Below are 43264 nucleotides of genomic sequence, written 5' to 3'. Positions count from 1 at the left end.
CTCCGCAGCCGCTCACCCTCTCCAAGCTTCGCTAGGCAGCAAGCTGCCAAGCTCCGCTATCCTCCCCCGTCAAGGGGGAGGAACGGCGCCCGAAAAGGTATCTAGCCCATGCACATCAAGGAAGAAGCCATCGAGCGCCACACGCTGGCGGTCATCGTCGATAACGAGCCCGGCATCCTCGCGCGGATCGCCGGCCTGTTCACGGCGCGCGGCTACAACATCTCGTCGCTGACCGTGTCGGAGATCAGCGACGACGATCTGATCAGCCGCATCACCATCGTCACCTTCGCCTCGGCCCCGGTGATGGAGCAGATCATCGCCCAGCTAGAGCGGCTGGTGCCGGTGCACAAGGTGGTCGACCTCACCACCAAGGGCGAGCATGTCGAACGCGAGCTGGCGCTGGTGAAGGTGGTCGGCACCGGCGATCACCGGATCGAGGCGCTGCGCCTCGCCGAAGTGTATCGCGCCCGGGTGGTCGATGCGACCATCTCCAGCTTCGTGTTCGAGGTCACCGGCACGATCGACAAGATCGACAAGTTCGTCGAGCTGATGCGCGAAGTGGGGCTGATCGAAGTCGCCCGCACCGGTATCGTCGCGATCTCGCGCGGCCGCGAGCCAGCCTGAAGTTCAACCCCTCTCCCCTTGGGAGAGGGAGGGGCCCATGCGCAGCATGGGAGGGTGAGGGTGAATGCCCTCGAGCCCCGCCACCCTCACCAACTTCGACGAGCCAACCGGCTGACGCCGGCCGGCAAGTCTCCGTATCCTCTCCCAATGGGAGAGGAGCAGAAAGGGAAACTGGAAATGCGTGTCTATTACGATCGCGACGCCGATCTGAACCTGATCACCGACAAGAAGATCGCCATCCTCGGCTATGGCAGCCAGGGCCATGCGCATGCGCAGAACCTGCGCGATTCGGGCGTCAAGGACGTCGCGATCGCCCTCCGCCCGGGTTCGGCCTCCGCCACCAAGGCGGAAGCCGCAGGCTTCAAGGTGCTGCCGAACAAGGAAGCGGCCGCCTGGGCCGACATCCTGATGATCCTGGCGCCCGACGAGCACCAGGCCGCGATCTGGGAAGCCGATCTCAAGGGCAACATGAAGCCGGGTTCGGCGCTCGCCTTCGCGCATGGCCTCAACGTGCATTTCGGCCTGATCGAGCCGCCGGCGGACATCGACGTGATCATGATCGCGCCGAAGGGCCCGGGCCACACCGTGCGCAGCGAATATGTCCGCGGCGGCGGCGTCCCTTGCCTCATCGCGATCCACCAGGATGCCTCGGGCAACGCGCATGACGTGGCACTGGCCTATGCGTCGGGCGTCGGCGGCGGCCGCTCGGGCATCATCGAGACCAACTTCCGCGAAGAGTGCGAGACCGATCTGTTCGGCGAGCAGGCCGTGCTCTGCGGCGGCACCACTGCGCTCGTCCAGGCCGGCTTCGAGACGCTGGTCGAGGCGGGCTATGCCCCCGAAATGGCCTATTTCGAGTGCCTGCACGAGCTGAAGCTGATCGTCGACCTGATGTATGAGGGTGGCATCGCCAACATGCGCTACTCGATCTCGAACACCGCCGAATATGGTGACATCAAGACCGGCCCGCGTATCATCACCGAAGAGACCAAGAAGGAAATGAAGCGCGTGCTCGCCGACATCCAGTCGGGCCGCTTCGTCAAGGACTTCGTGCTCGACAACCGCGCCGGCCAGCCCGAGCTGAAGGCCAGCCGCATCGCCGCCAAGCGCCACCAGATCGAGCAGGTCGGCAGCGAACTGCGCGCGATGATGCCGTGGATCGGCGCGAACAAACTGGTCGATCAGTCGAAGAACTGATCCAACCCGGAAACCTTGGGTTGCCGGCTGCGCACTAGCAATGCGCGGCCGGCACCCTCATTACGGGAGCGACGCAACCACCCGAAGGGAACATTCATGCGCGCTCTCCTTGCTCTCGCTCTTTTCGCGGCCGCTCCGGTCGCCTTCGCCCAGGAACTGCCCGGCCAGGCCGACGCTGCCCGTGTTCCTGCCGGCACCTATGCGGTCGACACCGGCCACACCCAGGTCGACTTCACCGTCAACCACTTCGGCTTCAGCCAGTTCACCGGCCAGTCGGGCGGCGCGACCGGCTCGCTGACGATCGACCCGGCAAAGCCGAACGACGCCAAGCTGGACATCACCATCCCGACCAGCGGCATCGTCACCACCGTCGCGGCGCTCGACAAGCACCTCGCCTCGCCGGACTTCTTCGACGCGGCCAAGTACCCGACGATTCGTTTCGTCTCGACCAAGGTCGTCGTCAGCGGCACCAAGGCGCAGATCACCGGCGACCTGACGCTGCACGGCGTTACCAAGCCCGTCACGCTCGACACCACGCTGGTCGGCGCGGGCACCAACCCGATGATGAAGAAGCTGAACTTCGGCTTCGAAGCGACCACCACGATCAGCCGCAGCGCGTTCGGCATGGACAAGTATGTCCCCTTCGTCTCGGACGAAGTGAAGCTGCACATCAACGCCGCCTTCTCGGCCAAGTAAACCCTTGGTCTAGTTGCCTCCGCCTCCTGCCTGCGCCACCACCGGCGCGGGCAGGAGAACGGATATGCAGGACCAGGAAGGCCGCGACGGCGCCAAGCGCGTCGAGGCGTTTTCGGATGGCGTGATTGCCATCATCGTGACGATCATGGTGCTGGAACTGCACGCGCCCGAAGCATCCGGGCTGCGCGCGCTGGCCGCGCAATGGCCGGTCTTCCTCGCTTATGCGCTCAGCTACGCCTATGTGGCGATCTACTGGGTGAACCACCACCGGCTGTTCCAGTTCGCTACCCGCGCGGGCAACGCGCTGCTCTGGTCGAACATCGTGCTGCTGTTCACCCTCTCCCTGATCCCCTTCGCCACCGCCTATCTCGGCGAGCAGCATTTCAGCGGCGAGGCGACGCTGCTCTACATGCTGGTGATGCTCCTCCCCTCCTTCGCCTATAACTGGCTGCAGCGGGTGATCCGGCGCACCGGCGCCAGTTCGGCCGAGGCGCAGCGCTACCATCGGCGAACGCTGCGCAAGAGCATGCTTGCCTGCTGCCTCTACCTTGCGGGCGTCGCCGTGGCGATCGCGTCGCCGGCAGCGGGTCTCGCCTGCGCGGCTTTGGTCGCGCTGCTCTGGTGCCTCGCCGACGGCCCGCTCGACCGGCTGTTCGAGCGCTGAGCTAGAGCGGCGCGCCGCTTTTGTGAATCGAAGGATTCCCGAGCGATGCTGATTGTGATTCAACCTCTTCTGGAGGTGGATCATGGGCGAATGTCGGTCGGATGATTTGCGTGCTCGTGTGGTCGAGGCGGTGGCGGCTGGGAGTTCGCGCCGAGCTGCGGCGGAACGGTATTCGGTGAGTGTGAGCTCGGCGATCCGGTGGGTCGCGCGCGCTGCGGACGAAGGTAGCGCCAAACCCCGCAAGCAAGGGCGTCCGGCTGGGAAGGGCCCTCTGGCTGAGCATCTGGATTATCTGATCGCGGCGGTGGAAGCCGACCCCGACGTAACGATGCCCGAACTGGCAGCGCGGCTGCATGCCGAGCGCGGGGTGGTGGCGGCTTGTGCATCGCTGTCGAAGCTGCTGTGCCGGGCCGGGTTCACATATAAAAAAGCAGCTGATGGCATCGGAATGCGCACGCGCTGACGTTGCCGAACGGCGCAAGATCTGGATCGAAGATCGGCAGCCGCACATGCGCCGCGATCCCAGCCGCTTGGTGTTCATCGACGAGACCTCGGTGAACACCAAGATGGCCCGCCTGCGCGGACGGGCCCGGTATGGGACACGCCTCAAAGCCAGCGCACCGTTCGGCAAATGGGGAACCCAGACCTTTATCGCCGGCCTGCGACAAGGTGGACTGACCGCTCCCTGGGTGATCCCCGGCGCGATGGATCGTCAGGCCTTCAACATCTACATCGAGACGCAGCTCGCGCCGACGCTGCTGCCGGGCGACGTGGTAATCCTCGACAATCTCTCGGTGCACAAAAGCGCCAATGCTGAAGCGGCTGTCCGGGCACGCGGCGCCTGGCTGCTCTTCCTCCCCCAATACTCGCCTGATCTGAATCCAATTGAAATGGCATTCGCCAAACTCAAGGCACACCTGCGAAAAGCCGCGGCTCGCACCTTCGATGCCTTGATCAGCGCCATCGGCGACATCTGCTGCCTCTTCGAGCCCAGCGAATGCGCAAACTACTTCGCTAAAGCTGGATATGCGCCAGATTAACGGCACGATGCTCTAGAAGCCGACCTTGGCACGCACTCCATAGAAGCGCGGGGTGCCCGGATAGCCGGCATAGTTGCCGTTCTGCTCGGGCACGCCGAAGCCGCTGATGAAATAATGCTGGTTGGTCAGGTTCTGCACCCAGAATTGCAGGCTGCGCCGGCCATCCGGGCTCTGCACGCCGATCGCCGCCGAGACCAAAGGATAGCCCTGGTTGTACAGCGCGTTGCGGCCATTCGCGTCGGGCGGGCTGGAGGGAATGTTGACCTCGCTGTTGTAGCGCATGTCGACGTGCAGCAAGCCATTGACGCCCTTGGCGAGCGGCGGGGTCCAGGTGCCGGCGACCGTCAGCGTGTGCCGCGGCTGGTTGTCGAGCTGCTGGTTGCCCTTGCCCTGCAGCGGCGTGCCCGCGAAATTCTTGCCATCGTCGTCATAACGCGCGTCGATGAAGCTGTAGCCGAGCTGGAACACCAGATCGCGCACCGGCTGGATCGTCGCCTCGGCCTCTACGCCCTTGCTCGTCGTCTTCGGCACGTTCTGCACCACGAAATTGGTGCCGCTGAACACCAGGCTCTGCAGGTTGTAGAATTGCGAATAGAAGCCCGCGAGGTTGAGCGTGAACTGCCGGCTGACCTGCGTCTTGAGCCCGACTTCGAACGAGTCGACGGTTTCCTTCGAAAAATGCAGGTCGCCAGCCTGCGGGCCATTGCCGCCGAGCAGCACCGAGTCGAACGTCGCCTGGTCGAGATTGAAGCCGCCCGACTTGTAGCCGCGATCATAGCTTGCATAGCCCAGCACGCGCGGGCTGAACTTGTAGGCCAACTTCACCGTGCCGGTGATCTGGTCCTCGCTGCGCTTGTCGGCATAGGCGCCGTTGAACTCGCTATTCACCGCCGGGTTGCAGCTGAGCAGGAACAGGTTGCTGAACAGCCCCGGCACCTGGCGCAGGATATTGGCATAGGCGGCTGCCGCGGCATTGCCGGTACGTGCCTGGTTGAAGAAGGTGCAGGCGCCCGTATTGCTGGCGATTGTCGCGGTCAGGTCCTTGGTCTCGTGATTCCACCGCGCGCCGAGGGTGAGCGACAGCGTGTCGGTCAGGTTGACGATGTTGTGGGTGAAGACCGCGAAGGCAATGGTCTTCACCCGGAAATCGTCGTTGTTGTTTCCTTGGCCCGGCGTGTTGCCCGGCAGCGGCTGGAGCGCCAGCCCGGCGAGGCCGGGCACGACCGCGATGCCGGGGATCGGCGCAGTGCCGGTCTGCGCGCGGAACAGCGTCACCAGCCGTGCGAGCTGGCCATAGGCGGCCGGCGGCGCGGCGGGGTTGAGCAGCACCTGCCCGAAGGTTGGGACCCCGGCCCCCAGCGAGCCGTAGAACTGCACCGGCGTGCCGAACAGCGGCCGCAACTGGGCGGAGAACACGGCATCGACATAGCGATTGGAGTCGCTACCCACGCGCACCGTGTCGCGTAGCGTGTTGCTTTCATTGAGGTAGAAGCCGCCGACCAGCCAGTCGAGCTTGCCGCCGAACGCCGATCCCTGCAGGCGCAGTTCCTGCGTGAAATCCGATAATGCGTTGCGATAGCCATCCCGATAGGCGCGATCGATCCCTGAAAAGTCGATGTCCTGCGAGCGCAGCACACGCCAGCGGCGATAGGCAGTAATCGAGGTGAGCTTGGCGCCGCCCAGATCGTAGTTCAGCTCGCCAGAGAAGCCATAATCGCGAACCTTCTCGCCATAGGCGCGGTTGGGCGAAATCGCCTGGATCCGGTCATCGGTCGAGCCGGTGTAGAGACCTACCAGCCCCTGTGCCGCAGCGAGCCCCTGGATCACCGGCGCGAGTGGGCCGCGCACGGCCGAGACGACCGCGCAGCACTGCTCGTCCGTCTGGTAATAGTCCGCGATCAAGCGAAGGTTGACCGGTCCGCTGTCGAACAACGCCTGCCCGCGCACCAGCCAGCGATTGATGTCGTTGATCATCCGGTTGCTGTTGGCGTCGGCGATATAGCCGTCGCGCTTGCGATAGGCCCCGTCCAGCCGCAGCGCGACATGCTCGCTGACCGGCCCGGTGAGGGCGCCGCGCGCCTCATAGGCGTTGTAGTTGCCATAGCCCGCCTCGGCATAGCCGCCGGTCTCGAACTTCGGCTGCGCGGTAAAGATACTGAGCGCGCCGGCCGAGGTGTTGCGCCCGAACAGCGTGCCTTGGGGTCCACGCAGGATCTCCACCCGTTCGAGTTCCGGCAGCTCCGAAATCGCCACGCCTGAGCGCGACCGGAACACGCCATCGATGAACACGCCCACCGCCGGCTCGAACCCGGGATTGTCGCCACCCGTGGTGATGCCGCGGATGTAGATGGTGGTGCCGGTCGCCGAGGACTGGCCGGTCGAGGATTGCAGCGACGGCGCCAGCTGCTCGAGGTCGCGGACATTGTCGACGCCGGCATTTTCAAGGAGCTGCGGTCCGATCGCGGTGATCGCCACCGGCACGTCCTGCACCGTCTCGTTGCGGCGGGTGGCGGTGACGATGATCTCGTTGGCCGAGACATAGCCCTCATCCTGCGTCGGCGGTGCAGCGCCACGGTCCTGCGCGAATGCGGAGATGGGCCCGGCCAGCGCCAGCAGCATTGCCGACGCGCCGAGCAGTTCGCCCTTCGTCATGGTCTTTCCTCTCCCTGGCCGCCCCGATCTTGCGCCGGTCGCGACTTTGCTGTTTTTGCATGCACACGCTAATGCCGGGCTTTTCCGGAGGTCAACGGGTCAAATGTTTCCAAAGCCGCGCGAATCCCGGGATTCCTGCGCCTTTCGGTGCCGGGATCCTGCTACCGCCCGGCAAAGCGCGCTTGCCGTAAGGGAAAGCGGAGCGGCGATCGAAAGGACGAATGATGCACGACCACCACCACGATCCCGAAGACGGCGATCTCGTTGCCGCTGCTCCCAAGATACCCGTGCCCGAAGACGTGGCGGAGGCGATCCGCACGCTGATCCGCTGGACCGGGGACGATCCCAGCCGGGAGGGCCTGCTCGACACGCCGCAGCGCGTCGCACGCGCGTGGAAGGAATATTGCGCGGGCTATGCCGAGGATCCGTCGCACCATCTCTCGCGCGTATTCGAGGAGGTGGGCGGCTATGACGAGATCGTGCTGCTGAAGGACATTCCCTTCCAGTCACATTGCGAGCACCACATGGCGCCGATTACCGGCAAGGCATCGATCGCCTATCTGCCCAGGAACCATGTCGTCGGCATTTCCAAGCTCGCCCGCGTACTCCACGCCTTCGCTCGCCGCCTGCAGGTGCAGGAGCGGCTTACCGCCGAAGTGGCCGACTGCATCTGGAACCATCTCCATCCGGTCGGCGTCGCGGTGGTGATCGAGGCACAGCATGGCTGCATGACCGGCCGCGGCGTACGGACGCCGGGTGTCGGCATGGTCACCAGCCGGATGATGGGCGTGTTCCGCGAGGACGAACGCAGCCGGGCCGAAGTGCTCAAGCTGATGGGCTATTGATGCCAGGGCGGGTGCTGGTCACGGGCGGCGCACGGCGGATCGGCGCGGCGATCAGCCGGGGCCTGGCCGAACGCGGCTGGGCGGTAGCGGTCCATCACCATCATTCGCCCGACGAAACCGAAGCCTTTGCCGCCGAGCTGCGCGCCAGCGGCGCCCACGCGGCGGTCGTCTGCGCCGAACTCGCCGATCCTGCCGCGCCCACGGCCTTGGTCGAGGCCTGCCGCGCCGCGCTGGGCGGCCCGCTGGACGCCGTTGTCAACAATGCCTCGCTGTTCGCCTATGATGCGGCGCCGATCACCGACTACAGCTTGCTGGACCGGCACATGCATGTGAACCTCGCCGCGCCGGTCGGGCTCGCGATGGCACTCGCCGCGCAGCCGGACCTCGCCGAGGGCGCGGTGGTCAACCTGCTCGACCAGAAGGTGGGCAACCTCAATCCCGATTTCTTCAGCTACACCTGCTCGAAGCTGGCCCTGCACGGCGCCACCCATATGCTGGCGCAGAAGCTGGCGCCGCGGATCCGCGTCAACGCCGTCTCCCCCGGCCTCACCCTGCCCAGCCTCGACCAGACCGAGGCGGAATTCGCCCGCACCGGCACGCAAAACCTGCTGCGCCGCCCCGTCGACCCCGCCGACATCGCCGCGACCGTGGCGTATCTGCTCGAATGCCGCAGCGTGACCGGGCAGAACGTCTATGTCGATTGCGGCCAGCATTTCCTCGCGCGGGACGGCGACGTGATGTTCGAAGGACGCGAGCACCGCCCCGATGCCTGACTATGTGATCCATCTTGACGCGCTCGAGCTCAGCATGGGCCTGGGCATCCACCCGCACGAGCGCGCCGCCCCGCAGCGGGTGCGGATCGATGTGGCGATGACCTGCCGCTATCCCGCCCCCCCGGAAGACCGGATCGATGCGGTGGTGGACTATGACTTCCTGCGCGCGGGCATCCATGCCCTTGTCCGCACACGACATTTCGAATTGCAGGAAGTGTTGTGCGAGGAAGTCGCGGCGCTCGCCCTGCGCGACGCGCGCGTCGTAGAGGTGCGGGTCCGCTCCGCCAAGCAGGACGTGTATCCCGACGCCAGGGTGGGATGCGAGATTATCCGTACTCTTACGAATATACGCGAATAATCTCGACCTGAGACACTCTGGTCAGCCGCGGTGCCTATAAAACACCTACGGGCTGTCCGCCGCGATGGCCCCTCAAGGGTACCCGTGCGCCTGCCACCAGAGGATCGTGGATGTCGATTGCAAGTTTCGTTCGCAACAGCGCGCTCGCAATGATGGCGATTCTGCTCGCCGGCGGGTTGCTGGCCGCTTGGCGGCTCGATCGCATCCGCATGGGTGGCGAGATGCAGCTGCGGCAGCAGCTCAATGCCGATCTCATCGCGGACATTCTCCCGCCGCCCGAATACATCATCGAGCCGTTTCTCGAAGCCACGCTGATCGCCCGGAATCCAGAGACGGTGGGCGAGCATGCGAACCGGCTGGATGATCTTCACAAGCAGTATGACGAGCGGAACCGCTTCTGGCAGACCGCGCGCGTAGGCGAGGACCTGCGGAGCCAGCTGCTGCAGCAGGCCCATCCCGCGGCGCAGAAGTTCTGGAACGAAATCGAACAGGGATTGGTCCCCGCCGCGCGCAAGGGCGACCGGGCCGCGATCGACGCCAGCTACGCAAAGTTGCGCGCCCTGTACGACACCCACCGCACCGCCATCGACAAGCTCGTGGCGATGGCTAACGACGCGCAATCGCAAATCAAGGCCAAGGGCAACTCCGAATTTTCCCTCGCGATCGCCATCGTGGTGGTACTGGGACTGATCGTTGCCGCGCAGGCAGCCCATTTCTACCTGACGATGTACCGCCGCGTGCTGGAGCCGATCGGCACCTTGTCCGGCCTGACCGACCGGCTCGCCCGCGGTGAGGTCGCCACCATCCCCTATCAGGATCGTACCGACGAAATGGGCCGCATCGCCTGCGGCCTGGAGCATTACCGTGCCGCCGCCGCGGCCCAGAGCGAGTCCGACGCGCGCAAGCTCGAGGAGCAGCGCGACGTCACCGAAGTGTTGGGCAACGGCCTGCTGGCGCTGCGCGAGGGTGACTTGTCGCGCACGATCGACCGCCGCTTCCCCGCTGAATATGAAGTGCTGCGGCAGAACATCAACGAGGCGATCGCCTCGCTGCGCGCCCGCGTGCAGCTGGTCAGCGAGAGCGCGGACAACATCCGGAACACCTCGTCCGAGGTCGCGCACGGCTCGGAAGACCTTGCGCACCGCACTGAGAAGAGCGCCGCCAATCTCGCCCAGGCGACCGAGGCGCTGACCAAGATCGAGGAGCGGCTGCGCGCCACCATGATCGCTGCCGACAACACGGTGAAGCGTGCCGGCGAAGCCACCACGGCGCTGCGCGACGGCCGCGGCACCACCGCCCGCGCCGTGCAGGCGATGGACCGCGCCAGCGGCAGCGCCCGGAATATCGACGGCGTGATCGAGGGCCTCGACAAGATCGCCTTCCAGACGCGCGTGCTGGCGATGAACGCGGCGGTCGAGGCTGGCCGCGCCGGCGAGGCGGGCCGCGGCTTCATGGTCGTCGCCGATCTCGTCGCCGCGCTTGCGCTCCGCGCCGAGGATCAGGCCAAGCAGGCGCGCGACATGCTGAGCGAGACCCAGGCGGACATCATCCAGGCCGCGGACGCAGTGCACGACACCGACACCGCACTCGACACGATCTCCGGCGACGTCGAAGCCGTGCACGATCTGATCGCGGCGATCGACCATGACAACCACGCCCAGTCTGCGGCCGTGAGCCAGGTGGCGACGGCGATGAAGGCGATGGACCTGGTGACGCAGCAAAATGCCGCGATGGTCGAGGAAACCTCGGCCGCGATCCGCAACCTCTCGGGCGAAGTCAACGCCCTCGCCCAGCGCGCCGCCGCCTTCCGGTTCGAACGGACCACCGGCATGCGCATGGCAGCCCCCGAGCGCGAAATCGCAACGGTCCACTGATCCCTGTAAAAGCGGCCCCGTCGCACTGCGACAGGGCCGCTTTTCCTGTCAGGCGCGGTTCGCGGCGCTCAGCACGGCCCGGACCGACGCCGTCGCGATATCCGCATCGATGCCAACGCCGAATACCGTCCGGCCATCCTCGGTCCGGCACTCGACATAGGCCGCCGCCTGCGCGTCCGCCCCGCCGCCGATGGCGTGCTCGCTGTAATCGACCACGTCGAACCGCGGCCCGGTCGACCCTGCCAGCGCATCGACCACGCCCGAGATCAGGCCATTGCCGCGGCCGGAGATCGACTGCGCGGCCCCATCGATCGAGATACGGCCGACGAACACGCGGCTGCCGGCGCTGCCGGTTTCCTCATAATCGACCAGCGCGATCCGGTCCTTGTCACCGGGCAGATACACGCGCTCGAATAGCCCCCAGATATCGGTGGCATTGAGCTCGCGGCTGGTCTCGTCGGCCAGTGCCTGGACGTGCTTGGAGAATTCCGCCTGCATCCGCTTGGGCAGCTTGAGCCCCTTGTCCTGCTCGAGCACCCAGGCGACGCCCCCCTTGCCCGACTGCGAGTTGACGCGGATCACCGCTTCATAGTCGCGGCCGAGATCCTTGGGATCGATCGGCAGGTACGGCACGTCCCAGATCTGGTCGTTGCGGGCGGCCTGCGAGGCGAAGCCCTTTTTGATCGCATCCTGGTGGCTACCGGAAAAGGCGGTGAATACCAGGTCGCCCGCATAGGGATGGCGCGGGTGGACGGGGAGTTGGTTGCAGTATTCGACCGTCTGGATCACCTCGTCGATGTCCGAGAAGTCGAGCCCGGGATTCAGCCCCTGCGTGTACATGTTGAGCGCCAGCGTCACGAGATCGACATTGCCGGTCCGCTCGCCATTGCCGAACAGGCAGCCCTCGACGCGGTCGGCGCCCGCCAGCAGCCCAAGTTCCGACGCAGCAACGCCGGTGCCGCGATCGTTGTGGGTGTGCAGGCTGATCACGACGCTGTCGCGGCTACGGATATTGCGGCAGAACCACTCGATCTGGTCGGCATAGATATTGGGCGTCGCCGCCTCGACGGTTGCCGGCAGGTTGAGGATCAGCGGGCGCTCCGGCGTCGGGCGCAGGATGTCCATCACCGCCTCGCAGACCTCGACCGAGAAATCGAGCTCGGCGGTCGAGAAGGTCTCGGGGCTATATTCGAAATGCCACTCGGTATCGGGCTGCTTGGCCGCTTCGTCGCGCAGCACCTTGGCGCCCTCGATAGCAATCTGGCGGATCTCATCGCGACTCATGCCGAACACGATGCGGCGCCAGGCCGGCGAGACGGCATTGTAGAGGTGGACGATCGCCTGCTTGGCGCCCTTCAGCGACTGAAAGCTGGTCTCGATCAGGTCGCGGCGCGACTGGGTGAGCACCTGGACGATCACGTCGTCGGGCACCTTGCCCTCGCGCACCAGCCCGGAGATGAAGTCGAATTCGGTGGCGCCGGCGCTCGGGAAGCCGACCTCGATCTCCTTGAGCCCCACCTTGACCAGCAGTTCGAAGAAGCGGGTCTTCTTCTCGCCGTCCATCGGATCGATCAGCGCCTGGTTGCCGTCGCGCATGTCGGTGGAAAGCCAGCGCGGCGCCTTGGTGATGGTGCGGCTGGGCCATTGGCGATCGGGCAGATCCACCTGCGGGAAGGGACGATATTTGACGCTGGGGTCGCGCAACATGGGTCGTGTCTCTCTTGAAGGTCGGGCCGCGCCTAGCGCAGCCACGATGCGTTAGGGAAGCTCCGGTTTGCCCTTAGGGGAGACGCGCGCAGGCGAGATCGGCCCCTAAGGGCGGATAAGTCGCAGGGTAAGGCGCAGGGCGTCGGTCACCACGCTCTAGTGCCGCAACTGGCCAGATTTGTCCAGCTTCGACTAAACGCCTGCAAAACAAGGGAGCTTTCGTGATATTGATCGGTTGTTAACCAGAATACGCCGAAGAAGCGTGCTCGCAGGAGAGGAAATCCATGCTGCAGCTCGTCTATATCAGTTCCGTCAATCCCGCGGCGCCCTGCCCCACGCAGGACATCCTGACGGTTTCCCGCCGCAACAATGCGCGCGACCGGATCACCGGGCTGCTCTATGCGGATGCCGGGCGCTTCCTGCAGGCGCTGGAAGGGCCGGAGGACGCCGTGGAAGCGGCCTATGCCCGGATCCGCGGCGACCGCCGGCATCGCGCGATCGTGCTGCTGTCGCGCCAGCAGGTCGATCGCCGCGCCTTCGGCCATTGGGAAATGGCGCATCGCGCGCCCGGTGCCGACGCCGCGAGCTTCCTAGACGAGGTTCGGCGGCTCACCGCCGACGCTACGCCGGACGTGCGCGGCACCTTCGAGGGTCTCGTGCGAACCCGAGTCTTGGCCTGACCGCGCAACTTTACTACATTTTTGCGGCAAAGTGTTGCTCGCTTGCACCACCGCAGCGCCGCAAAATGCCGCTTCGGCGCGCTTCCATGCTGTCTGCGCTGGACAGACGCACTTTCCCGCGATCAAAGGCGTACAGGGGCGTGCATCACCGCACGAACCGCAGTACATCGTTGGTTGCGACAAGGGGGAGGAAGCCTCTCAATCCCGAGGCGCTGACGAAGGAATAGCCCCATAAGGGGCACGAACAGGAGTTAGACACGATGGCCGAGACCAAAGCACGCGGTGGCATTGCCAAGCCGGTTACCCCTTCGCCCGAACTGGCGAAGATTGTGGGCACCGCCGATCTGCCGCGCAGCGAGATCGTCAGCAAGGTTTGGGAATATATCAAGAAGCACAACCTGCAGAACCCGGCGAACAAGCGCGAGATTCTGGCCGACGAAACGCTGAAGCCGATCTTCGGCGGCGACAAGGCCACCATGTTCGAGATGAACAAGCACCTCGCCAAGCACGTCAAGTAAGCGGGGGCGGTCCGCCCGCTGCGGGCGGCGCCAACAACAAGAGGGGCAGGCATCTCGGGATGCCTGCCCCTCTTCGCTTCCGGGACTATCGAGAGCGCAGCGGATGAGGTCGCGTCAGTGTGCCAGCACCAGCGGCACCGGACATTCGGCCAGCATCCGCCGGGTCACGCCGCCAAAGGCCGCTTCCAGGAACCGGCTGTGGCCAAAGCCGCCCATCACGAGATAGGCCGCCTTGAGCGCCTCCAGGACCGTAAAGATCGCAGCGCTCACCGTATCGGTCTTCGGCACGACGCGCACCTCGGGCCGGATGCCGTGCCGCGACAGATATTCCGCCGCTTCGGCGGCAGGCAGCCGCAGCGTGCCTTCATCGACCACCAGGATCGTCACCGTGCCGGCATGCTTCAGCAGCGATACGCTCGCCTGCAGCGCCGCCTCGGCGGTGCGCGAGCCATCCCATGCGACCACGGCGTGGCCATAGAGGTCGAAGCCCAGGGTCTTCTCCGGCACCGCGACGATCGGCTTGCCGGTCTTCAGGATCGTGTCGCAGATCAGGTCGCGCATGTCGGGATAGTCGACCTTGTCGAGTTCGCGATTGAGCACCACCAGATCGGCGAGCGCGGTCGCGTCGCGCAGGCATTCGCGGGCGAAGCCGGTGGCGTCGATCCAGTCATAGGGAACGTCCTCGGCCTTCAGCCGCGCCTCCATCCGCACGCGATTGGCTGCCTCGCGGGTCTGTTCGTCGGCGAGCAGCGCCGCGCCACCCCCGAATTCGACATAATCGCCGACATAGGCCGGCACGATCGCGACATCGATGCAGCGCAGATGCCCTTCCAGCCCCCGCGTCAGGTCGAGCGCCGCCTGGAACCGTGCCTCCTGTCCGGCGTCGTCATGCATCAGAACGAGTACATTCTTCATGGTCGCCTCCATTGCACCCCGGTCTTCTTCGAGGATGCTGGGAGGCTAGGCAGAACCAATTTTCCCCGACATGCGGTTAGTTACGGATACTCGGCTGCAATCGTTACCAATTCTTCCTGATCGAGGATCACGAAGCTCCGCAGGTCAGGTAGCGCGATCACCCCGTCGCGCTTCATTGCAGTGAGCTTGCGGCTGACCGTCTCGATCGTCAGGCCCAGCAGCTCGGCCATTTGCTGGCGGGTCAGCGGCAGCGCCACCGGCGCGCCGGGCGAACAGGTGCCCCGTGCGGCGAACTGGAGGAGCAAGCTGGCCACCCGCTCCTCGGCGGACTTGCGGCCGAGCAGCAGCATCCAGCGGCGCAGCTGGTCCAGCTCGTCATAGGCGCGGGTCAGCAGCGCCTGGCCGATCTCGGGATGCGCCTCGACCAGCGCCGGCAGCGCGCTGCGCGGGAACACGCACAGCTCGGTCTCGGTCAGCGCGGTGACGCAGTGGCTCGACGGCCGCTCGCTGATCGCGCCGACAAAGTCGGCTGGGAAGGCAAGCCCGAGCATCTGCTCGCGGCCATCCTCCAGCGAGGCGGAGAGCTTCACCAGGCCGTGATGGAGAATGCCGACCTGCTCGGCAGTATCTCCCTGCCAGATCAGCACCTCCCCGCGGCGCAGCACCCGCTTGCGACCGATGCGATTGAGCGCGTCGAGCGCGCCGGCGGAAATGCCGCCACATAGCGATGCCATCCGCACGCCACAGGCCGCGCAGCGCGCCGGCAGACTCCAATCCGCCGCGCCAAGATCCAGCTGGGTTCGATCCATGTACATATCCGCCTCCGCGCGTGGCATGCCGCGCGTGTGCAGGGCTTGTCGTTACGTATTGATCCGCAGGGATGAAGCCCACTAACTTGGGAACATTACCTACCCGCGACGTTGCGCGCGATCAAAACCGCGCGACGAACTTGCGGGTACCCGGTGCCTCGTCGAACACGAGGAGAAATGAACCATGCGTACTTCGCTTTTTGTCGGTCTGGCCGCTGCCGGCCTGCTGGCCTCGACTGCGAGCGCCCAGGCACAGGACAAGGCGGGAATCGCGGCCGGCGACTGGCTGGTCCGCCTGCGCGGCATCGTCGTTGCCCCCAATGAATCGTCGACCGGCATCACGCCCGGCATCCCTACCGGCAAGGTCGGCGTGGGCGATGCGGTGATGCCTGAAGTCGACTTCACCTATATGGCCACCGACAATATCGGCGCCGAGCTGATCGTCTCCAGCACCCGCCATGACATCCAGGGCCGCGAGGCGATCTCGGCCCTCGGCAAGGTCGGCCACACCTGGGTGCTGCCGCCGACGCTGACGCTGCAGTATCACTTCATGCCCAAGGCCGCGATCCGCCCCTATCTCGGTGCCGGCATCAACTACACCACCTTCTATTCGGCGAAGACCAGCGATTCGCTGAACAAGGCGCTCGGCCAGACCAGCCTCTCGCTCAAGGACAGCGTCGGCTACGCGCTGCAGGCCGGTGTGGACATCGACTTGAACAAGAAGTTCTTCCTGAACCTCGACGTCAAGTACATCGACATGGGCACCACTGCCCGGCTCAACACCGGCGGCACGATCAACCAGACCAAGGTGGACATCAACCCGCTGGTGTTCGGCTTCGGCGTCGGCACCCGCTTCTGAGGTGGGCCTCCCGCGCCCCAAAGGGGCGGGGGAAACAAAAGGGGAGCCGCGTGCTAGGGCGCGCGGCTCCCCTTTTTCGTCAGGACAATGCGGTTATGCGGCTGGCGGGGCGAGATAGTCGTGGACGACTTCGCCGCAGCTGAGCGTGAGATCGGCGAGGATGTGCGTTGCCGAGACCACCCCGCGCACCGGCAGCTTGGCGACCGGCGCAAGGCAGTGCGGATGGAGCTCGAGGCTCGCGGGGCCGGTCCACGCGCCCTTCACCGTCACCTCGCTAGGGGCATAGCGGACCAGTTCGCAGACGCGCGCCGTGCCGTCCACATGCGGCAGCACCTTCAGCAGAAAGGTCGGCGTGGTCAGGAATGCGGCCATCGCGACGGGATCCAGCGCCTGATACTTGTACGCCATGGTGCCCGTCGCGACGCGCACGCCGTTATAGTCGAGCGTGCAGACCAGCGCGTCGTTGCGCACTTCCACCTTGGGTTGCGCGAACATCTTGGGGAACCCCCAGATCTCGCGACCCGAGGCAATGCCAGCCTCGCTGTCCAGATACATGGCGTGGGTGAAGCCACCGGGCGCGCCCTGATAGGTGACCGGGAGCACCTGGCCGGATTCGGTATAGTCGCCGAGCCCGCTGGAATCCGGCATCTTGATGAATTCGTACTTCACGATCGGATCGGCGGGCATCAGCGGCGCCGGGATCACCTGCGCCAGCGCCTCCGGATCGGTGCGATAGGCGATGATCACGAACTCGCGGTTGATGAAGCGGAACGGCGGCTTCGGATAGGCCGGGCTGGAAACGGGCATGGCATAGGCAGACGCGCGGATTTCGTCCTCGGTCATGGGAGTCTCCTCGGGAGGTGTAGGGAAAAGTCGGGCCAGGAACCGGTCGGCACTCTCCACGGCGGTAGGCACGCGACGGCGGGCTGTCTCAAGGCGCGGGAAGCCGCCAGCAGTGCATCTCGCGCGCGCTTCGAGAACGCACGGTACTCCTACCGGGGGAGGACGGTGGCGTTCAGTGAGTGCGAGGTAAGGCAGCCCCTGCTAACGGGCATGCCGACGCGTTCACCTGCTGGGAAAGCACCCGCCAAGAAGGCGTCAGGCCCCGGAGGGACTACGCTTGGGCGTCCGCTCCTGGCGGTGCTTAGATTGTCGATACTTCACCTGGCCGCGCCCCAGTCCGCGCTTTGCTGCAAGCGCAGCGCTCTCTATGGTGCCACCATGGCTCGCATACTGGTGGTGGAAGACGACGGCGCAACGGCCGAGGCAATCGCCCATGAACTGCGCGCGCATGGCCATGATGTGACCGTCGCCGAAACGGGCGAAGCCGCACTCGCGGCGGCGCAGGAGGCGACGCTCGACGCGCTCACCCTCGATCGATTGCTGCCGGACATGGACGGCCTTGCCCTGCTCGCCCGGCTCCGCGCGACGGGTGTGCAGGCGCCAGTGCTGATGGTCAGCGCGCTGGGCGATGTGGACCAGCGAATCGCCGGCCTCCGCGCCGGGGGCGACGACTATCTGATCAAGCCCTTCGCGCCGAGCGAACTGGCCGTCCGGATCGAAGTGCTTCTGCGCCGGACCCAGCAATCCGTCGAAACGCTGCTGCAGGTCGGCAGCATCCAGCTCGACCTGCTGCGCCGGGAAGCGCGCGTTCGCGGCACCCCGGTGCGCCTGCTCCAGATGGAGTTCAAGCTGCTCGAATTTCTCATGCGCAATGCCGGGGTCACGGTCAGCCGGCGCGTATTGTTCGAGCAGGTGTGGAACTATCACTTCGATCCCGGCGCGAACCTGATCAACGTCCATGTCGCCCGGCTCCGCCGCAAGCTGGAACTGCCGGATGTCCCCTCGGCGATCGCGACGGTGAAGGGCGAAGGCTATCGGTTCGATGCCGTCTGATCGGCTGCGTTGGCGCGACGTTCGCGCCACGACCCCCTTCCGGCTGACACTGCTGCTCGGATCGGTATTCCTCGTCGCCCTGTGGGCCACGCTCGCAACCAGCTATGTCTTCACCGCGCACGAACTGCTCGCGCGCAGCGACCAGATTCTCTTGATGCGTGCCAACGCCCTGCTCGCATCGCCGCCGGCGGCGTTGCCGGATCGGCTGCGCGCAGAGATCGCTAACACCACCCCCGGCCTCAGCTATTTCGCGCTGCTCGGCCGGGACGGCGAACAGGTGGTCGGCAATGTCGACCTGCCCGCCCCGCCCCGCATCGGCACGCCCTATGCGGTTCCCGCCGCGCCGGGCGTCCATGGGCCGCTCCGCGTCCTTGCCGTGCGCACGACGGCGGGGGAGACGATCCTGCTGGCGCGTGACATCCTGCCCATCCAGGATTTGCGGATCCGGCTGCTCCAGATCCTGCTCGTCAGCGGGCTGGCCGGCACCGCGTTGGTGGTGACCGCGGCGATGCTGCTCAGCATCGGGCCGTTGCGGCGCGTCCGCGATCTCGAGCGGGCCAGCCGCATCATTGCCGCAGGCGGCCTCGGCCATCGCATGCCGATTGCCGGTCGCCGCGACGAGCTCGACCAGTTCGCCGCCACGGTGAACCTGATGCTCGACGAGGTCGCGCATGTCGTGGCGCAGGTGAAAAGCGCCACCGATGCCATCGCGCACGACCTGCGCACGCCGCTCACCCGCGTGCGCGCGACGCTGCACCGGATGCACCAGGAAACGCCGCTGCCGGAAGCCGCGCGCAGCGTGACCGAACGCGCGATCGAGGATCTCGACGCCGTGGTCGACCGGTTTGCCGCGCTGCTCCGCATCGCCGAACTCGAGGCGAGCGGCCGCCGCGCAGGCATGGTCTCCGTCGACCTGCAAATGCTGCTGGGCGAGCTGGCCGAGTTGTACGCGCCCCTGGCCGAAGAGCGCGGCGTTGCGCTAACCATCGACCTGCGCGGCGCGCGCCGCGTCACAGCGGACCCGGAGCTCTTGTTCGAAGCGGTAGGCAACGTCCTCGACAATGCCATCAAGTTCACACGATCAAGAGTCACGCTGCGGCTTCGAGAGCGCGCGGATGTGCCCGTCATCGAAGTGATCGACGACGGCCCCGGCATACCCGTGGATGAACGCGAGGCGGTCTTGCGCCGCTTTCACCGGGCGAGCGGGGCTGCCGGTGTCGAAGGGACAGGCCTGGGACTCGCGGTCGTCAGCGCCATCCTCCACCTGCACGGGTTCACCCTTGCGTTCGGCGACGCAGCGCCCGGCCTGATCGCGAGCATCGAGCTGCGCGCGTCCCAGAGGTGAAATTCATTTAATTCGCCATCGCTGCAGCGCGGGAGCAAATGCCCTGGCGCCGGCGCTGCGGCGTCCCCCACCCCCCGCGCCCAGCGCCGGCACCCTGTTTTCCGTTGCGCAGGCTGCCCATGCTCCATCTCATCCGCATCGCGCTCAGCAAGCCGCTCACCTTCGTCGTCCTCGCGATCCTGATCGTGCTGGGCGGCGGCGTGGCGGCGCTGACGACGCCGACCGACATCTTTCCCGACATCAAGATCCCGGTGATCGCCGCGGTGTGGACCTATCGCGGCCTGCCGCCCGAGGAGATGTCCGGCCGCGTCGTCTATTATTACGAGCGGCAGCTCACCTCGACGGTGAACGACATCGATCATATCGAGAGCCAGAGCCTCGCCGGCATCGGCATCGTCAAGATCTTCTTCCGCCCGAACGTCGACATCCGCACCGCCACCGCGCAGGTGACGAGCATGAGCCAGACCGTGCTCAAGCAGATGCCGCCGGGCATCACCCCGCCGCTGATCCTCAACTACAACGCCTCGACCGTACCGATCCTGCAGCTGGCACTCTCGTCCAAGACGCTCTCCGAAGCGAAGATCTTCGACCTCGGCCAGAACGCGATCCGCCCGGCGCTCGCCTCGGTGGGGGGCGCCGCCGTGCCTTCGCCCTATGGCGGCAAGGAGCGCCAGATCCAGATCGACATCGACCCGGCCGCGCTCCAGGCCCACCACCTCTCCGCGACCGATGTTGGCAACGCGCTTGCCCAGCAGAACCAGATCGTGCCCGCCGGCACCACCAAGATCGGCAGCTATGAGTACAATATCAGGCTCAACAACGCGCCGCAGGTGATCGACCAGCTGAACGAGCTGCCGATCAAGACGGTCGATGGCGCCACCGTGCTGATGCGCGACGTCGCCCATGTCCATGACGGCTCGCCGCCCCAGCGCAACATCGTCCGCGTCGACGGCCACCGCGCCGTCCTGATGACGATCCTGAAGAGCGGCGCGGCCTCGACCATCGCCATTGTCGACGGGGTCAAGGCGCTGCTCCCCAAGCTCGCGGAAACGCTGCCGCCCGACCTGAAGGTGCTGCCGCTCTCCGACCAGTCGCTGTTCGTCAAGGCGGCGGTCAACGGGGTGGTCCGCGAAGGCGCGATCGCGGCGGCGCTGACCAGCCTGATGATCCTGCTGTTCCTCGGCTCGTGGCGCTCGACCGTGATCATCGCCGCCTCGATCCCGCTGGCGGTGCTGGCGGCGGTCGCCGGCCTCGCCGCCGCCGGGCAGACGCTCAACATCATGACGCTGGGCGGCCTTGCCCTCGCCGTCGGCATCCTGGTCGACGACGCGACGGTGACCATCGAGAACATCAACTGGCACCTCGAACAGGGCAAGACGGTGCGCGACGCCATCCTGGATGGCGCGCGGCAGATCGTGCAGCCCGCCTTCGTCTCGTTGCTCTGCATCTGCATCGCCTTCCTGCCGATGTTCTTCCTGCCGGGCGTCGCGGGCTTCCTGTTCGCGCCTATGGCCGAGGCGGTGGTGTTCGCGATGATCGCCAGCTTCGTGCTCAGCCGCACGCTGGTGCCGACCATGGGCAATTTCCTGCTCCGCCAGCACGCGGGCGCCCACACGATCGAACACATGGTCAGCCATGACTCGATGACCGGGATGCCGAAGAGCCGCAATCCGTTCCGCCGCTTCCAGCACGGGTTCGAACAGCGCTTCGAGACGATCCGCCGCTATTATCTGTCGCTGCTCGGCTTCGCGCTGGCCCGGCGCAAGGCGTTCGTCCCCGCCTTCCTGCTGGTGGTGCTCGCCTCTTTCGCGCTGATCCCGATGCTGGGGCAGACCTTCTTCCCGACAGTCGACGCCGGGCAGATCAACCTCCACGTCCGCGCGCCGGTCGGTACGCGCATCGAGGAGACGGCGGCGCTGTTCGACCATATCGAAGACCGGATCCGCGGCGTCGTGCCGCCCGATCAACTGGTGTCGATCGTCGACAATATCGGCCTGCCGATCAGCGGCATCAACCGCGCCTATTCGAACACCGGCGGCATCGGCCCACAGGACGGCGACATCCTGATTACCCTGTCCAAGGAACACAAGCCGACCGCCGACTATGTGAAGGCGCTGCGCAAGGCGCTGCCCGATGCCTTCCCGGGCTCGACCTTCTCGTTCCTGCCCGCCGACATCATCAGCCAGATCCTGAACTTCGGCGCCCCCGCCCCGATCGACGTGCAGGTCGCCGGCCCGGACAAGAAGGCCAACGAGGCCTATGCCCATCTGCTCGCCGAGAAGATGAACCATATCGCGGGCATCGCCGACGTCCGCGTGCAGCAGGCGAACGATTATCCCGAACTCGCCTTCGACGTCGACCGCGCCCAGGCCAACCGCGTCGGCATCACCGAGAACGACGTGACCAAAAGCCTGTCGGTCAATCTTGCCGGCAGCTTCCAGGTGGCGCCCGCCTTCTGGCTCAACCCGAAGAACGGCGTGTCCTACCCGATCGTCGTCCAGGCGCCGCAGTACCGCATCGACACCATGTCCGACCTGCAGAACCTGCCGGTCACCGGCACGCAGGGCAGTGCCCAGCTGCTCGGCGGCATCGGGACGCTCCACCGCGAACCGAGCGCGGCGGTGGTCTCGCACTATGCGGTGCAACCGGTGTTCGACGTCTATGCGACGACGCAGGGCCGCGATCTCGGGGCGGTGGCGGCGGGCATCCAGAAGGTGCTCAAGGATACCGAAGGTCAGCGGCCCAAGGGCGCCACGGTCGCGCTGCGCGGCCAGGTCGAGACGATGAACACGGCCTTTTCCGGGCTGCTGTTCGGCCTCGCCGGTGCGGTGGTGCTGATCTACCTGCTGATCGTCGTCAACTTCCAGTCGTGGATCGACCCGGCGGTGATCGTCTCGGCGCTGCCGGCGGCGCTGGCGGGCATCGTCTGGATGCTGTTCGCCACCCACACGCCGCTCTCGGTGCCGGCGCTCACCGGTGCGATCATGTGCATGGGCGTCGCCACCGCCAACTCGGTGCTGGTCGTCAGCTTTGCCCGCGAGCGGCTCGCCGAGACCGGCGACGCGCTCAGGGCAGCGATGGAGGCAGGCGCCACCCGCTTCCGCCCGGTGCTGATGACCGCGCTCGCCATGATCATCGGCATGGCGCCGATGGCGCTGGGCCTGGGCGAAGGCGGCGAACAGAACGCGCCGCTCGGCCGCGCCGTGATCGGCGGCCTGATCTGCGCGACGCTCGCCACCCTGATCTTCGTCCCCGTCGTGTTCAGCATCGCGCACCGCCGCGACAAGCTCCGTCAACCCTCCGACCTCGCAGCCGAGGACCTTGTTTATGCAGAGTGAAGCCCCCCTTGCCCCCCAGACCCACGCCCCGCGCGGATTGAAGACGGCCGGCATCGCCGCCGTGGTGATCGCCGGTGCGGTGATCGCGCTCGGCACGATGAGCCGGGCCCGTGATAACGGCGAAGCCCAGCACTGGTCCGATGCCCGCTCGATCCCGGTGGTGCATCTAGTACCCGTGCAGGCCGCAGCCGCCAGCGGCACGCTCAGCCTGCCGGGCACGATGGAAGCATGGGACGCCGCCAAGCTCTATGCTCGCGTCGGCGGCTATGTCCGCGGCTGGGACAAGGATATCGGCGCCACCGTCGCGGCCGGCACCCCCCTCGCCCAGATCGACACGCCCGAGCTCGACCAGCAGATCGGCCAGGCACGCGCCGACCTTACCAGCGCGCTGGCCAATGCCGGGCTGGCGAAAAGCACTGCCGCACGCTGGAACGACCTGCTCACCACCCATTCGGTCTCGCAGCAGGAAGCGGACGAGAAGAATGGCGAGCTTGCCGTCCGGAACGCGGCGGTGAACGCCGCCCGCGCCAATCTGGGCCGGCTGCTGGCGATGAAGGGCTTCGCCACGGTCCGTGCGCCCTTTGCCGGCGTGGTGACGCAGCGCGCCGCGGACATCGGCGATCTGGTCGGCCCCAGCAGCGGCAACCAGCAGCCGCTCTTCTCGGTGGCAGATGTGCGCAAAATTCGCATCTATGTGAGCGTGCCGCAGGTCTATTCCTCGGCGATCCATCCGGGCCTCGCCGCCACACTAAGCGTGCCCGACTATCCCGGCCGCAGCTTCACCGCGCAGGTGATCGGCCAGTCGGGCGCGATCAGCCAGCAGAGCGGTGCCTTCCAGGTGCAGCTCGTCACCGACAACCCCGGCGCGCTGCTCAAGCCCGGCGGCTATGCCAAGGTCGGCTTCAACGTCGCGGGGCAAGCGGGCACGGTGCAGATCCCGTCGAGCGCGCTGGTCTTCCGCGCGGAGGGCGCGCGGGTCGCGCTGGTCAGTCCGGACGGGCATGTCCACCTGCAGGCGATCACCATCGGCCGCGATCTCGGTCCCACGGTGGAAGTGCTGGGCGGCCTCAAGCCCGGCGACCGCGTCGTCGACAATCCGCCGGACTCGGTGAGCGAGGGCGAGCTGGTGCGGGTGCAGCAGAGCCATGCCTAAGCGCCTGACCCTCGCCTGCCTCGCCGTCGCCACTGCCCTGTCGGGCTGCGGCACGGCGCCGGCCTATCGCCCGCCGGTCGTCCCCGCCCCGCCGGCGTTCAAGGAAGCCGGACCCTGGACGACCGCCGCCCCGGCGCTACCCGTCGACGGCAGCTGGTGGACCATCTTCGCCGATCCGGTGCTCGACGGCCTCGAACGCAAGGTCGCCAGCGACAATCCGACGCTGCAGGGCGCACTCGGCCGCTACGAGGCGGCGCAGGCCTATGTCCGCCAGGCCGGCGCGGGGCTGCTGCCCAGCTTCGGCGTGCGCGCGGACGTGACCCAGAACCGCCAGTCCGACAATCGCCCACTACGGGGCGGCAACCAGCCCGATGTTTATGCGGCGGACACGCTGTCGGCCGGCATCGGCTGGGAGCCCGATCTGTGGGGCGGCCTGCACGCCCGCGTCGCCGCCAGCCGCGCCGAAGCACAGGCGAGCGGCGACGACCTCGCCGCGATCCGGCTCGCGCTCGAAACCGCGCTGGCCCAGCGCTATGTCGAACTGCGCGGGCTCGATGCGCAGGCACAAATGCTCACCGACACGGTAAGCGCCTATGCCCAGGCCGATGCGCTGATCCGGCGGCGCTTTGCCGGCGGCATCGCCTCGGGCATCGACGTCGCCCGCGCCGGCGCGCTGCTCGCCGACGCGCGGGCGCAGCTTGCCGACATCGCCGCGTCGCGCGCGCTGGTCGAACACGCCATTGCCAGCCTGGTAGGGCAGCCGGCGAGCAGCTTCACCCTTGCGCCCGCCGCCGGCCAACCGGCGATCCCGGCGCTGCCGCCCGCGCTGCCCTCGACACTGCTGCAGCGCCGGCCGGACGTGGTTGCCGCCGAGCGCCGCATGTTCGCAGCCAATCAGGAGATCGGCGTCGCGCACGCGGCCTTCTTCCCCTCGATCACGCTCGGCGGCAGCGGCGGTGTCCAGAACACTGCGCTCGCCGGGCTGGTCGCTGCGCCGAACACGCTCTGGTCGATCGGGCCGAGCGCGATCCTGTCGATCTTCGACGGCGGCCGGCGGCGCGCGGCGCTTGCTGCCGCCCGCGCCCGCTGGACCGAGACCACGGCCGACTATCGCGGCCGCGTGCTTACCGCCTTCCAGGAGGTGGAGGACGGGCTTGCCCAGCTGCATCACTTCGGCGACGAAGCGAACGCCCAGGCAGACGCCGTCCGCCTGGCCGGGGAAGCCGAGCAACTGGCGCTCAACCGCTATGAAAAGGGCGTGGTCACCTATCTCGACGTCGCGACCGCGCAGGCCTCGGCCCTGCAGGCGCGGCGCAAGGCACTCGATCTGCAGACCCGCCGGCTCGATGCCTGTATCCGCCTGATCGGCGCTACCGGCGGCGGCTGGCAGAGGAATCCCATTGCAAATCAATGATTTGACGAAGTCATGGTGGTGACCCGGAGAGGATTCGAACCTCCGACCTCTCGATTAGGAATCGAGAGGAAAGCCTTATTTTTCAACATTGCTTTCTACATATTCACCTTCCGTTCCCGTACGGTATCCTGCGGCTTTCCAGAATTTGTCAAAACGCCGAGCCACGCGGATGTTCTACCACTGTTCCGCCTTGGGACAAAGCCAGGCGATCGCCCCGGGGTTGGAACGCATCGCGAACATGATCTATATCAGCACGGCTTGGGCCAGCGAGGGCGTGCACCATGGGACCATCTCCGGACGTCATCAGACAGCGTATCGCGGCGGCTTGCACTGAGCAGGGGAAATCGCTGGCGACCCTCTCCCGCGTGCTCGGTCACCAGGAAGGCTATATCGCCCGCTTCGTGCGCAGCGCGGTGCCCTACGAGCTGTCGGCGGCAGACCGCGCGAAGGCCGCCGAGTACCTCGGCGTGCCGGGGCCGCACCTCGGCGCCCCTGCCCGGCCCGACGATCTGCGAGCATATGCCGAGCGGAAGCGCTATCGGCCGGAGTACCGGACCGTGCTGCGCCGGGCGACCTGACAGCACCCGCTTGCGCCATTGGCCGGGCGTGGCATCCTACCCCTCGCGACTCACGCAAGGAGAGGGACTTACATGCTCCGCATCACGACCATCGCCGCCACGCTCGCCCTGATCGCCGCGCCCGCGCTCGCCGCCGCTCCCTGCAAGGACGCCAAGGGCAAGTTCACCAAGTGCCCGCCGACCGCTGCCTCGGCGACCACCGGCGGGGTCACGAAGGACGCGAAGGGCAAGTGCCACATCGCCAGCGGCCCTAAGAAGGGCCAGTTCATCAAGTGCCCGTAAGGGAACCTTCGGAGCAAGAACGGCGATGAATAATCGACCGCGCTGCATTTATTGCGGCGAAGAGGGGCAGTCTGCAGAGCATCTTTATGGCCAATGGCTGCGCGATATCTTGCCGGACTTCGGAAACAAGCATGTTATAACTACGACAGGGTGGCGGGATGGACTCCGCCAAGAGCCAATTGACGAAAGTAGGTTCAAGGCGGGAAGCTTGTACAATGCCAGTGTCCGCGCGCCTTGCCGATCTTGCAATAGCGGGTGGATGAATGTCATTAATGGGGAAGCGCGGGAGGCCTTAACGCGGCTCAAAGAGGGGGAATGGTGGCCAACAACTCCTTCAGAGCGCGAGGCACTTGCGACATGGTTGACAATGTTTACTATAAATCACACTTACGCTCTCCCTCTTGCATCCCCGATACCAGCTGATGAACCAAAAAAATTCATGACCGCTCGCCGTCCTATGCCACGTTGGAGCTTCTGGGTTGGCTTGCTTCATCCAGAATGCCGCTGGCAAGTAGGAACAAAGCATACCAAAACGATGTTTTTTGGAAACACAGACTTGGCGGCGGGACCAAACTCCCTGACACTTTGCATACCGTTAAAACGCGCTCTGTTCATGTGCTTTCGTACTAGCACAGGATTCTCGATCTCAGCCGAAGCAGCAAAAAAGTACCTCTTCCTTTCATCGATATGGCCAATGAAGGCATGGAATATGTTTCCTTCCCCGCCATTGATTGATGATGTTCGAGCTGAGAATATTGCCCACTGGATGGAGAGGCCAAAAATTTGGGCAGCCCTTGTCAATAAGCCCTCATCCGCCATTGAATACGGTCAGTGACCTTAGCGGGCTTCTGGCAGAACACCGCCGCGGGGCCTGGCTTCACGGTGGTGCCCTGTGATGCGTACGAGCTGGTCGCCCCGACCTACCCCAGGGCGATGATGACCATCCTCGAGCCGGGCGATATCGATCGCTGGTTGCGCGGCAGCTACGACGACATCGTAGGCCTGCAGCGGCCCTACGACGCAGAGCGGATGTCCGTGCGCGGGCCAGTGTTCCCGACGCGGTCCGGACGCGAGCAATAATCACGTGCGTTCGCGCGAAGCGGAGCCCCCTCGAAGTGTCGGCCTGAGTCGATCCTGCACCTCTGACCAGATCACGTGTGATCGATCTTGGTCGCGCTTGCGCCCAGCCGCGGCGTAAATCCGCTCGAGCGCCTGGTCGGCTGCGCCAAAGCGCAGCACCGGGTTGTCGGAGGCGACCTCCCGCCAGAACATCCTGAAATCGCGAGCGTCCCCTCGTTTGAGGCTCCACAGGTATGCGAGGGCCATCGCCAGCGCGCGGCTGCGATACACCTGCTGATAGCGGCATTCATGCAATGCCTCTTCCAGAGCCAAGAGCGCCTTGGCCGTCAGATCTTCGCCGACTCGCATCAGCGGAACATTAGTGGAACACGCGAGGGAGTCGACAGCTGTCGTGGCCGTAGGGTACATATTCGCTACAATAGGAAGGAACGACGATGGACAGTTGGCTTGGCGCGCTCGCCCTGGCGATCTTTGTGGCGGTCATAGTTGGAAGCGGCCTGCTTTCCGGCGAGAAGGGCAAGAACCGCACCTGTTCGGACTGCGGCTACCGTCCCACAAACGACGGCAGCAGCGTGTGCGAGCGGTGTATGGCAGACGACTGGGCATGAGGAGCGCAGGCGGTGCAGCCTATTCGTCTGGCACCTCGCACAGGAAGTAGTCTTCAAACGTCCGTCGGGGCTTCTTGGGTATCACCCAGGCGCCCTCGGTGACGGCGACGACGTGCCGCCGCAGATAGCTGATCTGCACTTTCAGATTCCCGTCGATGTCGGCTTCTTCGTTCACGCTGCCCAGCATCAAGCCCAACCCGTGGCGAAGCCTGCCACGCCCCTTGATAAGGCCCGCCATCAGCCGAGCCTGGACGCCACGAATGACCGGCTGTTCCAGCCCCCGGTAGAATATCCTCGGAGCGCCGGTCATGTTGCCCTCGAAGCGCCACGGCCCGAAGTCGACAAACGGCACATTTTCAGCGCCGCAGCGCGGGCAGATCTCGGGCATGGTCACGACCGCCGCAACTCGCCCATGGTCAGGAACGCCAGCCCGAATGAGCCGGTCGCCCAGTCCGTGGGCAACACGGCGACGCGATCGGACTGGGCGCCGTCACCGGGCCGGTGAAGGATCGCCGAACCATCCTGCATCAGGACGGTGTTGACCTGGGGCTCGGACGAACTGGTGACACCTGCCTTCACCGTTGCTTGGGCGGCGGCGGCGGCATCCGCCGCGGTCTTCGCGGCCGCAGCGGCCACTTCGGCCTTAGCTTGCGTCTCCGCCGCGGCCCGCGCCGCGGCGACGAATACTTCTGCTTGCGTCATGTCGGTGTTCCTCAGTTCAGGAAGTTCCAGCCGTCCGTCTTGCTGGTCCCCTTGCCGTAGGGGGCTGGAACGTTGCCGGCGCCCGGGCCAAGGATGCAGTAGGCTGTCCGCGCGATAGAGCCCGTGCCGCCGGCCTCGTATCCGGACTCGCCGGCCGAGGGGTGCACCTTGTCCTTGCTGGCCTGCCCGGTGACACCGGCATAATCCTGCGGCGCCTGGTTCCAGTGATTGTAGATGGCCATGCCCTGATAATTGCCCGCGCCACTCGCCGGCCCGACCGGGTTGGTGTCGAGGGTGAGATCCACCACGGCGTGCAACACCGTGTGGTCAATCGTGCCATCCTGGATCATCTTGTTGTTCAGCGCCTGGCGCGCGGCCTCACTAGGGCCGCCGGTGCGGGTCGCTTCGGTGTCGGGGGCGGTGAAGGCAGTAAATACCGCTTGCGACGCAATCGGCAGATCCGCGATGCCGGCCTTAATGTCCTGCACATACAGCGCCATGTCGTTAAACACGCCGACGCCATAGCCGCCGTTGTAGCCTTCGTGCATGTGGATGTGCGGGATCAACCCTGCCTCTTGGAACCAAGGGGCGCGGATGATGTCGATCACGTCTTGCTGGACGTACGCCCGGAGCCCTGGGAACGTGAAGCCATGGCGCGCGACCATCGCCCACGCGCCCGGCCGCTTGCCCGCCATCGCCATCAGCTGAGCGGCATAGGCGAGCTGACTGCCACCGGTGGAGGATGCGTTCTGCGTCGTCTCGATGCCAACGGTCTGCACGATCGAATTGCCGGAAATGATTGGATAGTATGTCGCCCCGGCATAGGGGTGCGCCACGCCTGCCTTTACCCGCTGGCGGTACGCATACTGGAGATGATCGGCGGCGCTCAGTTCGGTCGCCCAGGCGTGGCAGCCGTAGATCTCCATGTTCGTGGTGTACGAGCTCGCCGAACGGGCGCCGATCGTCCAGGTGCCGGCAATGAACGCGCTCTGTGGCACCGTCATCCGATTGATGATCACGCCGTCCATGATAGCGATCATCGGGTTCTGCGTGGGCGCAGAGCTTCCGGCGTTCTGGCTGCACGACATCCCCGCGGTGCCCCACGCAGTGCCGATATTTGCCTCTCGCCACAGGTTCGAAAGGCCGGGGGTAACCAGCGCCCCCCGAGTATTCTGCGTCCACAGCACGGTGGCAGCGTTCTTGCCGTTGGTTTCGCCGCCGAACATGTGCCCGGCGTTGAACTCCGAACTCGTCGAATTTCGGCCAACCGCCAGCACCGTAATGCCGCGGCTCTCGTTGATCCCCGAGGAGGTTGCGGCCGCATCCATCAACGCGTGGGCGCCGATGCTGAACAGGTTGGCGCCGTTGGTCTTCACCGCTGGCAGGCCGCCCTGCCCGCTCGCGAGGAACGTCGGCTTCTGCGAGCCCGTGGGGACGGCCGCAATCCCGGTAATGCGACATAGCCAATTGGTGTTGATCTGAGCCGCGTTGGCGAAGCCGGTGATATCTGCCGGATTGTACCATGCCGCCATCTGATGCGGTTTCGGGAAACCGATCTTGGAAGGCGTCGCGGTTACTTCCGCCGAGGTCCACGACCCGCCACCATTTTCGAACACGAAATCATAATACTGCGCGGCGTCGTTTGTCAGACTGTCATGCAGCCAGCGATAGACGATCTGCCCCGCGTTGAAGGCAATGGTCTGGATGACCGTCTTGGCTCCGCCTGCAGTCGCGCTCCGGCGAATGCGCAAGACCGTCGGGGTGCCGCCCGTGGTCGGTGGGCGCACGATCAGGCCATTCTGGAACACGCCTTCGATAGCGGCGACGGAGGCTGCCGGCCCGGGAGCCGCCAGCGTGTCGTCGTTGAGGATGGCGCCGACGGCGGTCGCCCAAGCGATGCCGTTTTGCGAGAGCGTGAAAAGGTACGTCTCATCGGTCTCGATCGTCGTGTCGCCGGCGATCAGCCACTGAACCGTCTTGGAGGTCTCCCCCGGTGCGAAGCTGACGGTGCCGGCTGGATAGGTGCCGCCGAAGTCCGTCGCATCGACCGGGTTCGTTCCGGTCGGCCCGAGCGCCCAGTCGAACGTATGCGTCGCCGTCGAGCCGTTCCGGTTGAGCGTGATCAGCACCGACGCGGCGGTGGTGCCGCTGTTGCCCTCGGTCACAGACGCGATCTGCCCCAGGGTGACCGTCACTGCCGGGAACTGCTGCGGGCTGGGCACCCACTGCCCGAGCATGGCCACCGTGGCGATCGAAAGGTTCAGCCTGTTCAGGCGCATTGTGAATTTCCTTGAGCGCGGATGGGGAGAAGGTGGGCAGCGGCCCGCGTCATTCGGGGCGTTCGGCGTCTTCGGCGTGGTTCGCCGCTACCTTGGGCCACCAGGCTTGCCAGCCGAGGAGCTGGGCGGTGTTGCTTTCGGCTGCCGCGAGGAGGGCAAGAACTTCGTCACAGCTGGCGGCGAAAGCAGCTTCGCAGGTGGCGTCGGGATCTGCGGGGCCTGCCGGCGCTCCGCCACCACCTTGATCGGCTCGGGCTGCGGCGAGGTCGCGCAGGCCCTGAGCAGCGAGAGTGCGAGAAGCGGCAAGCTCAGCCTGAACGCGGTCGAGTTTCGAAAGGACATCGGTCGATACCTCCTGATTGGCGCGCGCATCGGCGCGCTCGACGGTGATGACGTGGGCGGCGTCTTTCGCCGCGGCGTCGGCGCGAGCCTGGCGCACCCGATCGACCGCAGCGCCGAGGATGCGGATCTGCTCGAGCGCGGCCTTGGTCGCGAGGGTGGCCGGGCGCTTCTGCTTGTCGACGACGTGCGCCGCGATGGATGCGGTCGAGCGGAAGGCGTCGACCTTGTGCGAGAGGTCGCCGATGACGGCGAGCGCGATCGCGAGCGCCAGGGCGAGCCCCAGCGAGACATAGCGTTGCAGGTTCATTGCGCTTCCTTCGTGCTGACGGGATCGCTCGGCGTGCCGGCGGGCTCGACCGGCCTGGCGGACGGCAGCCGCATCAGGCCGATCAGGCCGCCGGTCACGGTGCCGAGGCCAAACGCCTCCATCTTGCCGATGATGCTGTTGGACAGCGCGGCGATGATCATGGCACCTAGCAACACCACGACGAGAGCGGTGAGCGTCGCCAGATAGGCGATCAGCTGCTCCCGCGGATTCACGCTGGCACCCGTGGCATGATCCCCGTGCGGAGCATCTCGGTCACCCGTTTCGAGCGCGCTGGGGTCTGCTTTGCCCATGCCGACTTCAGCGCCTGGGCCGCCGCGCCAGCGAAGTCGCCGGCCGCAATGAGGGCTAGCGTGCTGTCGAACCCCGACAATCCGGCATCATCTTTGCCCGGCAGGCCAACGCCCATCTGGAAGCCCATCGAAATCATTGCGACAGCCCGCACCGGATCATCCTTGACCCGAGCCCAGGCTGCACTGGTGTCGAGATCGACCGCCAGCTGCGCGCGCACCTTGGCGATATCGTTCGCGAGCAGCATGTCGTCTTCTGCCGGGCTGATGCCGCCGCCCCGGCGCTTATCGATCAGTCGGCCGGTGCCGATCGTCCAATAGCCCAAGTGATCCTGATAGGCGCTGAGGACGGTGCCTTCCTCTTTTCGGAGGTGCTCAATAGCTAGCGCCGTGGTGGGGTCTGGGCCGGGAGTGGCTGCGCCCAGTGCGGCAGAGATTGCCGCCAGCGTCTGCGGCCCGAGCACGCCGTCGGGAGCGACACCGAGGTGCCGCTGGATATCTCGCAGGTCTGTCATGTTACCTCCGGAGAGAGAAGGTCAGCCCTGTTTGGGCGCCTGCGGGTGCGGCTTCAGCGCCACATATTCGGCCGGCGCGCGGCCCTCGCGCGCAGCCTCGACTAGGGCGGCGGCGGAGAGCTCCGCCTGGGTGGTGTTTCGTGCCGTGCCGACGATGCTGTTCGCGATCGCCGCCGCCTCGCTGTCCACGCGCTGCAGAAAGCGATCGGTGAGCAGCTTGACCAGCCGGTCCGCGCCGACGGTGCAAAGCGCGGAGAACAGCGCCGCGGCCTCCGCCTCGAAGCCGGCGCGGGTGGCGAGCCAATAGGCGATCAGCGCCACCATCGGCAGCAGCAGAAGGTCGGCGAAGACAAGCCGCGCCTTTACCTGCACCCCGCGCTTGATGAGCAACGCATATTTCGCCGCGAAGCCGAACGTGATCCCGATCAGGATCCAGCCGTATTTCGCCAGCACCGTCTCAAGAACCGGCGTCATCGGCATTGCCCCTCTCATTGTGATGTTCATGCGCCACCGCCTTCCGCGGCCGGCTGCAGCGTGACGGGCGGCGTTGGCTCGACCCACTGCGCGACGTTGATCCCGAGCCCCGTCATGCCCTGGTAGACCGCTTCGATCCCTATCCCGAAATAGCTGTCGTCCTTCGGGCCGTTGGCGCGGAAGTCGGCGAGTTGCTGGTGGATCGCGATGAAGGCGTCGCTGTCGACGATGGGCTTGATCGCCAGGTAGACCTGATGGCGGGCGAGCGCGGCATCATAGGCCTTCTGGCGGTCGAACGCCGCCAGCTGGAGCCGCATTTCGGCGGCTTGTTCATCGGTGATGATCGCGTCAGGCATGACGGTCCCTTTCGTGCTGGTCAGATGTTCGTGACGTCGAGAAACAGGACGTTCTCGATCTCGTTGCGGTAAAACTGGGTGTCCGCGGGCTGCGTCGGAGAGGCCGATTGAACCGGACCGCCGTTGAATTCGACTTCGACCAACTGCGCGCTGTCCTGAGTGAGCCACCGGACGCCATAGAGTTTCTGATCAGAATCGCCGGTCCAGACGATCGCAATCACTTGGCCTTTGTCGTCGGTGATCACGTCCTGACCACCGCTCCATGTCGTACGTTCATGACCAGCCTGGGTCTGCACGACGCTTGCATATTGGCGGCCGGCGGGAAGGCTGATGCCGGAGTACAGGCCGCTAAGCGTGCCGGCGACGATCGCAGGGCGCATGCTGGAATGGAAGGTGCGCTGCCCGGCCGGGTTGAACAGCTGCAGGCCGGCGCCGCCATATCCGGGGATCGTGGTTGCATACGCAAACCGGTAGTAGGTCACCAGCGACCCGACTGGCGCCATCGTATGAAAGATGTGCCACCAGCTGCCGTTCCAGCTGAGGTTCGCATAGCGCGCATAGCCGTAGCCCGGCAGGTATAGGGCGATCAGCTCGTCGCTGTCATAGTTCATCGGGATCAGGGCGGAGCTCGGCGAGTTCCCGCTCCAGTGCGGATTGCTTCCCGTCGTACTGACCGTCGAGACGTACCCCTTTTCAAGAAGGCAGTAGGGCGTGATCGCGGCATCGAATTGCAGCGACCCATCGGGGCGAAAGGTGCGGAAGATCGCCACTATTTCAGACCGTAGATGAAGCGGCAGCGGGGATACGGCGTGCCGCCATACTGGGGCGGCCACGACCAGCTCACCACATTCCCAGAGAACGAGACGTTCGGCCGGTAACCGATGAAGCCGTTCACCTCCAACGTGGTCACCAGAAAATAGGGGCGGCCGAGAAGCAGTCGGTCGTCGGTGAAGCTGCCAGACTGCGTCTGGTCGTTGCCGCCGAGCAGCACGCTGCCCAGGATCAGCGCGACGCTGGTGCCTGTATCGATGATTTGCAGCCCGTCAGGTGCCCAGACGCGAAGACCGGCCACCGGCTCAGATGCCGAGTTGCACGGCGATCTGGCCGTTCGGGTAATAGACGTTTACGCCGGTATTGCCGACGATGGTGGTTCCGTTGCCGTTCTGCCCGAGGAAGCGCACGTCCCCGACGATGTCGGCACCTGCGCCCGCGTTCGCATCGGCCCATAGGGTGACTTGGGCCCGGTTGTTGCCGGCGATAGCCTGCACCTGCCAATAGGCGGCGGTGCGGCCGTTGAGGCCCGCGATTGCGCTTTCCGTCGTCGTGATCCGCGAACCAAGCTGGCTCGCCTGGGCACCGCTGAGCTGCGCCTCAACGGTAGAGGTCCGGTTGGCGATCGCCGCGTCTTGATTGGCCCGGGCAGTCTCCTCGTTGGAGATGCGGGCCTGCAGCTGGCTTCCCTGCGTTCCAGCGAGCTGTGCCTCCGTGCTAGAGATGCGGTTGGCGAGAGCCGTGTCTTGCGACGCCCGCGTCGTCTCCTCGGTACCGATGCGCGCGAGAGCAGTGGCAACGTCAACAGATGCCTTGCCGGCCTTGATCTCAGCGTCATTCGCGGGCCGGATCGAGCAGCGGTGCCAAACGACGTCCTTCGCATCGGTCGCCGTGCCGAATCCGGCCCAACTGGTCATAATGTGGAAGTTGCCGTAGGGATCGGCGGCTTTTTGAAGCAGAAAGCTCCATCGGCGGTTGCCAAGCTGCGTCTCACTGACAATCCCGGCATTGTCTGCCTGGTTGTGGAACGCGAGATTGTATTGGCCGCTGATCGTGACTCCCGACCCGCGCCAAGTGCCGCTATTTAGGTCTACGTCGACGTCGATAACGTACCAACCGGCTGCCGCAACCGTCGCCAGGGCCTGAAGAATACCAGCGTCTACGTTCGCCGGCACCGCATGGTGCACGCACCATGAACGCGTCGGGCGCCCATCACCATAGCGGTCGAGGGTGTAGATGCCGCCCCATTCCTGCCACTCGGCCGGCAGCCGCTGACCGTCAAGCCAGACCGAAAATCCAGGGTTGGCGTTGAGAGCGCCGCTAGCCGAGCCGACCGTCGACTCCAGCGCGGTCGCGCGGTTCGCCAGAGCGCTATCGCCTCCCGCTCGCGCGGTCTCTTCATTGGAGATGCGCGACTGCAGCTGGCTTGCCTGCGTTCCCGCCAGCTGAGCTTCGGTCGCCGATGTCCGACTGGCAATCGCGTTGTCGGCATTGGCCCGGGCCGTCGACTCGTCCGTGATCCGGCCACTCAGGACGCTGCCTTGCGTACCAGCCAGCTGCGCCTCGGTGGTGGTGAGCCGGTTGGCCAGCGCCACGTCGGCAGCAGATCGCACCGTGGCTTCGTCGGTAACCCCCGCCTTGGCCTGGTCCGCTGTGGCCTTCACGCTCGCGAGCGTGGTGTTGATCGCGCCTTCCGCGTCCTTGGCGCGCTGCACCTCGATCGACAGATCCGTGCGCGCCGCTGCCGCATCGTCCCGGGCGTGCGCCGCGTCGGTCTGCGCCGAGCCGACTTCGGCATCGATCTGCGCCTTGACCGCAGCGAACTGCTCTCGCGCAGGCACGACATTGCCGTTGGCGTCCTTCACGGCGTCGGCGATATCCTCGGCCGGCACGCCCCCGACGTTCGTCCCTGCTGGCGCGCCAACCGTCGCGTTGTCGGCTGGCTTGCCCGGACCAACGATATTCTCCCAGGTCACTACCGTGTTCGAAGGACCATCCGGCGAAGCCTTGGCGAGACCCTCGATCGTCACCGATGTGGTGCTGACCTGCTCGCCCAGCGTGACGGTGAAATCTCGGAAGAAGCCGTAGATGGTCAGAGCATCGAACTCGGCCGCGCCGATCCACAGCGCGGGCTTGGCGCGCAGCGTCGCCAGGCGCCGCAGCAGGGCATCTGCCCCACCCGTGGCAATCTGGCTCTTCGCCTCCATCCGCTTCGCCCAGGCGCGCTCGATCGGCACGGTGTTGCCGAAGTCGTCGGTGTCCTTGACGCTGAAATCGAGGATGCTGATGTTCGGCTCGTCGGCGATCGTGCCCAGCCCCTCGCGCGTGCCGATCAGCAACGTGCCCACCGCCACCGCGGCGCCGCTGTCCGCGCCGGCGATTGTCACCATGACGGTTTCACCAGCGGTAAGCGCCAGATCGAGGAACAGCGCGGTGGTGACGTCGCCGCCCACCGCGCGCGTCTGGTCGTAGCCGGGCGCCTGGACGCGCACCGTTGCTCCTGCCACGTCGAGTAACGCCAGCGCGTCCACGGGAATCCCAGGCCGCAGCTGCACGCTGAACGCGCCGACCGCGGTGGTCGCTGTGCCGAGCGCCTGGTCGAACATTGCCCAGCGCTTGGTCGGGCCGACGTCGAGCCAATGCACCGTATCGGTCGCTGGGTCGTTGCCATGGTTACCGCCGACTGCACTCTCGTACGCGCGGTGCGTCAGCGGCAGGATGACGCGCTCGCCAGCGATATAGGTGCGGTCGGGCGAATAGACCGGATAGTCGTTCTCGGGCACCGAGGATGCGACGAGCGCCGCCTCGGTGATCAGGACCGGGCGCAGAACCTGAAAGTCGCTGGCACCACTGAATGCCGGATCCGACACCGGCACGGCGATGTCGGCCGCCGGCAGGCCGTCGATCGAAAGCGCGCAGGTGCTGACGCCCTGCAGGCTGATGATCTGCGAGAAGTCCTTGAAGAAGCCGTAGCTGATCAGGCTGGGGACGTCCCCTTCCCCAACCCACAGCGCCGCCTGCGCGCGGATCGCGGCAAGCTGGCGCTGGATGCCGTCCACCGCCGCCGCGTCGATCAGGCATTTCGCCTCGATCCGCTTCGTCCAGCCGCGCTCCGCAATGGTGGTGACGCCGAACGCATCGGTTTCCCGGCGGCTGAAGTCGGTGAGCCCCACCGTCGGCGCGTCGGCGAGTGTGCCCAGGTCGAGCGCGGCGCCGGTGATCAGCTTGCCGACAATCGCCGCGCCGCCGGTCGGCGCGATCGTGATCGTCGCCGATCGGCCGGTCGCCGCGGGCAAGCCAAGGAACACCTCGCACGCCGCGGGCGCGCCGCGGGTCGCGTCGAAGATGGTGACGCCAGCCGCGGCGATTTCGATCCGGACGCTTTCCGCCTGCAGGTCCACCAGCCCGATCGCATCGACCGAATCACCGAGCGCCAGCGTCACGGCGATCACCGCCGCCGCGGTGGTCGCGGGGCCGGCTGCCGCGTCGAACATCGCCCAGCGGTTCGTTGGCCCCGCGTCGACCCAGAAGGCAGAGCCGGAGGTGAGCGGATCGTGCCCCTGGTTGCCTGCGACGGCGCTCTCGAACACGCGGTGCGTGGACGCGACGATCACCCGCGCGCCGAGCGCATAGGAGGTCGGTGCCGCCCACGCCGGATAGTCGTTCTCCGGCACCGACGAGGCGGTCAGGCTGATCGGGAGCGGGCGAACGACCTTCATGCGACCGCCTTCGTGCCGATGCCCACGCCGCCGGCGGCATCCTGGGCGGTGCTGAGCACCTTCGCCGTTTTGCCGGTGTTCGCGGCGGTCGCCTGGTGGCCCGCGTTGTTGTCGTTGCGCAGCTGCTTCACCTCATCGGTGAGCGCCGCCAGCGCCGTCCGAAGGTCGGCGATGGTGGCGGTGTTGTCGTTCGAGCCAGAGGTCGCCGTCTGCGCGGTTGCCGCGGCGGCGAGCAGCGCGCTGTTGCTGGTCGCGGTCGCGGCGGTGCCCAGCTTGTTGATGGCGCCGTAGGTCGCCTCGAGGCTGGCCGCGGTCTGCGCCTGCACCCGGGCCAGCTCCTGCCGGCTGGTGGCGGAGTTCGCGGCTGCCGCGAGCAGCGCCTGCGACAGCTGCGGCAGCGACTTCGCCGCGTCCTGATCGCCGCCGCGCGCCGCGGCGGTCGCCGCGTTGAACTGGCCGAGCAGGCTCGCGAACGTGTTCGAGCCGCCCACGTCGCCGAGCCCCCGGATCCGCTTCACCTCGTCCATGATGCTGTCGCCGACCGTGGTCCACGCCTGCCGCAGCTCGTCCGCCGCCTTGGCGGCATCCTGCGCGTCCTGGATCGCCCACACCTGCAGCTGCAGCGCGCGGTTGCTCGCATCGAGCTTGGCCAGGTCGAGCTTGCGGATCTCGTCCGTCTTGCCCTGCAGTTCGAGGATCTGGCGTTCGAGGTCCTGCCGCTCGCTCAGGATGTCCGCCGCGCTCTTGGCGCCCTGCAGCGACTGCTGAAGGTCGGCGAACGCCGGGGCCAGCTTGAGCAGCGTGGCATAGGTCCCCTGGCCGGCGGCGGTGGTCAGGTCCTGCGCCTCCACGAGCTGGCGGAAGCTGGCGAGCGTGGACGGCACCGACAGCCCGAGGCTGGCGAACACCTTGCCCATCTGGGCCGTCTTGGCGGCCGCCTGCTCCTCCGAGGTGTAGAACGCCTGGAAATAGGCGGTCGCCGCGTCGTTCAGCGCCGAGACGCTGTCGAACTGGTCGGCCAGCCCCAGCTTGGCGGCAATGCCCATGCCCTTCGCGCTGGTGCCGAGCAGGTCGAGAGAGGTGCTGACCTGCTCGACGGTCGAGGCGACGCGGGTGAGCGTCTCGAAGGCGCCCTCGCCCACCTTCTGGAATTGCGAGATCAGCGGGAAGGCCGCGGTTGCCATGTTGTCCGCGGCCGCGCCGAACACCGCGTTCAGCTTCTCCTGGATCTGCTCGCCGGTGAGCCCCTTCAGGTCGATCTTGCCGATGTTCACGACGAAGCCGTTCAGCTTCTCCTGGATCGCGTCGGTCGATTCGCCCAGCGGCACTGCCGCCGCCTTGATCGCGTCGTTGAAGCTGCGGAGGATCAGCGTGAACTGGCTGTTGAGGTTCGGATCCAGCGCGCCGTATTCGGTCGAGTAGGACCGGCCGGTGACGATGCCGAGGAACTTCTTGGTCTTCGTCACGTCCGAATAGGCCTGCCCATTGAAGCCGCCGTTCAGGATGCTGCCGACCGACTGCGCGCCGCCGTAGATGCCGCTGCCCGTCACGTCCGTGCGGGTACCGAACAGGCTGCTGAGGATGCCGCCGACGAGCGGGATTGCGCCGAGGACCGAGCCGATCAAGTTCGGCTTGAAGCCCTGCGCCACGCTGGCACTGGCGTTGATGTCGCCACCGCGGACGATCACCGACGCCACGCCGCTGATCTGGCTGTCGATCGACTTCAGCGAGGCCAGCATCTGGCGCGAATAGACGTTGGTCAGCGTGTCGACGCTCTTCAGTTCGTCGATCGCCCGCTTGAGGCTCTCGCTCTGCGCCTTGCTGTCGCCGAGGACGGTCCCGGTGCCGGTGTTGGACGGAGCCGGTTTCGCGCCGGAGCCACCGAACGAACCTGCGATCGAGATGCCGATCGCGGCAAGTGCGCCGACGACAGCTGCGGCCGCCACGAAGTTCAGAGGCGGCGGAAGACTGGCGAGCGCCTTGGACACTGCCTCGACGCCGTTCTGCGCAGCGCGCGCGACACTATTCCCGATGGAGCTCGCAGTCTCGATCGCATCCTGTGCCATCGCACGCACGGAAAGCGCGAACTCGACGGCGCGGAATGCCTTCTCCGCCGCTGCGAGCGCTTCATAGCCGGCAGTGCCTTCGCCGAAGAAGTTCTTCGCGGCCGCAGCTGCGTCGCCGTAGGCGCCGACCTGCATCGCCGACGTCTGGATTGCATACTTCTGGTTCTCGCGCGCGATCTGCGCCTCGTTGCCGTGCCAGCGCTTCAGCTGGGCATCGTGCTGGGCATCAAGCCGGGCGCGATCTGCCTGGAAGCCAGCGTAGATCGTCGCCAGGTCACCGATGGCGCGGCCCGCGGACCCGAAGGCGTCGGCCATGCCTTGCCCGGCGCGCTGTGCATTTCGCGCGATCAGGTCCCACTTGTCGGCCGCGAACATCAGCGAATCGTTATAGGCGTCCTGCGCCGACCGATTTCGCTCCATCTGGGCCGCGATGTCGCCCTGCAGCTTTACATAAGCGGCGGCCTGCGCAGGATCGACGCCCTTCAGGGTGGATACCTCCTGCTGTGCGCGGAACTCGGCCAGCGAGCGGGCACGGGCTTCGTCCGTCGCACCGATCAGACGCAACTCCTCGCGAAGCTCAGCCAGGCGATCCTTGCCGGTCTGTACGTTGCTGGCCAGCCGCGCGCGATCCTCTTCTTCGGTCAGCCGCTTACGCTCGGCGCGCTGCTCAGCAAGTGCATCGGTCGCTCGCTGCGCCTCCTTCGCCAATCCTTGCTGTTGCGCGGCCTCGATCGCCTGGAGTAGCGGTAGGTCCGCCATCTGATCGCGCACCAGCCGAGACGCTTCGGACGCGTCCACATTACCAGCCGCCACTGCCGCGTTCACCTGTGCCTGCACGTCCGCTTGGGCGCGCAAGGTGGCGGTCGACTTGGCAGCATCTGCCACACGCTGCGCGATGGCAAGATTCGTCTGCCGCAAGACAAACGCGGCGATATCGCCCTGCTCCTTGATCGCTTGGCTTTCCGCCTTCACACGAGCCTCAGCGATCAGCGCCGCACCACCCGACTTCTCATACGCGTCGGCCAGCCCAAACAGGTTGCGGGTTTGCGCCTCGGTCGAAGCAGCCTCGCGCGCCAACTTCTCCTGAAGGTTTTCCTCCCTCCGCTCGGCAGAAGCCGCGGCGCGGTTGGCAGCGGTCTGCTTCTTCTGCGCTTCCTCCGCAGCCTTTACAGCCAAAGTCGCACCGACAAGCTTCTGCTTGTATTGGTCGACGGCGGCGCCGCCTGCTTTGACCGCAGCAGTTCCCTCTGCCTCGACGATCGCAAGCTGCGCCTTAGCCTTCTCGAGGGGCGTCGTGGCGGCCGCCAGGGCCGCCTCGCGCTTCACCGCTTCAACGGAGCTATTTGCGAAGGCCTTGGTATCGCCTGCCAGCCCGCGCAGCTCCTTATTCAATCGCTCGTTGTCGCGCTGGGCGAGGATTGCCTGCCCCCCAATGGAGCTGACGTCTAGTGCCACCTTCGCCAGAGCAGGGCGGGTTTTCGCCAACGCTGCGAGCCCTTCCGCGAGCTTGCCGGTATCGTTCCCCGCGGCCTTGATAACGCGCTGCACGTCCACATCGTCAGTGAAGCTGACTCCAGAGGTTGTCGTGCCAGGGGCCGCCTGGGTCGCCCGCAGCGCCGCCTGGCCAGCACGGTCGAATGCCTTCCGCCGGCTGTCCGCAACCTCCTTATCGTTCGCGGCGATCTGCGCCTGTCGCGCAAGGATGGCGTTCAGGATCAGGGTTTTGTTCTGTTCCTTTAGTCGACCGGTAGTGTCGTCGATGAAGTTGCCGATGTCCGACTGGCGGTCCTGGAACTTCTTCATGCCAGCTTCCGCGGCTTTCGCCGCATCGCTGTTGTCGAACATACCCTTCGTCAGCGCACCTAGCACCAGCATGCCAGCCGTGATGGCAAGCCCCCGCGGACCCAACATAAAGCGAGCGAAGCTGCCCGCACGCCCTTCCATGAACGCGAAGGCGCCCGCTGCCTGACCGCCTTGGATGGCGAGCACCGAGAAGACGTTCGCGCCCATGCTGAGCTGTGTGAACGTATCCTGCGCCTGATAGGAAAGCCCCTGCATCGCCATGCGCCCAGCCCCTAGCGAGGCGATCGCGCGCTGCTGCGCGGCGCTGGAGCCGGCGACGGCTTGCGCGTGCGAATAGAGGTTGTTCCGAGCGAGTTGCACCGCCTGCGCATACTCCCGCTGACTGATCACACCCTGTGCGAGCAGCGTGTCGGCGCGCACCATCTCGGTGTCGAAGCGTTGCTGCGCCGCGTACATTGGGTCGATAGCCGACCGAAGCTGAACCGCCTCCGATGCCAGACGCTGTTGGGCGGCGGCGGCCTCACGCGCTGCGGCCGCCGCCGCGCGCTCGCGTTCCGCCAACTGCGCCAAGCTAGCGGCCGCACCCGTCACCACTTGGGCATGTTGGTACAGGGAGGTACGCGCAGCCTGCTGGGCTGCGGCATACTCGCGCGCACTGATCGCGTTCGCGGCGAAAAGCCGCTCCGCCCGCTCCATCTCCAGGTCGAAACGCTGCTGGGCGGCGAACATTGGATCGATGGAAGCGCGGAGCTGCGCAGCCTCGCGCGCCAGCAGTTCCTCTGCCTGTGCAGCTTCTCGGGCGGCCGCCGCCGATCGGCGCTCCTGTTCGGCCAGCTGCTCCAGCGCTGTGCTTGTCCCCGCTACCGCCTGGGCGTGCCGCTGCAGTTCCGTACGAGCCAGATCGTGAGCGGCCGCATACTCGCGGGCGCTGATCACATTGGCGGCATACAGGCGCTCAGCCTGCTCAAGGGCGGAATTGAACCGCTGCTGGGCGGCAAACATGGGGTCGAGCGCGGAACGCAATTGCAACGCTTCTCGCGCCAACGATGCCTGCATTTCTGCAGCCGACCGAGCAGCTGCAGCCGCGGCGCGGTCGGCTAGCGCCTTGCGCTCGGAGGCCGCTGCAGCTTCCGCTTCCGCCGAGGCAAGCGATGCCTGTTGCGATCGCAGCCGCTCCGCCAGCTCCGTCAGGCCCCGCTGCTCGGCAGCCAAAGCCGCGGTCTCGACCTTCATCGCGCGGATTTCCTCGCGCGTCTTGCCGAAGGTGGAAGCTTGGCGCTCCAACTGCCGGGACAGAGATTCGCCAGCTTTCTCGACGCGGGCAAGCTCACGGGCCGCATTTTGCGCTTCTTTGGTGGCAGCGCTGCCGAACGTGCGGATGCCCGCAGTCGCGCGGCCAAGATCGAGCATTCCGGACGTGGCGCGCTCAATCTTGGCCGCCTCGGCAGCAACCTTGACCTCGGTGGTGTTCATCTCACGCTGGAGATGCACCAGGTCATCGAACGCATTGCCCATGTCGATCGCAAAGCCGACCTCCAGCGCGGGCGAGCCGTCGTCCATGGGCGACCTCCACGATCAGCCCTGCCGAAGCAGGACATTGTTGAGTTATCCGAGCACCATCTCCAGCGCGGCGAGCTCGGCTTTCTTTTCTGCTTCGGTGACCTGCCAGCGCCAGGGTGGCGGACAGTTCTCGCTCTCGGCCCGCCGCTGCTCAGCC

The 43264-nt window shown here is 66.1% G+C and carries 40 protein-coding genes and 1 pseudogene (1 of these 41 only partly in view); 22 read left to right on the top strand and 19 right to left on the bottom strand.

Features of this window, described 5'->3' with window-relative positions:
* Positions 1 to 108: 108 nt before the first annotated feature.
* The 5 genes from ilvN (at position 109) to SAZ01S_RS08385 (ending at position 4221) form a co-directional block, all read left to right on the top strand.
* Entirely contained in the window at positions 109 to 624 is a 516-nt protein-coding gene (gene ilvN, locus SAZ01S_RS08405) for an acetolactate synthase small subunit (protein WP_084581822.1), read from the top strand.
* 177 nt (positions 625 to 801) lie between these two features.
* On the top strand, positions 802 to 1821 hold the full coding sequence (gene ilvC, locus SAZ01S_RS08400; RefSeq protein WP_084581821.1) for a ketol-acid reductoisomerase: 1020 nt from the start codon (positions 802 to 804) through the stop codon (positions 1819 to 1821).
* 96 nt (positions 1822 to 1917) lie between these two features.
* The gene (locus tag SAZ01S_RS08395; protein ID WP_084581820.1) at positions 1918 to 2517 is read left to right on the top strand and encodes a YceI family protein; all 600 of its coding nucleotides are present in this window, start codon (positions 1918 to 1920) and stop codon (positions 2515 to 2517) included.
* Between the two features lie 64 nt (positions 2518 to 2581).
* Positions 2582 to 3181 carry a TMEM175 family protein gene (locus tag SAZ01S_RS08390; protein WP_084581819.1) on the top strand — a complete coding sequence of 200 codons (600 nt, stop codon included), beginning with the start codon at positions 2582 to 2584 and terminating at the stop codon, positions 3179 to 3181.
* A gap of 82 nt (positions 3182 to 3263) precedes the next feature.
* Positions 3264 to 4221, top strand: a protein-coding gene (locus SAZ01S_RS08385; RefSeq protein WP_139809996.1) for an IS630 family transposase whose coding sequence is annotated in 2 segments (ribosomal slippage) — positions 3264 to 3614 and positions 3616 to 4221 — 957 coding nt in all. Because the reading frame shifts where the segments join, the coding sequence is not laid out codon by codon here.
* A 12-nt stretch (positions 4222 to 4233) separates the two neighbouring features.
* On the opposite strand, the gene SAZ01S_RS08380 is transcribed toward SAZ01S_RS08385, so the two are convergent.
* Positions 4234 to 6873 (bottom strand): TonB-dependent receptor, encoded by a 2640-nt coding sequence (locus tag SAZ01S_RS08380; RefSeq protein ID WP_084581818.1) that lies wholly within the window; start codon positions 6871 to 6873, stop codon positions 4234 to 4236.
* A 221-nt stretch (positions 6874 to 7094) separates the two neighbouring features.
* Here SAZ01S_RS08380 and folE point away from each other — a divergent pair, with 221 nt between their 5' ends.
* The 4 genes from folE (at position 7095) to SAZ01S_RS08360 (ending at position 10723) form a co-directional block, all read left to right on the top strand.
* Positions 7095 to 7718, top strand: a complete 624-nt coding sequence (gene folE, locus SAZ01S_RS08375; protein WP_439951219.1) for a GTP cyclohydrolase I FolE — start codon at positions 7095 to 7097, stop codon at positions 7716 to 7718.
* A complete protein-coding gene (locus SAZ01S_RS08370) occupies positions 7718 to 8491 on the top strand; it encodes an SDR family oxidoreductase (protein WP_084581817.1) in 774 nt (257 codons plus the stop codon). The genes folE and SAZ01S_RS08370 overlap by 1 nt, the downstream gene beginning before the upstream one ends.
* A complete protein-coding gene (locus tag SAZ01S_RS08365; protein ID WP_084581816.1) occupies positions 8484 to 8849 on the top strand; it encodes a dihydroneopterin aldolase in 366 nt (121 codons plus the stop codon). The genes SAZ01S_RS08370 and SAZ01S_RS08365 overlap by 8 nt, the downstream gene beginning before the upstream one ends.
* A gap of 110 nt (positions 8850 to 8959) precedes the next feature.
* The gene (locus tag SAZ01S_RS08360; protein ID WP_084581815.1) at positions 8960 to 10723 is read left to right on the top strand and encodes a methyl-accepting chemotaxis protein; all 1764 of its coding nucleotides are present in this window, start codon (positions 8960 to 8962) and stop codon (positions 10721 to 10723) included.
* A 48-nt stretch (positions 10724 to 10771) separates the two neighbouring features.
* On the opposite strand, the gene leuA is transcribed toward SAZ01S_RS08360, so the two are convergent.
* On the bottom strand, positions 10772 to 12430 hold the full coding sequence (leuA, locus tag SAZ01S_RS08355; RefSeq protein WP_084581814.1) for a 2-isopropylmalate synthase: 1659 nt from the start codon (positions 12428 to 12430) through the stop codon (positions 10772 to 10774).
* A gap of 284 nt (positions 12431 to 12714) precedes the next feature.
* Between leuA and SAZ01S_RS08350 the strand changes: the two genes are divergently transcribed.
* A complete protein-coding gene (locus SAZ01S_RS08350; protein WP_084581813.1) occupies positions 12715 to 13110 on the top strand; it encodes a BLUF domain-containing protein in 396 nt (131 codons plus the stop codon).
* A gap of 260 nt (positions 13111 to 13370) precedes the next feature.
* Entirely contained in the window at positions 13371 to 13628 is a 258-nt protein-coding gene (locus tag SAZ01S_RS08345; protein ID WP_066717263.1) for an SWIB/MDM2 domain-containing protein, read from the top strand.
* A 114-nt stretch (positions 13629 to 13742) separates the two neighbouring features.
* On the opposite strand, the gene SAZ01S_RS08340 is transcribed toward SAZ01S_RS08345, so the two are convergent.
* Together SAZ01S_RS08340 and SAZ01S_RS08335 are read right to left on the bottom strand one after the other, a co-directional pair.
* On the bottom strand, positions 13743 to 14543 hold the full coding sequence (locus SAZ01S_RS08340) for a universal stress protein (protein WP_167693108.1): 801 nt from the start codon (positions 14541 to 14543) through the stop codon (positions 13743 to 13745).
* An 80-nt stretch (positions 14544 to 14623) separates the two neighbouring features.
* The gene (locus SAZ01S_RS08335) at positions 14624 to 15358 is read right to left on the bottom strand and encodes a Crp/Fnr family transcriptional regulator (RefSeq protein ID WP_084581811.1); all 735 of its coding nucleotides are present in this window, start codon (positions 15356 to 15358) and stop codon (positions 14624 to 14626) included.
* 178 nt (positions 15359 to 15536) lie between these two features.
* Here SAZ01S_RS08335 and SAZ01S_RS08330 point away from each other — a divergent pair, with 178 nt between their 5' ends.
* Complete coding sequence (locus SAZ01S_RS08330) at positions 15537 to 16211, top strand: OmpW/AlkL family protein (protein ID WP_084581810.1); 675 nt, start codon at positions 15537 to 15539, stop codon at positions 16209 to 16211.
* 93 nt (positions 16212 to 16304) lie between these two features.
* On the opposite strand, the gene SAZ01S_RS08325 is transcribed toward SAZ01S_RS08330, so the two are convergent.
* Positions 16305 to 17054, bottom strand: a complete 750-nt coding sequence (locus tag SAZ01S_RS08325) for an acetoacetate decarboxylase (protein ID WP_084581809.1) — start codon at positions 17052 to 17054, stop codon at positions 16305 to 16307.
* A gap of 378 nt (positions 17055 to 17432) precedes the next feature.
* Here SAZ01S_RS08325 and SAZ01S_RS08320 point away from each other — a divergent pair, with 378 nt between their 5' ends.
* The 9 genes and pseudogenes from SAZ01S_RS08320 to SAZ01S_RS24280 all read left to right on the top strand — a co-directional run.
* Positions 17433 to 18107 (top strand): response regulator transcription factor, encoded by a 675-nt coding sequence (locus tag SAZ01S_RS08320; protein ID WP_084581808.1) that lies wholly within the window; start codon positions 17433 to 17435, stop codon positions 18105 to 18107.
* Positions 18097 to 19452 (top strand): sensor histidine kinase, encoded by a 1356-nt coding sequence (locus SAZ01S_RS08315; protein WP_084581807.1) that lies wholly within the window; start codon positions 18097 to 18099, stop codon positions 19450 to 19452. The genes SAZ01S_RS08320 and SAZ01S_RS08315 overlap by 11 nt, the downstream gene beginning before the upstream one ends.
* 119 nt (positions 19453 to 19571) lie before the next feature.
* Positions 19572 to 22790, top strand: coding sequence for an efflux RND transporter permease subunit (locus tag SAZ01S_RS08310; RefSeq protein WP_084581806.1), 3219 nt, complete (start codon positions 19572 to 19574; stop codon positions 22788 to 22790).
* Positions 22780 to 23943, top strand: coding sequence for an efflux RND transporter periplasmic adaptor subunit (locus SAZ01S_RS08305; RefSeq protein ID WP_084581805.1), 1164 nt, complete (start codon positions 22780 to 22782; stop codon positions 23941 to 23943). The genes SAZ01S_RS08310 and SAZ01S_RS08305 overlap by 11 nt, the downstream gene beginning before the upstream one ends.
* Positions 23936 to 25357, top strand: coding sequence for an efflux transporter outer membrane subunit (locus tag SAZ01S_RS08300; RefSeq protein ID WP_084581804.1), 1422 nt, complete (start codon positions 23936 to 23938; stop codon positions 25355 to 25357). Before SAZ01S_RS08305 ends, SAZ01S_RS08300 begins: the two co-directional genes overlap by 8 nt.
* A gap of 365 nt (positions 25358 to 25722) precedes the next feature.
* Positions 25723 to 25935, top strand: a complete 213-nt coding sequence (locus SAZ01S_RS08290) for a phage repressor protein (RefSeq protein ID WP_245824718.1) — start codon at positions 25723 to 25725, stop codon at positions 25933 to 25935.
* A gap of 72 nt (positions 25936 to 26007) precedes the next feature.
* Entirely contained in the window at positions 26008 to 26217 is a 210-nt protein-coding gene (locus SAZ01S_RS08285; RefSeq protein ID WP_084581802.1) for a hypothetical protein, read from the top strand.
* 259 nt (positions 26218 to 26476) lie between these two features.
* Complete coding sequence (locus tag SAZ01S_RS23595) at positions 26477 to 27052, top strand: hypothetical protein (protein WP_218018043.1); 576 nt, start codon at positions 26477 to 26479, stop codon at positions 27050 to 27052.
* Between the two features lie 2 nt (positions 27053 to 27054).
* A pseudogene (locus tag SAZ01S_RS24280) lies at positions 27055 to 27297 on the top strand (DUF159 family protein); the annotation flags it as partial.
* Here SAZ01S_RS24280 and SAZ01S_RS08275 read toward each other — a convergent pair.
* Positions 27298 to 27645, bottom strand: a complete 348-nt coding sequence (locus SAZ01S_RS08275) for a hypothetical protein (RefSeq protein ID WP_139809994.1) — start codon at positions 27643 to 27645, stop codon at positions 27298 to 27300.
* 86 nt (positions 27646 to 27731) lie between these two features.
* Between SAZ01S_RS08275 and SAZ01S_RS23980 the strand changes: the two genes are divergently transcribed.
* A complete protein-coding gene (locus tag SAZ01S_RS23980; protein WP_167693106.1) occupies positions 27732 to 27905 on the top strand; it encodes a hypothetical protein in 174 nt (57 codons plus the stop codon).
* A 19-nt stretch (positions 27906 to 27924) separates the two neighbouring features.
* Here SAZ01S_RS23980 and SAZ01S_RS08270 read toward each other — a convergent pair whose 3' ends face one another.
* The 13 genes in view from SAZ01S_RS08270 to SAZ01S_RS08210 are tightly spaced (at most 49 nt apart) and all read right to left on the bottom strand, a layout consistent with a single transcriptional unit that may run on beyond the window.
* A complete protein-coding gene (locus SAZ01S_RS08270) occupies positions 27925 to 28299 on the bottom strand; it encodes a hypothetical protein (RefSeq protein ID WP_139809993.1) in 375 nt (124 codons plus the stop codon).
* Complete coding sequence (locus SAZ01S_RS08265; protein ID WP_084581798.1) at positions 28296 to 28607, bottom strand: hypothetical protein; 312 nt, start codon at positions 28605 to 28607, stop codon at positions 28296 to 28298. The genes SAZ01S_RS08270 and SAZ01S_RS08265 overlap by 4 nt, the downstream gene beginning before the upstream one ends.
* An 11-nt stretch (positions 28608 to 28618) precedes the next feature.
* Positions 28619 to 30886, bottom strand: coding sequence for a hypothetical protein (locus tag SAZ01S_RS08260; RefSeq protein ID WP_084581797.1), 2268 nt, complete (start codon positions 30884 to 30886; stop codon positions 28619 to 28621).
* A gap of 49 nt (positions 30887 to 30935) precedes the next feature.
* Entirely contained in the window at positions 30936 to 31535 is a 600-nt protein-coding gene (locus tag SAZ01S_RS08255) for a hypothetical protein (protein ID WP_084581796.1), read from the bottom strand.
* Positions 31532 to 31768, bottom strand: coding sequence for a hypothetical protein (locus tag SAZ01S_RS08250; protein ID WP_084581795.1), 237 nt, complete (start codon positions 31766 to 31768; stop codon positions 31532 to 31534). The genes SAZ01S_RS08255 and SAZ01S_RS08250 overlap by 4 nt, the downstream gene beginning before the upstream one ends.
* The gene (locus tag SAZ01S_RS08245) at positions 31765 to 32358 is read right to left on the bottom strand and encodes a glycoside hydrolase family protein (protein ID WP_218018042.1); all 594 of its coding nucleotides are present in this window, start codon (positions 32356 to 32358) and stop codon (positions 31765 to 31767) included. Before SAZ01S_RS08245 ends, SAZ01S_RS08250 begins: the two co-directional genes overlap by 4 nt.
* A 21-nt stretch (positions 32359 to 32379) precedes the next feature.
* On the bottom strand, positions 32380 to 32832 hold the full coding sequence (locus tag SAZ01S_RS08240; RefSeq protein WP_139809992.1) for a hypothetical protein: 453 nt from the start codon (positions 32830 to 32832) through the stop codon (positions 32380 to 32382).
* A 26-nt stretch (positions 32833 to 32858) separates the two neighbouring features.
* Complete coding sequence (locus SAZ01S_RS08235; RefSeq protein WP_084581793.1) at positions 32859 to 33188, bottom strand: hypothetical protein; 330 nt, start codon at positions 33186 to 33188, stop codon at positions 32859 to 32861.
* A 20-nt stretch (positions 33189 to 33208) separates the two neighbouring features.
* On the bottom strand, positions 33209 to 33958 hold the full coding sequence (locus tag SAZ01S_RS08230) for a hypothetical protein (RefSeq protein WP_084581792.1): 750 nt from the start codon (positions 33956 to 33958) through the stop codon (positions 33209 to 33211).
* Positions 33958 to 34260, bottom strand: a complete 303-nt coding sequence (locus SAZ01S_RS08225; RefSeq protein ID WP_084581791.1) for a hypothetical protein — start codon at positions 34258 to 34260, stop codon at positions 33958 to 33960. The genes SAZ01S_RS08230 and SAZ01S_RS08225 overlap by 1 nt, the downstream gene beginning before the upstream one ends.
* A gap of 4 nt (positions 34261 to 34264) precedes the next feature.
* A complete protein-coding gene (locus tag SAZ01S_RS08220) occupies positions 34265 to 37633 on the bottom strand; it encodes a hypothetical protein (RefSeq protein ID WP_139809991.1) in 3369 nt (1122 codons plus the stop codon).
* A 41-nt stretch (positions 37634 to 37674) separates the two neighbouring features.
* Complete coding sequence (locus SAZ01S_RS08215; RefSeq protein ID WP_084581789.1) at positions 37675 to 43107, bottom strand: coiled-coil domain-containing protein; 5433 nt, start codon at positions 43105 to 43107, stop codon at positions 37675 to 37677.
* 45 nt (positions 43108 to 43152) lie between these two features.
* Positions 43153 to 43264 carry the 3' portion of a phage tail assembly chaperone gene (locus tag SAZ01S_RS08210; protein WP_245824717.1) on the bottom strand. 302 nt of this gene lie beyond the right edge of the window, so 112 of the gene's 414 nt are visible here — the last part of the coding sequence; its start codon lies beyond the right edge, outside the window; it ends in the stop codon at positions 43153 to 43155.

This window comes from Sphingomonas azotifigens NBRC 15497, from assembly GCF_002091475.1.
Lineage (GTDB): Bacteria > Pseudomonadota > Alphaproteobacteria > Sphingomonadales > Sphingomonadaceae > Sphingomonas > Sphingomonas azotifigens.
Note: the sequence above shows the minus strand (reverse complement) of the source record. Positions and strands in the feature narration are given on the sequence as shown.

Coding starts and splice junctions, on each gene's coding strand:
- ilvN (WP_084581822.1), top strand. CDS start 109: ATGCACATCAAGGAAGAAGCCATCGAGCGCCACACGCTGGCGGTCATC.
- ilvC (WP_084581821.1), top strand. CDS start 802: ATGCGTGTCTATTACGATCGCGACGCCGATCTGAACCTGATCACCGAC.
- SAZ01S_RS08395 (WP_084581820.1), top strand. CDS start 1,918: ATGCGCGCTCTCCTTGCTCTCGCTCTTTTCGCGGCCGCTCCGGTCGCC.
- SAZ01S_RS08390 (WP_084581819.1), top strand. CDS start 2,582: ATGCAGGACCAGGAAGGCCGCGACGGCGCCAAGCGCGTCGAGGCGTTT.
- SAZ01S_RS08380 (WP_084581818.1), bottom strand. CDS start 6,873: ATGACGAAGGGCGAACTGCTCGGCGCGTCGGCAATGCTGCTGGCGCTG.
- folE (WP_439951219.1), top strand. CDS start 7,095: ATGATGCACGACCACCACCACGATCCCGAAGACGGCGATCTCGTTGCC.
- SAZ01S_RS08370 (WP_084581817.1), top strand. CDS start 7,718: ATGCCAGGGCGGGTGCTGGTCACGGGCGGCGCACGGCGGATCGGCGCG.
- SAZ01S_RS08365 (WP_084581816.1), top strand. CDS start 8,484: ATGCCTGACTATGTGATCCATCTTGACGCGCTCGAGCTCAGCATGGGC.
- SAZ01S_RS08360 (WP_084581815.1), top strand. CDS start 8,960: ATGTCGATTGCAAGTTTCGTTCGCAACAGCGCGCTCGCAATGATGGCG.
- leuA (WP_084581814.1), bottom strand. CDS start 12,430: ATGTTGCGCGACCCCAGCGTCAAATATCGTCCCTTCCCGCAGGTGGAT.
- SAZ01S_RS08350 (WP_084581813.1), top strand. CDS start 12,715: ATGCTGCAGCTCGTCTATATCAGTTCCGTCAATCCCGCGGCGCCCTGC.
- SAZ01S_RS08345 (WP_066717263.1), top strand. CDS start 13,371: ATGGCCGAGACCAAAGCACGCGGTGGCATTGCCAAGCCGGTTACCCCT.
- SAZ01S_RS08340 (WP_167693108.1), bottom strand. CDS start 14,543: ATGAAGAATGTACTCGTTCTGATGCATGACGACGCCGGACAGGAGGCA.
- SAZ01S_RS08335 (WP_084581811.1), bottom strand. CDS start 15,358: ATGTACATGGATCGAACCCAGCTGGATCTTGGCGCGGCGGATTGGAGT.
- SAZ01S_RS08330 (WP_084581810.1), top strand. CDS start 15,537: ATGCGTACTTCGCTTTTTGTCGGTCTGGCCGCTGCCGGCCTGCTGGCC.
- SAZ01S_RS08325 (WP_084581809.1), bottom strand. CDS start 17,054: ATGACCGAGGACGAAATCCGCGCGTCTGCCTATGCCATGCCCGTTTCC.
- SAZ01S_RS08320 (WP_084581808.1), top strand. CDS start 17,433: ATGGCTCGCATACTGGTGGTGGAAGACGACGGCGCAACGGCCGAGGCA.
- SAZ01S_RS08315 (WP_084581807.1), top strand. CDS start 18,097: ATGCCGTCTGATCGGCTGCGTTGGCGCGACGTTCGCGCCACGACCCCC.
- SAZ01S_RS08310 (WP_084581806.1), top strand. CDS start 19,572: ATGCTCCATCTCATCCGCATCGCGCTCAGCAAGCCGCTCACCTTCGTC.
- SAZ01S_RS08305 (WP_084581805.1), top strand. CDS start 22,780: ATGCAGAGTGAAGCCCCCCTTGCCCCCCAGACCCACGCCCCGCGCGGA.
- SAZ01S_RS08300 (WP_084581804.1), top strand. CDS start 23,936: ATGCCTAAGCGCCTGACCCTCGCCTGCCTCGCCGTCGCCACTGCCCTG.
- SAZ01S_RS08285 (WP_084581802.1), top strand. CDS start 26,008: ATGCTCCGCATCACGACCATCGCCGCCACGCTCGCCCTGATCGCCGCG.
- SAZ01S_RS23595 (WP_218018043.1), top strand. CDS start 26,477: ATGAATGTCATTAATGGGGAAGCGCGGGAGGCCTTAACGCGGCTCAAA.
- SAZ01S_RS08275 (WP_139809994.1), bottom strand. CDS start 27,645: ATGCGAGTCGGCGAAGATCTGACGGCCAAGGCGCTCTTGGCTCTGGAA.
- SAZ01S_RS23980 (WP_167693106.1), top strand. CDS start 27,732: ATGGACAGTTGGCTTGGCGCGCTCGCCCTGGCGATCTTTGTGGCGGTC.
- SAZ01S_RS08265 (WP_084581798.1), bottom strand. CDS start 28,607: ATGACGCAAGCAGAAGTATTCGTCGCCGCGGCGCGGGCCGCGGCGGAG.
- SAZ01S_RS08260 (WP_084581797.1), bottom strand. CDS start 30,886: ATGCGCCTGAACAGGCTGAACCTTTCGATCGCCACGGTGGCCATGCTC.
- SAZ01S_RS08255 (WP_084581796.1), bottom strand. CDS start 31,535: ATGAACCTGCAACGCTATGTCTCGCTGGGGCTCGCCCTGGCGCTCGCG.
- SAZ01S_RS08245 (WP_218018042.1), bottom strand. CDS start 32,358: ATGACAGACCTGCGAGATATCCAGCGGCACCTCGGTGTCGCTCCCGAC.
- SAZ01S_RS08240 (WP_139809992.1), bottom strand. CDS start 32,832: ATGACGCCGGTTCTTGAGACGGTGCTGGCGAAATACGGCTGGATCCTG.
- SAZ01S_RS08235 (WP_084581793.1), bottom strand. CDS start 33,188: ATGCCTGACGCGATCATCACCGATGAACAAGCCGCCGAAATGCGGCTC.
- SAZ01S_RS08215 (WP_084581789.1), bottom strand. CDS start 43,107: ATGGACGACGGCTCGCCCGCGCTGGAGGTCGGCTTTGCGATCGACATG.